At 64.0% G+C, this 55,736-nt stretch carries 56 protein-coding genes, 1 tRNA gene and 2 riboswitches (2 of these 59 only partly in view); of the genes, 20 read left to right on the top strand and 37 right to left on the bottom strand.

Features of this window, described 5'->3' with window-relative positions; genetic code table 11:
* Both ASD99_RS05505 and ASD99_RS05500 read right to left on the bottom strand, forming a co-directional pair.
* Positions 1-254, bottom strand: the 5' portion of a protein-coding gene (locus ASD99_RS05505; protein ID WP_057142951.1) for an ABC transporter ATP-binding protein. It extends 571 nt beyond the left edge of the window; only the first 254 of its 825 coding nucleotides appear in the window; it begins with the start codon at positions 252-254; its stop codon lies off the left edge, out of view.
* Positions 255-266: 12 nt separating this feature from the next.
* Positions 267-1,271, bottom strand: a complete 1,005-nt coding sequence (locus tag ASD99_RS05500; RefSeq protein ID WP_056596448.1) for an ABC transporter substrate-binding protein — start codon at positions 1,269-1,271, stop codon at positions 267-269.
* A 265-nt stretch (positions 1,272-1,536) separates the two neighbouring features.
* Between ASD99_RS05500 and ASD99_RS05495 the strand changes: the two genes are divergently transcribed.
* Both ASD99_RS05495 and ASD99_RS05490 read left to right on the top strand, forming a co-directional pair.
* Positions 1,537-1,920: a RidA family protein gene (locus tag ASD99_RS05495; RefSeq protein WP_056596451.1), complete on the top strand. Its 384-nt coding sequence runs from the start codon at positions 1,537-1,539 to the stop codon at positions 1,918-1,920.
* Between the two features lie 54 nt (positions 1,921-1,974).
* The gene (locus tag ASD99_RS05490; protein WP_056596456.1) at positions 1,975-2,778 is read left to right on the top strand and encodes a creatininase family protein; all 804 of its coding nucleotides are present in this window, start codon (positions 1,975-1,977) and stop codon (positions 2,776-2,778) included.
* Here the strand turns inward: ASD99_RS05490 and ASD99_RS05485 are convergent, their stop codons facing one another.
* Positions 2,779-3,288, bottom strand: coding sequence for a tyrosine phosphatase family protein (locus tag ASD99_RS05485; RefSeq protein ID WP_056596461.1), 510 nt, complete (start codon positions 3,286-3,288; stop codon positions 2,779-2,781).
* Positions 3,285-4,331 carry a threonine-phosphate decarboxylase CobD gene (cobD, locus tag ASD99_RS05480; RefSeq protein ID WP_082583155.1) on the bottom strand — a complete coding sequence of 349 codons (1,047 nt, stop codon included), beginning with the start codon at positions 4,329-4,331 and terminating at the stop codon, positions 3,285-3,287. Before cobD ends, ASD99_RS05485 begins: the two co-directional genes overlap by 4 nt.
* Here cobD and cbiB point away from each other — a divergent pair.
* Entirely contained in the window at positions 4,330-5,298 is a 969-nt protein-coding gene (gene cbiB / locus ASD99_RS05475) for an adenosylcobinamide-phosphate synthase CbiB (protein WP_057142950.1), read from the top strand. The genes cobD and cbiB overlap by 2 nt on opposite strands.
* A gap of 35 nt (positions 5,299-5,333) precedes the next feature.
* Here cbiB and cobO read toward each other — a convergent pair whose 3' ends face one another.
* From cobO to ASD99_RS05455, 4 genes are read right to left on the bottom strand one after another with little or no spacing between them, the layout of a single operon-like run.
* Positions 5,334-5,948 carry a cob(I)yrinic acid a,c-diamide adenosyltransferase gene (gene cobO, locus ASD99_RS05470; RefSeq protein ID WP_056596468.1) on the bottom strand — a complete coding sequence of 205 codons (615 nt, stop codon included), beginning with the start codon at positions 5,946-5,948 and terminating at the stop codon, positions 5,334-5,336.
* A gap of 1 nt (position 5,949) precedes the next feature.
* Positions 5,950-6,462, bottom strand: a complete 513-nt coding sequence (gene cobU / locus ASD99_RS05465; RefSeq protein WP_056596471.1) for a bifunctional adenosylcobinamide kinase/adenosylcobinamide-phosphate guanylyltransferase — start codon at positions 6,460-6,462, stop codon at positions 5,950-5,952.
* Positions 6,455-7,222, bottom strand: a complete 768-nt coding sequence (locus ASD99_RS05460; protein ID WP_056596474.1) for a CbtA family protein — start codon at positions 7,220-7,222, stop codon at positions 6,455-6,457. The genes cobU and ASD99_RS05460 overlap by 8 nt, the downstream gene beginning before the upstream one ends.
* A gap of 15 nt (positions 7,223-7,237) precedes the next feature.
* Positions 7,238-7,417 (bottom strand): CbtB domain-containing protein, encoded by a 180-nt coding sequence (locus tag ASD99_RS05455; RefSeq protein WP_056596477.1) that lies wholly within the window; start codon positions 7,415-7,417, stop codon positions 7,238-7,240.
* 35 nt (positions 7,418-7,452) lie between these two features.
* Positions 7,453-7,650: riboswitch (cobalamin riboswitch) on the bottom strand.
* 139 nt (positions 7,651-7,789) lie between these two features.
* Here ASD99_RS05455 and ASD99_RS05450 point away from each other — a divergent pair.
* The gene (locus ASD99_RS05450; RefSeq protein ID WP_056596480.1) at positions 7,790-8,965 is read left to right on the top strand and encodes an aromatic ring-hydroxylating oxygenase subunit alpha; all 1,176 of its coding nucleotides are present in this window, start codon (positions 7,790-7,792) and stop codon (positions 8,963-8,965) included.
* Positions 8,966-8,972: 7 nt separating this feature from the next.
* On the opposite strand, the gene ASD99_RS05445 is transcribed toward ASD99_RS05450, so the two are convergent.
* On the bottom strand, positions 8,973-10,172 hold the full coding sequence (locus ASD99_RS05445) for an MFS transporter (protein WP_057142949.1): 1,200 nt from the start codon (positions 10,170-10,172) through the stop codon (positions 8,973-8,975).
* Positions 10,173-10,407: 235 nt separating this feature from the next.
* On the opposite strand from ASD99_RS05445, the gene ASD99_RS05440 reads away from it, so the two are divergent.
* Positions 10,408-11,406, top strand: coding sequence for a heparan-alpha-glucosaminide N-acetyltransferase (locus ASD99_RS05440; RefSeq protein WP_056596486.1), 999 nt, complete (start codon positions 10,408-10,410; stop codon positions 11,404-11,406).
* Entirely contained in the window at positions 11,403-11,879 is a 477-nt protein-coding gene (locus tag ASD99_RS05435; protein ID WP_057142948.1) for a methyltransferase family protein, read from the top strand. Before ASD99_RS05440 ends, ASD99_RS05435 begins: the two co-directional genes overlap by 4 nt.
* 145 nt (positions 11,880-12,024) lie before the next feature.
* Here ASD99_RS05435 and ASD99_RS05430 read toward each other — a convergent pair whose 3' ends face one another.
* From ASD99_RS05430 to ASD99_RS05420, 3 genes are all read right to left on the bottom strand, one after another.
* Complete coding sequence (locus ASD99_RS05430) at positions 12,025-12,411, bottom strand: MerR family transcriptional regulator (RefSeq protein ID WP_056596491.1); 387 nt, start codon at positions 12,409-12,411, stop codon at positions 12,025-12,027.
* 156 nt (positions 12,412-12,567) lie between these two features.
* Positions 12,568-13,986, bottom strand: coding sequence for a magnesium transporter (gene mgtE, locus ASD99_RS05425; RefSeq protein ID WP_057142947.1), 1,419 nt, complete (start codon positions 13,984-13,986; stop codon positions 12,568-12,570).
* 194 nt (positions 13,987-14,180) lie between these two features.
* A tRNA-Leu gene (locus ASD99_RS05420) sits at positions 14,181-14,265 on the bottom strand.
* 235 nt (positions 14,266-14,500) lie between these two features.
* On the opposite strand from ASD99_RS05420, the gene lipB reads away from it, so the two are divergent.
* Positions 14,501-15,244, top strand: coding sequence for a lipoyl(octanoyl) transferase LipB (gene lipB / locus ASD99_RS05415; protein WP_056596698.1), 744 nt, complete (start codon positions 14,501-14,503; stop codon positions 15,242-15,244).
* Positions 15,245-15,265: 21 nt separating this feature from the next.
* On the opposite strand, the gene ASD99_RS05410 is transcribed toward lipB, so the two are convergent.
* From ASD99_RS05410 to ASD99_RS05295, 24 genes are all read right to left on the bottom strand, one after another.
* A complete protein-coding gene (locus tag ASD99_RS05410; RefSeq protein WP_056596701.1) occupies positions 15,266-16,516 on the bottom strand; it encodes a hypothetical protein in 1,251 nt (416 codons plus the stop codon).
* Between the two features lie 404 nt (positions 16,517-16,920).
* Entirely contained in the window at positions 16,921-17,658 is a 738-nt protein-coding gene (locus ASD99_RS05405) for an ABC transporter ATP-binding protein (RefSeq protein WP_200950967.1), read from the bottom strand.
* Positions 17,610-18,896: a lipoprotein-releasing ABC transporter permease subunit gene (locus ASD99_RS05400; RefSeq protein WP_056596707.1), complete on the bottom strand. Its 1,287-nt coding sequence runs from the start codon at positions 18,894-18,896 to the stop codon at positions 17,610-17,612. The genes ASD99_RS05405 and ASD99_RS05400 overlap by 49 nt, the downstream gene beginning before the upstream one ends.
* Complete coding sequence (gene proS, locus ASD99_RS05395) at positions 18,893-20,221, bottom strand: proline--tRNA ligase (protein ID WP_057142946.1); 1,329 nt, start codon at positions 20,219-20,221, stop codon at positions 18,893-18,895. Before proS ends, ASD99_RS05400 begins: the two co-directional genes overlap by 4 nt.
* A 550-nt stretch (positions 20,222-20,771) precedes the next feature.
* Positions 20,772-21,056, bottom strand: a complete 285-nt coding sequence (locus tag ASD99_RS05390) for a DUF1467 family protein (protein ID WP_056596715.1) — start codon at positions 21,054-21,056, stop codon at positions 20,772-20,774.
* Positions 21,053-21,457: a methylmalonyl-CoA epimerase gene (mce, locus tag ASD99_RS05385; protein WP_056596718.1), complete on the bottom strand. Its 405-nt coding sequence runs from the start codon at positions 21,455-21,457 to the stop codon at positions 21,053-21,055. Before mce ends, ASD99_RS05390 begins: the two co-directional genes overlap by 4 nt.
* A gap of 112 nt (positions 21,458-21,569) precedes the next feature.
* Entirely contained in the window at positions 21,570-23,240 is a 1,671-nt protein-coding gene (locus ASD99_RS05380) for a ribonuclease J (protein WP_056596721.1), read from the bottom strand.
* Positions 23,241-23,360: 120 nt separating this feature from the next.
* The gene (locus ASD99_RS05375; RefSeq protein WP_057142945.1) at positions 23,361-24,182 is read right to left on the bottom strand and encodes a biotin--[acetyl-CoA-carboxylase] ligase; all 822 of its coding nucleotides are present in this window, start codon (positions 24,180-24,182) and stop codon (positions 23,361-23,363) included.
* Positions 24,183-24,187: 5 nt separating this feature from the next.
* Positions 24,188-25,624, bottom strand: a complete 1,437-nt coding sequence (gene nuoN, locus ASD99_RS05370; RefSeq protein ID WP_057142944.1) for an NADH-quinone oxidoreductase subunit NuoN — start codon at positions 25,622-25,624, stop codon at positions 24,188-24,190.
* A 19-nt stretch (positions 25,625-25,643) separates the two neighbouring features.
* Positions 25,644-27,149, bottom strand: coding sequence for an NADH-quinone oxidoreductase subunit M (locus tag ASD99_RS05365; protein ID WP_056596730.1), 1,506 nt, complete (start codon positions 27,147-27,149; stop codon positions 25,644-25,646).
* Positions 27,149-29,122 carry an NADH-quinone oxidoreductase subunit L gene (gene nuoL, locus ASD99_RS05360; RefSeq protein WP_057142943.1) on the bottom strand — a complete coding sequence of 658 codons (1,974 nt, stop codon included), beginning with the start codon at positions 29,120-29,122 and terminating at the stop codon, positions 27,149-27,151. The genes ASD99_RS05365 and nuoL overlap by 1 nt, the downstream gene beginning before the upstream one ends.
* Before the next feature lie 10 nt (positions 29,123-29,132).
* A complete protein-coding gene (nuoK, locus tag ASD99_RS05355) occupies positions 29,133-29,441 on the bottom strand; it encodes an NADH-quinone oxidoreductase subunit NuoK (protein WP_019858930.1) in 309 nt (102 codons plus the stop codon).
* A 1-nt stretch (position 29,442) separates the two neighbouring features.
* Positions 29,443-30,063 carry an NADH-quinone oxidoreductase subunit J gene (locus tag ASD99_RS05350; RefSeq protein WP_057142942.1) on the bottom strand — a complete coding sequence of 207 codons (621 nt, stop codon included), beginning with the start codon at positions 30,061-30,063 and terminating at the stop codon, positions 29,443-29,445.
* 129 nt (positions 30,064-30,192) lie between these two features.
* Positions 30,193-30,684, bottom strand: coding sequence for an NADH-quinone oxidoreductase subunit NuoI (nuoI, locus tag ASD99_RS05345; protein ID WP_023812382.1), 492 nt, complete (start codon positions 30,682-30,684; stop codon positions 30,193-30,195).
* The gene (locus ASD99_RS05340) at positions 30,681-30,935 is read right to left on the bottom strand and encodes a hypothetical protein (protein WP_156388928.1); all 255 of its coding nucleotides are present in this window, start codon (positions 30,933-30,935) and stop codon (positions 30,681-30,683) included. The genes nuoI and ASD99_RS05340 overlap by 4 nt, the downstream gene beginning before the upstream one ends.
* A complete protein-coding gene (gene nuoH, locus ASD99_RS05335; RefSeq protein WP_057142941.1) occupies positions 30,932-31,975 on the bottom strand; it encodes an NADH-quinone oxidoreductase subunit NuoH in 1,044 nt (347 codons plus the stop codon). The genes ASD99_RS05340 and nuoH overlap by 4 nt, the downstream gene beginning before the upstream one ends.
* Before the next feature lie 2 nt (positions 31,976-31,977).
* Entirely contained in the window at positions 31,978-34,059 is a 2,082-nt protein-coding gene (nuoG, locus tag ASD99_RS05330; protein ID WP_057142940.1) for an NADH-quinone oxidoreductase subunit NuoG, read from the bottom strand.
* Between the two features lie 73 nt (positions 34,060-34,132).
* The gene (locus ASD99_RS05325) at positions 34,133-34,828 is read right to left on the bottom strand and encodes a hypothetical protein (protein ID WP_056596748.1); all 696 of its coding nucleotides are present in this window, start codon (positions 34,826-34,828) and stop codon (positions 34,133-34,135) included.
* Between the two features lie 103 nt (positions 34,829-34,931).
* The gene (gene nuoF, locus ASD99_RS05320; protein WP_057142939.1) at positions 34,932-36,236 is read right to left on the bottom strand and encodes an NADH-quinone oxidoreductase subunit NuoF; all 1,305 of its coding nucleotides are present in this window, start codon (positions 36,234-36,236) and stop codon (positions 34,932-34,934) included.
* A gap of 10 nt (positions 36,237-36,246) precedes the next feature.
* Positions 36,247-37,527: an NADH-quinone oxidoreductase subunit E gene (locus ASD99_RS05315; RefSeq protein ID WP_056596755.1), complete on the bottom strand. Its 1,281-nt coding sequence runs from the start codon at positions 37,525-37,527 to the stop codon at positions 36,247-36,249.
* Positions 37,528-38,718 carry an NADH-quinone oxidoreductase subunit D gene (locus tag ASD99_RS05310; protein ID WP_057142938.1) on the bottom strand — a complete coding sequence of 397 codons (1,191 nt, stop codon included), beginning with the start codon at positions 38,716-38,718 and terminating at the stop codon, positions 37,528-37,530.
* 9 nt (positions 38,719-38,727) lie between these two features.
* Positions 38,728-39,333, bottom strand: coding sequence for an NADH-quinone oxidoreductase subunit C (locus tag ASD99_RS05305; RefSeq protein WP_056596760.1), 606 nt, complete (start codon positions 39,331-39,333; stop codon positions 38,728-38,730).
* A 4-nt stretch (positions 39,334-39,337) separates the two neighbouring features.
* On the bottom strand, positions 39,338-39,919 hold the full coding sequence (locus tag ASD99_RS05300; protein ID WP_056596762.1) for a NuoB/complex I 20 kDa subunit family protein: 582 nt from the start codon (positions 39,917-39,919) through the stop codon (positions 39,338-39,340).
* Positions 39,910-40,275, bottom strand: coding sequence for an NADH-quinone oxidoreductase subunit A (locus ASD99_RS05295; protein WP_010910112.1), 366 nt, complete (start codon positions 40,273-40,275; stop codon positions 39,910-39,912). The genes ASD99_RS05300 and ASD99_RS05295 overlap by 10 nt, the downstream gene beginning before the upstream one ends.
* 331 nt (positions 40,276-40,606) lie before the next feature.
* Between ASD99_RS05295 and ASD99_RS05290 the strand changes: the two genes are divergently transcribed.
* The 8 genes from ASD99_RS05290 to ASD99_RS05255 all read left to right on the top strand — a co-directional run bounded on the left by ASD99_RS05290 (position 40,607) and on the right by ASD99_RS05255 (position 50,651).
* Complete coding sequence (locus tag ASD99_RS05290) at positions 40,607-41,806, top strand: winged helix-turn-helix domain-containing protein (RefSeq protein ID WP_056596766.1); 1,200 nt, start codon at positions 40,607-40,609, stop codon at positions 41,804-41,806.
* A gap of 29 nt (positions 41,807-41,835) precedes the next feature.
* Positions 41,836-42,041: riboswitch (cobalamin riboswitch) on the top strand.
* A gap of 38 nt (positions 42,042-42,079) precedes the next feature.
* The gene (locus ASD99_RS05285) at positions 42,080-42,508 is read left to right on the top strand and encodes a DUF1636 family protein (protein ID WP_056596769.1); all 429 of its coding nucleotides are present in this window, start codon (positions 42,080-42,082) and stop codon (positions 42,506-42,508) included.
* A gap of 2 nt (positions 42,509-42,510) precedes the next feature.
* Positions 42,511-43,563, top strand: a complete 1,053-nt coding sequence (gene cobW / locus ASD99_RS05280) for a cobalamin biosynthesis protein CobW (RefSeq protein ID WP_056596772.1) — start codon at positions 42,511-42,513, stop codon at positions 43,561-43,563.
* A gap of 18 nt (positions 43,564-43,581) precedes the next feature.
* Complete coding sequence (cobN, locus tag ASD99_RS05275) at positions 43,582-47,040, top strand: cobaltochelatase subunit CobN (protein ID WP_057142937.1); 3,459 nt, start codon at positions 43,582-43,584, stop codon at positions 47,038-47,040.
* A complete protein-coding gene (gene cobG, locus ASD99_RS05270; protein ID WP_057142936.1) occupies positions 47,037-48,500 on the top strand; it encodes a precorrin-3B synthase in 1,464 nt (487 codons plus the stop codon). Before cobN ends, cobG begins: the two co-directional genes overlap by 4 nt.
* Positions 48,501-48,502: 2 nt before the next feature.
* Entirely contained in the window at positions 48,503-49,135 is a 633-nt protein-coding gene (locus ASD99_RS05265; protein WP_057142935.1) for a precorrin-8X methylmutase, read from the top strand.
* A complete protein-coding gene (locus ASD99_RS05260; RefSeq protein WP_057142934.1) occupies positions 49,132-49,890 on the top strand; it encodes a precorrin-2 C(20)-methyltransferase in 759 nt (252 codons plus the stop codon). The genes ASD99_RS05265 and ASD99_RS05260 overlap by 4 nt, the downstream gene beginning before the upstream one ends.
* Positions 49,887-50,651 carry a precorrin-3B C(17)-methyltransferase gene (locus ASD99_RS05255; RefSeq protein WP_057142933.1) on the top strand — a complete coding sequence of 255 codons (765 nt, stop codon included), beginning with the start codon at positions 49,887-49,889 and terminating at the stop codon, positions 50,649-50,651. Before ASD99_RS05260 ends, ASD99_RS05255 begins: the two co-directional genes overlap by 4 nt.
* Here the strand turns inward: ASD99_RS05255 and ASD99_RS05250 are convergent.
* Entirely contained in the window at positions 50,615-51,382 is a 768-nt protein-coding gene (locus tag ASD99_RS05250; protein WP_057142992.1) for a cobalt-precorrin-6A reductase, read from the bottom strand. The genes ASD99_RS05255 and ASD99_RS05250 overlap by 37 nt on opposite strands.
* Before the next feature lies 1 nt (position 51,383).
* Here ASD99_RS05250 and ASD99_RS05245 point away from each other — a divergent pair, with 1 nt between their 5' ends.
* The 5 genes in view from ASD99_RS05245 to ASD99_RS05225 are tightly spaced (each overlapping or abutting the next) and all read left to right on the top strand, a layout consistent with a single transcriptional unit that may run on beyond the window.
* Positions 51,384-52,613, top strand: coding sequence for a bifunctional cobalt-precorrin-7 (C(5))-methyltransferase/cobalt-precorrin-6B (C(15))-methyltransferase (locus tag ASD99_RS05245; protein WP_057142932.1), 1,230 nt, complete (start codon positions 51,384-51,386; stop codon positions 52,611-52,613).
* Entirely contained in the window at positions 52,610-52,996 is a 387-nt protein-coding gene (locus ASD99_RS05240) for a cobalamin biosynthesis protein (protein ID WP_057142991.1), read from the top strand. Before ASD99_RS05245 ends, ASD99_RS05240 begins: the two co-directional genes overlap by 4 nt.
* Positions 52,993-53,757, top strand: coding sequence for a precorrin-4 C(11)-methyltransferase (gene cobM / locus ASD99_RS05235; RefSeq protein ID WP_056596795.1), 765 nt, complete (start codon positions 52,993-52,995; stop codon positions 53,755-53,757). The genes ASD99_RS05240 and cobM overlap by 4 nt, the downstream gene beginning before the upstream one ends.
* Complete coding sequence (cobA, locus tag ASD99_RS05230; RefSeq protein ID WP_057142931.1) at positions 53,754-54,572, top strand: uroporphyrinogen-III C-methyltransferase; 819 nt, start codon at positions 53,754-53,756, stop codon at positions 54,570-54,572. The genes cobM and cobA overlap by 4 nt, the downstream gene beginning before the upstream one ends.
* Positions 54,569-55,736 carry the 5' portion of a cobyrinate a,c-diamide synthase gene (locus ASD99_RS05225; protein WP_056596800.1) on the top strand. Its footprint extends 146 nt past the window's final position, so the window shows 1,168 of its 1,314 coding nt (coding positions 1-1,168); the start codon lies at positions 54,569-54,571; its stop codon lies beyond the right edge, outside the window. Before cobA ends, ASD99_RS05225 begins: the two co-directional genes overlap by 4 nt.

Raw genomic sequence — 55,736 nt, 5'->3', positions numbered from 1 at the left:
TCAAGCGCGCCGCCGCCGCGCCAATCGAGCACGCCGGAGGTCGGCGTCGACAGGCCGGCGATCAGCCGTAGCGCCGTCGACTTGCCGCAGCCCGACGGCCCGAGCAGGCTGAGGAAATCACCTTCCCGGATCGTCAGATTGACGTCGCTCAGCGCCGTCACGCCGTTGGAGAAGACCTTGCCGACGCCCCGCAGCGCCAGCAATGTCGAAGCAACGTCCGAGGCTGGCGCTTGCGCCACCTTTTCCCTTATCATGCCGGGGCCGGCCTATTTCTTCAGGTCGAGCCCGACGCCCTTGTTGACGAAGGTCAGTGTGTAGGCCTTCTTGATGTCGATGCCGTCAGGCGTGACCTTGGCCTTGACCATCTTGTCGTAAAAACTCTTGATCCTCTCGTCGGTCATGGCGCCGATGCCGAGCTTTTCGGTGTCGCCGGAATCGGCCAGGCCGAACTTCTTCATCTGCTCGATCGAGAACGCGATCTGCTCGTCGCTCATATCGGGATTGTCTTTCTTGATCAGGTCGTTGGCGGCCTTGTTGTCGCCGTAGAGATATTTGTACCAGCCCTTGGCCGAACCATCGACGAAGCACTGGACCACCTCCGGCTTCTTGTCGATCGTGTCCTGCATCACCTCGATCGTCGTCGAGTAGGTGTCCCAGCCATAGTCGGCGAGCAGGAACTGGTTCGGCACGAAGCCGCCTTCCTTCTTGACCGCGAACGGCTCGGAGGTCACGTAGCCCTGCTGGATCGACTTCTTGTTGGCGAGGAAGGGAGCGGTGTTGTAGGTGTAGGGCGCGCGCTTGGAGGCGTCGAAGCCGAATTCGATGACCATCCACTGGAAGAAGGTCTGCACGCCCTCGTCGCCAAGGATGTACTGATCGGCGTTCTTCAGGTCTTCCCATTTGTCGAGCCCCTCGCCGGGATGGGACATGATGACCTGCGGGTCCTTCTGGAAATCCGCCGCCACGACGCGCATTGGAATGCCTTGCTGGACGGCATCGAAAGCTGACAGCAGATTGCCGCCCATGTAGAAATCGATCTTGCCGGCAAGCAGCATCGGCCGGCCGCTGACCTGCGGGCCGCCCTGCATGATGGTGACGTCGAGGCCGCAGGCGGCGTAGGTGCCGTCCGCCACGGCCTGGTAATATCCGCCATGTTCCGGTTCGGCCAACCAGTTGGTGCCAAAGGTGACTTTTTCATTCGCAGCCGCACCCAGCGTGCTGGCTGCAAGCAAGGCCACAACCGCCACCGAGATCTTCTGTTTTCCGTACATCGACACCACCCTTTGTTTGCTCCGGCGCGCCACGCGCCAGGCTCGACACCAAAGATTCAAGAAGCAAGACACATGCCACCGGCGCCTTGCGCCGGGACCGCCCGCTTGAACGACATTGCACTGCCAAGGGCGGACGGGTCATGCTGTACGGAAGGCATCGTGCCTATTTTTTGAACGCCTGTCCACAATCGCTCGGGCAACATGCACCGCCATCTTGAAGGTGCAATGGGTCAGGCCTTAGGCTGGCGCCAAACCGGAGAATGCCATGTTCAAATTCCTCACCCCCAAGTTGATCAAGCCGCCCTTTGCCCGCTACAGCCACGGCGTCGAGGTGCCGCCCGGCAAGCGACTTGTGCTGTGCTCGGGTCAGGTCGCCATCACCGCGGACGACCAGATACCCGAAGACGCCGGCGCGCAGGCAGAACTCTGCTTCCGCAACATCGAAGCGGTGCTCGGCGAAGCCGGGCTGGGTCTGCATGACATCGTCCGCATCAATGCCTATGTCACCGACCGCGCGCATCTGCGGCCCTACATGGACGTCCGCGACCGGCTGTTTTCGAGCCCCGCGCCAGCCTCGACGCTGATGATCGTCTCGGGATTTGCCCGGCCCGAATTCAAGGTCGAGGTAGAGGCGATCGCGGCCGGGTGATCGACAGGCCGCGCTTGCCGCGCTAGGTCTGCCCGTTCATTGAAGAGGCATGACATGACTGTTGCGAAAAAACGTGTGTGGTGGGGCGACTACCGGACCACCGAATACGCCTCGATCGACCCGGAGGCGACCATCGCCGTGCTGCCGGTGGCGGCGATCGAGCAGCATGGGCCGCATCTGCCGGTTTCGACCGACGCCTCGATCATGAACGGGATGCTCGACACGGTGATCGCCCGTCTGCCCGACGATCTCGACATCCGCATCCTGCCGGTCCAGGCGGTGGGCAAGTCGAACGAGCATCTGCACGCGCCGGGCACCCTCACCCTGCCGGCAACGACGCTGGTCGAAGCCTGGACCGAACTTGGCCTGTCGATCGCGCGCGCCGGCGTGCGCAAGCTGATTGTCGTCAATTCGCACGGCGGCAACGAGGAGATCATGGGCATCGTCACACGCGAACTGCGCGTGCGTGAAAACATGCTGGCGGTTAAGACCAGCTGGCAGCGCTTCGGCCGCCCGGCCGGCATGTACACCGAGCTCGAGGACCGCCACGGCATCCATGGCGGCGATGTCGAGACCTCGCTGATGCTGCATTTCCGGCCCGATCTTGTCGACATGGGCAAGGCCGACAATTTCATTTCCAATGTCGCCAAGGCCGAAAAGGAATTCTCGCTGCTGCGTCACACCGGCACCCACGCTTTTGCCTGGATCGCCAGCGACCTCAACCCGAACGGTGTGGTCGGCGATGCGAGCATCGCGACGGCGGAAAAAGGCCGGCTGACATCGGAACATCAGGCTGACGGCTTCATCAGCCTGCTGCGGGATGTGCGCAAGGCGAAGCTCGCCGACTGGCTGAAGTAGCTAACCGTCTATCCTAAGCGCGAACGGCGTGCCTTCAAAGGCATCCGCGCCGCGCCCGATCGATTCGATCGCCTCGATCATGCGGCCGTTGCGATCAAGCAACGCGTCGGCCACGGCGATCAATCGCGGATTGGGTGTCGCCGAGGGCGACAGCGCCCGCAGCGTCCGCGCCAGTTCGGCCTCGTCACGCTTCGGCGCCAGTGCGGCGGCGATGATATAGGCCGAAGCGGTCGAGCGGCTTATGCCGGCATAGCAATGCACGACCATCGGATTTGCCCGGTCCCATCGGCGCGCGAAATCGAGCAGGTCGCGCACATGATCCTCGCCTGGCATCGTCATGCCATCCTGCGCCACCGCAATGTCGTGCATGACCAGATGCAGATGGTTCTCCCTGATGATCGAGGCCGGCCGCACCACCTCCGTGCCGGCGGCGAGCAGCGACAGCATGCGATCGGCGCCGGTCCTGGCCACCGTTTCCTCGATCTTTGCCAGCGAGCAGACATGGATCATTGTTTTGAACCCTTTGATTTATCCTCGCGCCGCGCCGCCCATCCGACAAGAGCGGATTCGAGCCGCTGCCATTCCAGTTCACTCCCCGGTAGGCCGGCGCGCAGGACATGTGGCCGGTCGGCAAAATGGCGAAGCAGGATACCGTGCTCACCAAGTGCGGAAAACAGATCGGCGGCATCGGCCAAGCGGAGATAGCGGAACAATGGGGTACCGCCCGCGACGAGAACGCCGAAGCGGCCGAACAGCGCATCGAGCCGCGCCGATGCTTTCGTAAGGGATGCTCGCATCGCGTCCTGCCAGCCGATGTCGGCAAGCGCGAGGATGCCGTACTCAAGCGCCGGGCCGGCGACGGCCCAGGGCCCGAATTGCGCTTCCAGCCGTTCGACTGTCGCTGCATCGGAAAGTGCAAACCCCAGCCGCAAACCAGCCAGACCAAAGAACTTGCCGAACGAGCGCAGCACGACGATGCCGCCCTGGCCGACATCGCCCGCGAGGCTGTGCTCGCGCGGCCCGACATCCATGAACGCCTCATCGACGACCAGCAGCCCGCCCTTGGCGCGCAGACCGGCAGCCAGCGCCAGCAGACGGTCGCGCTCGATGATGCGGCCATCCGGATTGTTCGGGTTGACGATGATGGCAAGGTCGGCGTCGGCCAGGGCCGCGAAGTCGCGGACCTCGGTCACCTCGTGCCCGGCGATCACTGCTGCGCGGGCATGTTCGGCATAGGTCGGCCCCAGCACCAGCGCCTTGCCGGGCGCGATCAGCGATGCGACGCGCGGCAACAGGATCTGAGTGCCCGGAGCCGCCGCGACGTTGGCTGGCGACGGCGCGCCATAGGTGCTGGCCGCGATCTCTATCAGGTCACGCGTGCGCGCGGCTTCCGGCAGCCGCGACAGGGTGGTAGCGGGCAGGTCGAAAAGCGGATAGGAGTGCGGATTGATACCGGTCGAGAGGTCGACGAAAGGCCGCGAAGCGTTGGGGAAAAGCGCCCACGCCCGGCCAAGACTTCCACCATGGTCCACCGCTCCTTCAAGAAGCTTCATGTCAGTCCTGATCGCTTTCCTGTCATTGGCCGTCGAATTCGCCCTCGGTTACCCCGACTGGCTGTTTCGCGCCATCGGCCATCCGGTGACGTGGTTCGGCAGGCTGATATCCTTTCTTGACCGCAGGCTCAACCACGCCACTGATCCCGACGCGCTGCGTCGCAAGCGTGGTGTCCAGGCGCTGCTGGTCATCGTGCTGGTGCCGGCGATAATCGGCCTCGGCGTGCAGATCCTGCTCTGGTTCGTTCCAATGGGCCTGATCATCACTGCCCTTCTGGCGACGTCGCTTCTGTCGCAGAAGAGCCTTTACGAGCATGTCGAGGCGGTGGCCGACGCACTCGACACCGGTGGCCTTGCTTTGGGCCGCGTGGCTGTCTCGCGAATCGTCGGCCGCGATCCCGAAACCCTGGACAGGGCCGGTGTCTGCCGCGCGGCGATCGAGAGCCTGGCCGAGAATTTTTCCGACGGCATCGTCGCCCCCGCCTTCTGGACCGGCGTTGGCGGGCTGGCCGGCGGCGCTGCCTACAAGGCAGCCAACACCGCCGATTCGATGATCGGCCACCGCACTCCTCGCCACGAGGCCTTCGGCTGGGCGGCGGCGCGCTTCGACGATTGGATCAACCTGCCGCCATCGCGGCTGACGGCGCTGCTGATCGTGCTGGCGGCTTTCCTGGTCAGGGGCGCCGATTCGCGCAATGCCTGGCACGCGGTGTGGCGCGACGCGAAAAAACACCGGTCGCCCAATGCCGGCTGGCCGGAAGCGGCAATGGCCGGTGCGCTCGGCCTCGCCCTCGCCGGGCCGCGCTTCTACGGCGGCGTGCTGGTCGACGACGTCTTCATGGGCGAAGGTGGGCGGCGCGAAGCCGACAGCGTCGACATCAGGCAGGCGCTGAAACTCTATCGCGTCGCCGACACATTGCTGATCGCGCTGTTTGGGTTGGTCGCGGTTATTTTCATTGTGGCCTGATCTTACCCTCCCTTTTTGTGGGCGGGTAGAAGCTCTTAGAACTCGATCCCTTGCTGGGCCTTCACGCCCGCGGAAAAATGGTGCTTGGTCGCGCCCATCTCGGTGACGAGGTCGGCGGCCTCGACCAGCGCCGGCTTGGCGTTGCGGCCGGTGACGACGACGTGCAGGCCCTCGCGCCGGGCCTTCAACGCTGCAACCACCTTGTCGAGATCGAGATAATCGTAGCGCAGCGCAATGTTCAGTTCGTCGAGCACCAGCAGGCTGATCGACGGATCGGCCATAAGCTCAAGCACCTTGGTCCACGCGGCTTCGGCGGCTGCGATGTCACGCTTCAGGTCCTGTGTCTCCCAGGTGAACCCCTCGCCCATCGCGTGCCAGACGACGCGGTCGCCGAAGGCGGCGAAGGCGTCCTTCTCGCCGGTGTGCCACTTGCCCTTGATGAACTGGACGACGCCGACGCGCTTGCCATAGCCGAGCATCCGCAGCGCCAGGCCAAAGGCGGCTGTGGTCTTGCCCTTGCCCGGGCCGGTGTTGACGATCAGCAGCCCCTTCTCGACCGTCTTGCTCGCCACTTCGGCATCTTGCACCGCCTTGCGCTTGGCCATCTTGGCGCGGTGGCGTTCTTCTTCCTGATCGTCGATGTCGGTCATGTCATTTCACCTTGAGCGGCAGCCCCGCCACCATCAGCAGCACTGTATCGGCGACAGCAGCGACCTGCTGGTTGAGTCGGCCCGCGGCATCACGAAACCGGCGGGCGAGTGCATTGTCGGGCACGATACCCTGTCCGACTTCATTGGATACCACGAACCAGGGACCACGCGGCCGCGACAGCACGTCCGCCAGCCGATGGCATTCAAGCTCGAGGTCGTGTTCGGCCAGCATATGGTTGGTCAGCCACAGGGTCAGGCAGTCGACAACCACCGGCTGATCGTCCGGCAAGGCTGCAAGCGCGCCGGCGAGATCGAGCGGTGCATCGATGGTCGTCCAGCCTTCGCCGCGCCGCGACCGGTGCAACGCGATGCGTTCACCCATCTCGTCATCATAGGCTTGCGCGGTAGCGATATAAGTCCATGGCGGCGGCAAACCCGTCGCCAGGGTTTCGGCATGCGCGCTCTTGCCGGAGCGCGCACCGCCGATGAGGAAGGTCAATCCCTTGTCAGGCAAAGCTGTCGCGCAGGTTGGTCGCGGTGCCCGTCAAGCGGCCACGCACCACGCCAACGACCGCCCCGAGCACCAGCCAGAACACCAGATTGGTCACCGTCACCGCCACCACGAACTGGTGATGCAACCCTTCCGGAATCGCCGTCTCGTAACTGCCGGGCTGCGGCGCGCCGACAATATGCGGCGCGACGATCAAGGCCACGGCCAGGATCGCCAGCGGCAGCGACTTGCGGAAGGCGATCATGCCAAGGCCGATCGCGGTCGCCGCCACCGTTGCCCACCACCAGATCTGGCGCTCGGTCAGATCGGCAGCCGGCATGGCCGGCAGTTCAGGTGGAAGGCCGAGGCCCGGCGCCAGGGTGAACACGGCAAAGCCGGCCAGCCCCCAGAACACGCCCTGGCGCCAATTGCCGATGCCGCCGGCGAATTCGGAAACCGCGACCAGGATCAAGGCGAAGCCGATGCCAGTGACGATATTGGCAAGCACGCTGAAGGCGAAACGCTCGAAACCGTCTGCCGGCGCCCAACCCTCGTCTTCCGCCGGAGCAGTCGCTTCGGCCGGGGCCGCAGTGCTCATGGCGGTGGTACCCGTTGCGGCCGGTACCGCGGCATGGTCATGGCCATGGCCGCCGCCGGCCTGTTCGTAGACTTCCGCCTTCAGGATCAGCGGCACTGTTGCATAGGCCTGCATGCAGGCGAGAACGACGCCGGCCACGAGCCCCGCGATCGCCGCGATGAACACGACGTTGCGAAACAGGTTCATGATGTCAGATCCTGGTCAGTGGCAGGGAAACGCCATCGAATGGCGATAGTCGTGAGCTGCATTGTGGACCGCATCGATATGCGAGAAGCCGACAAAGCCCATTACGAAAATGCCGAGAAACGCAGCAAGAGCGAGCTGCATGAAGCGCGACTGCGAGGAGACGGAGGTGCCGAGGGAGATGGAAGCGGCAGTCATATCTTGTCCTTTCGCCCTCCACCCGAGGGCATCGAAGTCAGTTTCCTGTCGCCGGCAGGTCTCCTGGCTCGCGGATCAGCGCCCTTCCCCACCTTCCCGAAGAAAAGATCTTCAGTGGCATATGGAGAGGACTACCGCATACAGTTGCGGGGGCAGCCTCGGCATCGGGCGAAACTCGCCCTCACCGCATTCCCTCTTGGCTCCAAAATGGAACCGACGACATTGGCGACTATAGGCAGAATCCTCGCGTCCGGCAAACCAAATTCCGCCGACAACCATCGCAAATGCGTCGTACCAGCCGAGACCCGCCGGTGCCGCAATTGACAATTTTCCTGACCGGGTGTCGGCTGACATCTTCACAGGAAGCCAGCCATGCAGCCCATTGCCAGCGAGCGCGATCCCTACAACGGCCTGACCAGGGCCGAGCCGACGCTGCCGTCATCGGCCTATTGGGATGCAGGCAGCTATCAAAAAGATCTCGACGCTATCTGGTACAGAAGCTGGCTGCTCGTCTGCCGCGAGGCCGACCTAGCCCAACCCTTGGCTTTCCGCAGATTCCGCATCGGCACGCAGGACATCGTCGTGCTGCGAGACGAGACCGGCGAGTTGCGTGCCTTCCACAACACCTGCCGCCATCGCGGCTCGCAGCTCTGCCAGGAAAGCGAAGGCCGGCTGAAGGCGCGGCTGATCACCTGCCCCTACCACGCCTGGTCCTACTCGTTGCGCGGCGATCTCGTGCGCGTGCCGTCGAAATCGCTGCCCGAAGGCTTCGACAAAGCCGACCATCCGCTTTATCGCGTAGCACTCTCGGTGTGGCGCGGTTTCGTCTTCGTCAATCTGCAGGAAGACGCCGCCGGCTCGGCGCAGGCATCCTTCGATCCCGCCTCCGGCGATCTCGGCAACTGGCCGCTGGAGAGGCTGGTGAGCGGCCACGTGCTGCGCAAGGTGATGAACTGCAACTGGAAGATTTTCTGGGAAAATTTCAACGAGTGCCTGCATTGCCCGGGCGTCCACAAGGACCTGTCGCGGCTGGTGCCGATCTATGGCCGCGGCCTGATGGGCAGGCATGACGATCCCGAATGGTCCCGACACGCCGACAATGATGCACCGGAATTTTCTGGCGGCCTGCGCACTGGCGCCGAAACATGGTCGCGCGACGGCCAGGCGCATGGGCCGGTCTTCGCCAACCTCACATCAGCAGAACGCGCTGCCGGCCAGACCTACGCCACCAGCCTGCCGTCGATGTTCATAGTCGGCCATGTCGACTATGTCAGGTCAGTGCGGCTGGTGCCGCTCGGCCCCGAGCAGACCGAGCTTGTCGCCGAATGGCTGTTTGCGGCTGAGGCGCTCGCCGCGACCGACATCGACAACATCGTTGCCTTCGGCACGCAGGTACTGGAGGAGGATGCAACGATCTGCGAGGTCAACCAGAAGGGCCTGCGCTCGATGCGCCACCAAGCCGGCGTGCTGATGCCCGAGGAATACGACCTGCATCGCTTCCACAACTGGGTGCGCGAGCGGCATGCGGCGCGCGAGACAACCGCCTAGTCGGCGACTAAAGCGATTTCGGCAGATAACGCCAGGTCACGAAGCCGCAGACCGCCGCCAGCAGGCCGAGCGTGACGAATACCGAGCCCAGGCCGAAGAAGACCAGCACCACCGAATAGACCAGCGGCGGCGTCAGCTCGGAAAAGTCGAGATAGGTGCGATAGACCGCCGCCATTTGCGATCTTTCATAGGAGCGCACCGAGCGCATGAAGGCGGTCGAGCCAAGCGCGTCGAGCGCAATGGTGAAGAAAGCGCCGCAGAGCAGGAAGGCGCCGGTGAGCAGCGGCACGGTTTCGCCGACGAAGCCCGCCGCCAGCAGCGTGGCCGACATGGCGAAATAAGCAAATGTCATGGTCCTGCGGCCGCCAAAGCGCTTTCCCGCCTTGCCCCAGAAGATGGCCATGAACAGCAGCGCGTTGCCGGCCGAAACCAGCAGGCCGCCGGCCAGCTTGCCCTCGCCGGTGATCACCATGAACAGCGGCCCGTAGACGAAGAACGTCGTCCAGAAACAGGAGCGGCCGAAGGCGATCAGCCAGGCCAGCCGCAGCCTGGGCTGCGCGATGAAGCGGCCGATATTGGCGAGCGGATTGACTGGCCGCGTCTTGCCCGGACGGATCGACGGGTTGTCGCCGAGCCGGTAGGTCCAGAACAGCGCCAGCAGGGCCATCGCGAACACGGCCACCGCACCATGCGCGGCATAGATGCCGAAGCGCGTGTAGAGGAAGATGCCGAGCGTCGGCCCACCTGTCCAGGCCAGCATCGACCACGCCATGCGCAGCGATTCGGCCTGCATGAAATCGGTCTTGCGGATGTGGTCCATGATGTAGAGGTTGAGCGTGATCGACAGCGCACTGGCGCCCATCACGCGGCACAGCATGCCGGCCAGTTGCCCGGCAAGCGTGTCGGTGACGAAGAACAGCGAGCCTATGGCCAGCAGGCAGGCGCCAGCGGTGTAGACCCAGCGGCGGGCAAAGCGGCGGATCAGCATCGGCATGAAGAGCGTCACCGACAGGCCGAGCATCGCCACCACGGTGTAGAGGATCGAAACGATCTGCTCGTTGTGCAGGATCTCATAGGCCTGGATCGGGATGACGCTCGACACCGTGGCGCGGGCGAAGGATTCGACCGCATAGAGCGAAGCGAAGGTGCGCGCGTCCGCGGCCTTGAGGGCCGGTAGCCAGATCGGATGGCGCACATGGGTGGACATTGCTTCCCCAAAGCAGAATCATCGGGCCAAATCTGCCGTGGCGATCCCCGCGCTAATAAGAGGAAACCGACGCGTATCCGGCAAAAAGCGAAGTCGGCCAAAGGCTTCCCGCCACTGGCCTAAAGTGGCGGCTGATCCAGCGTCCGCGCCACTGTACTTGGCAAAGCTCCCGGTCTTCTTTTGTCCGGGCCAACCGTGATAGTCGTCTTGCGGGGCTGAATCAGAATGCGAGACCATGAGCATCCAAACGCCGACCGCACCCGTTCAGGATCGAACAAAGCGCATCGTCGCCATCGACATCGTGCGCGGCATCGCGCTCATCGCCATGGCGAGCTACCATTTCACCTGGGATCTGGAGTTCTTCGGCTACACTGATCCCGGCCTGACCGCCTTCGGCTGGTGGAAGATTTACGCACGTTGCATCGCTTCCACCTTCCTGTTTCTGGTCGGCGTCAGCCTGTACCTTGCCCATGGCCGGCAGATCCGCTGGAACGGCTTCTGGAAGCGGTTCGCCATGGTCGCCGGAGCCGCGATTGCGATTTCGGTCGTCACCCGCATCGCAACCCCGGACGGCTTCATCTTCTTCGGCATCTTGCACGAGATCGCGCTGGCCAGCCTGCTCGGCCTCGCCTTCCTGCGGCTGCCGGCTTTGTTGACGCTGGTCGTTGCCGCGCTCGTCATCACGGCGCCCGTGTATCTGCGCTTCGAGGCGTTCGATCCCCCGTGGCTGTGGTGGGTCGGCCTGTCGGCGAACAATCCGCGTTCCAACGACTACGTGCCCCTGTTTCCGTGGTTCGGCGCTGTGCTTCTCGGCATCGGCGTCACCAAGCTTGCTGCGGGCGCGGGTGTCTTGACGTGGCTGGGGAACCTCAAGCCCGGCCACTGGGCCAATCCGCTCGTCTTCATCGGCCGCCACAGCCTGGCCTTCTACCTGATCCACCAGCCGCTGCTGATCGGCTGCGTGTGGCTGTTCTCGCAGATCATGCCGGCACAGGTCGAAACCCCGCAGGTGAACTTCCTCAAAACCTGCCAACTGTCCTGCGAGCAGTCGCGCGACACAGAGTTCTGTTCGAGCTACTGTGTCTGCATGCTCGATACGCTCGAGGGCGAGGCCACGCTTGATAGGCTCTACAACAACGACCAGACTGCGGAATGGAAGGCACATTTGTCCGACCTTGCCGGCATGTGCACCGCCAAAACCGACAGCAAGTTGATGGAGGAAGGGGTCAAATGACCGAGAACCTGCCGAAGCCGGGGCTCATACCGTGGCCGCCGCTGATCTACACCGCCGCCATCGCCATCAGCATCGCGCTTGGCCTGCTCCATCCCCTGCCCTGGATCGGCGACATCCTGGGCGATATCCTGTTCGCCGCCGGCTGGGTGGCACTGTTCGCCGTCGCCGCACTCTGGTTCACCGCGATCCGCACCATGATGCGGGCCAAGACCACGCTCAACCCTAACGCGGTGCCCGATCACCTCGTCACCACAGGTCCCTTTGGCGTCACCCGCAATCCGATGTATCTGGCCAACACGCTGCTGCTGATCGGCGTCGCCCTCGTCTCGGGGATCGTATGGTTCCTGCCGCTGGCGTTCATCGCCGCCTATGCCACGCAAAAGGTCGCGATCGAGGGCGAGGAAAAGGTGCTGGCAGCGAAGTTCGGCAAGAAATACCGCGACTACGCCAAAAGAGTACGACGCTGGATTTGAGCCGGCGCCGAAGCTCCCAATCTCCCCCTTGTGGGGAGATGTCCGGCAGGACGGGGATGCTGCCCCTCCAACATCTCGACACTTTGCACACCCGCGACGCTCAAAAAGAGCGGTCTGCGCTCCGCTCAGGGTGACGAAAAGACCGCTACGTATTCACACCAAGCTCGACCAACCGCTCGACGCAAGATTCCTCTGCCTGGTCGAGCTCGGCCAGCGTCTCTTCGAGGTCCCGGCGCTTCTGTCTGAGATCCTCGCGCTTTTCCTCAATGCGCTTGATCATCAGCTTGAGTTGACCGACCTCGCCGGGCGGCGCCTTGTACATCTGGATGATTTCGCGGATCTCGTTAATCGAAAAGCCGAGCCTCTTGCCGCGCATGATCTGGCGGATGAGGTGGCGGTCGGACGGGCGAAACAGCCGCGTGCGGCCACGCCGCACCGGCTGCACCAACCCCTCGTCCTCATAGAAGCGCAGCGTCCGCGTCGATACGTCGAACTCGCGAGTCAATTCGGTGATCGAATAATATTCTCGCATTGCCACTCCCGCACGCCGGAATCCCGGGCGATCGCCATGCGGCGTCGCCCTTCGGTCCCGAACCAAAACCCATGCCATGCCGGAATCGATATGGCGCCCCGCGCAAGCCTCGCATGGCACTTACGTAAAAGTCAATTGAGGCACGACAGGTAGCCCTCAGGGCACGCCGAACCACCATGTGGCAATGCCGAGAAACGCAAAGAAGCCGACGACATCGGTGACCGTGGTGACGAAGACCGCCGAAGCGACCGCCGGATCGACCTTGAAACGGTCGAGCAGCAGCGGGATCAGGATGCCGGCCAAGGCGGCGGCGAACATGTTGATGATCATCGCCGCCGCGATGATGCCGCCCAGATTGGGGTCGCGAAACCAGGCAGCGGCAACGATACCGATCAGGATGGCAAAGACGATGCCGTTGATGAAACCGACGCCCATTTCGCGGCGGATGATGCGGCCGGCATTGTAGATGTCGATATCCTTGGTCGCCAGCGCCCGCACCGTGACGGTCATGGTCTGCGAGCCGGCATTGCCGCCCATGCCAGCGACGATCGGCATCAGCACCGCCAGCGCCACGATGTGTTCGATCGTGCGGTCGAACAGCCCGATCACCGATGCCGCCAGGAATGCGGTCAAGAGATTGACCAGCAGCCATGGAACCCGTGAACGCGAGGTCGAAAGAATGCTGTCGGAGAGTTCTTCGTCGCCGACACCGCCCATGCGCAAGAGATCTTCTTCCGCTTCCTGCTGGATGACATCGACCACGTCGTCGATGGTCAGCACGCCGACAAGCCGCTCGTTTTCGTCGACGACGGCGGCCGACAATAGGTCATACTGCTCGAATTCCCGCGCAGCCTCTTCCTGGTCCATGGTGGCGGGAATGGCATGCCGCGTCTCGTGCATGACCTCCTCGACCTTGACCGAGCGCCTGGTGCGCAGGATCTGGTCGAGGTCGATGGCGCCGAGCAGCTTGAAGGTCGGATCGATGACAAAGATCTGGCTGAAGCGCTCGGGCAGATTCTGGTCTTCGCGCATGTAGTCGATGGTCTGACCGATCGTCCAGAACGGCGGCACCGCGACGAACTCGGTCTGCATACGCCGGCCAGCCGTCTCTTCGGGATAGTCGAGCGAGCGGCGCAGCCTGATCCGCTCGGTGAACGGCAGCTGCGACAGGATCTCGTCCTGGTCTTCCTTCTCGAGGTCTTCGAGAATGTAGACGGCGTCGTCGGAATCGAGCTCCTGCACCGCCTGGGCGATCTGCGCATTGGGCAGATTGTCGACGATCTCCATGCGGATCGCCTCGTCGACCTCAGTCAGCGAGGAAAAATCGAAATCCGCGCCCAGGAGTTCGACCAGCACACGGCGCTGTTCGGGATGCAGCGCCTCAAGCAGGTCGCCAAGTTCCGACTGATGGAGGTCGTCGACTTCATGCTTGAGGGTCAGCGTATCGCGGTCGGCGATCGCGGCACCAATCCGCGCAAGGAAGGACGAAAGGACAGCGCCGTCCTCCCCATAGATGTCGGCGTGGTGCTCCTCGGCGGCCCTGGCGCCGGTCGTCCGTTCGTGCTCGCCTTCCACCAGCGCCTCCCGCCATCGCAATCTCGGAAAAGATGCGTCTCAGGTCTAGAGCATCGCACCCAAAAGTGGAAACCGGTTTTGGGAGAATCCGACGCTCAAAAAGAAAGTGGCGTAACGTGCGGGAATATCGAACGAAATGCGCCCGGCCCGTAGCGGGCGGAGGCTGGCACAAATCGGATTCTGGGAAGAGAGAATGGTGCGGTCGAGAAGACTCGAACTTCCACGGGTTGCCCCACAGCGACCTCAACGCTGCGCGTCTACCAATTCCGCCACGACCGCACGTGGTAGGAGCCGGAACTCACCGGCTCGCGGCGTGTAGCAAATCGTTTCCGGCGAAACAAGTGCACGGAGCGCAATAATCGCCAGCGATCGGCATAACGCTCCACAGGATTGGAACGCGGGGCCGGAACTGGACGTTTGCGCCAGATATCGCCATATGGAGGCAAGTGCATGCGTCCAAAAGTGCAAGGCGGTTTTGGGATCGCGACATGCATAAGCGAAAAGACGAAATGCCATGCCAGAACGCAGCCAGATCGCCACGTCGTTCCTGCCGCTCCCCGGCTCAGTACCGGTTGAATGGCGCATCGAACCTGGTCTTACCGCCTATCCCGATGCGCTTGCCTTCATGGAGGCGCGCGCCGAGGCGATCCGAAGCGGCGGCGCCGGCGAAATGGTCTGGCTGGTCGAACATCCGCCGCTCTACACGGCCGGCACCAGCGCCCGCGGCGAGGACCTGATCGACGCGAACCGATTCCCGGTGTTTTCGGCAGGACGCGGCGGCGAATACACCTATCATGGGCCGGGCCAGCGGGTCGCCTATGTGATGCTTGATCTCAAGCGGCGGCGCGAGGATGTCCGCGCCTTTGTCGCAGCACTCGAACAATGGATCATCGGCACGCTCGCCGCCTTCAACGTGCATGGCGAACGCCGCGAGGACCGGGTTGGCGTCTGGGTGGTGCGACCGGATCGCCCTGCTTTGCCGGACGGCTCGCCGGCCGAGGACAAGATCGCGGCAATTGGCATCCGGCTGCGACGCTGGGTGAGCTTTCACGGCATCGCCATCAATGTCGAGCCGGACCTCGACCATTTCAGCGGCATCGTGCCCTGCGGCGTGCAGGACCACGGCGTCACCAGTCTTGTCGACCTCGGCCTTCCCCTGACAATGGCCGACCTTGATCTGGCGCTGAAATCCGCCTTCGAGGATGTCTTCGGTCCCGCCACGGCTTTGCCTGTCGACGCCCCGCGCAAGGCCAGTTGAGCCTTCCTGATCCGGTACGGCTCAGATCAGCTGAGCGGACGCCCACAGAACGCCGTAGCCATGGATGGCGAACACCGCCAGCAGCGCTGCCGCCATGGCGAACCGGTCGATGGTGTGGATCGGCTTCAGCTCGTGACGCGGCTTTACCCCGCTGCTCATCGTCAGCAGGCTAAGGATCGAAAACACCGCTCCCGAAGCGAGCAGAAAATTGGAGGAAAAACCGGCCCGCCACCCCACTGCCAGGAAGGCCGAGAGCAGGAAGAACGAGGCCAGCGCCAGCGCAATCGGCCCCGGGCAGATCTGACGCAGCACCTGGCCGCCGTCGAACTTCCACACCGGCACCAGATTGGCGATGTTGAACAGGGCGGCAAACCCCGCCAGAGCCGCCAGCAGCATTGCCGCAAGCCGATGTCCTTCCGCGCCGGCAAAGGTGCTTGCGGCGATTGCGATCGGCACCAGGAAGGCGGAAAAGCCGGCACCCATCAGCGCCACGAAGGCCACCTCGAAACGGCTATCATAGGGCCGGCCGCCAATGGCGATGCCGCCGAGCAGCGGAATGAAGATCATCCGCGCCCTGTTGTGGCCCATCAGGCGAAACGCCGCCATGTGGCCGAGCTCGTGCAGGGCGACAACCGATGTAAGGATCGCCGCCAGCGCCAGCCCGCCGAAATGAAGGCCGAAGAACGGCCACAGGATCAATGCCGACAGCGCGGCGAAGCCGACCTGGCTCAGCGGATGCTCGAACCAGCCGCCCTTGCGATATTGCCCGGTCCGCGCCCAGCGCTGCAGCTTGGAGAGTTCGCGGCGCATGGCGAAATAGCGGAACACCAGGAAGGCAACGCCGCGGTAGCGATCGGTCTGGCTGAGCGTCACCCGCGTACCGTTGCCCTCGGAAACGAGTTCTGCGGTTTCGCGAAAATCCTTCCAGAACGAAGCGTCCAGCGCGGTGTCCTCGAGGACACGCATCGAGAAGCGGCTGCCCTCGACCACGTCTTCAAACCGCGACTTGCGCTCGATCGGCCTGCCGTCGCGGCCTTCCCAGGACAGCATGATTCGAGCCACCCCCTCGCCGTCAGGCGCTTCGGCCCAGAGTATCTCACCGGACCAGCCGGCATCGCTGCCGAGCGGCCACAGCGCCTGCCAGAGGCGCTGCCGGTCCGCTGCTATCACGCGGCTTAGCCGGATCGTGCGCAGACCAAGCGGCACGGTCATCAAGAGAAAGATCAGCCCGAGATTGCTGGCCACGAGAATGGCCGTGACGATGGGCGACACGCAACGCTCCTTGTCTTTCGGGGCACCCTAACGTCGCGGCGGCAAGAAAAGCTTAACGGCGGAACGGTCTTCGACCGCGCAGGACCAGCGGCAACGAACGCCGCCAAATCACATGGCGCCGATCCAGATCGCCATGGAAACGAGAAAGGTGCTCATGCAAACCAGTGAGATGACATCCTGAACCAGATCGGTCATAACTCTCTCCTGTTGTTGATATGTTCGCAGTTTGTTCTAATTTTGTTTCAATGTCAACGAGCACAATCCGGCTGCGACCGGAATTTTCAGGCGATCAAATCAGCAGGGTTAAGAAAAGGTTGAGGACCGAGCGGCAGCCACCGATGGGCCAGATACAGGCATCAGTGGCGGACTGACGGCGAGCCCGCCAAGGTTTGTCGAGACCGAGGTCAGCCCGAACCGAGAGGCACCACTTTGCCGTCGGCCAGCGTCACCCGCCGGTCCATGCGCGATGCCAGATCGTGATTGTGGGTGGCGATCAGCGCCGCGAGGCCCGATTGCTTGACCAGCGCCGCCAGCGCCTCGAACACATAGGAGGCGGTGACCGGGTCGAGATTGCCGGTCGGCTCATCCGCCAGCAGCACCAGCGGCGCATTGGCGACCGCACGCGCAATGGCGACGCGCTGCTGCTCGCCGCCGGATAGCTCGGACGGCCGGTGCGATGCACGCTTGCCGATCTGCATGTAGTCGAGCAGCTGTGCCGCGCGCTCGGCCGCGTCCTTGCGGCTCAGCCCTTTGATGAGCTGCGGCATCATGATGTTTTCCAGCGCCGAGAATTCCGGCAGCAGGTGATGGAACTGGTAGACGAAGCCGACATCGTTGCGGCGGATCGCCGTGCGCTCGTCATCGGAGAGCCGCCCGCAGGCACGGCCGGCCAGGATGACGTCGCCGGCGTCGGGACGCTCCAGCAGGCCGGCGGTGTGCAGCAGCGTCGACTTGCCGGTGCCGGACGGCGCCACCAGCGCCACCATCTCGCCGCGCTTCAGCGCGAAATCGGCGCCGTTGAGAATGGTGAGCTTGCGCGGCCCCTGGACATAGTGCCGCTCGACGCTCTTCAGCTCGATAATGACCTCGGCCACTACTCGTACCTCAAGGCTTCGACCGGATCGAGCCGGGCGGCCCGCCATGCCGGAAACACCGTTGCCAGGAAGGACAGACCGAGCGCCATCAGGATGACATAGGTCGTCTCGCGCGGATCCATCTTCGCCGGCAGCTGGCTGAGGAAATAGAGCTCCGGGTTGAACAGCACCTTGCCGGTCATCCACGAGAAGAACTGGCGGATCGATTCGATGTTGGAGCAGATCAGCACGCCGAGCAGCACGCCGGCGAGCGTGCCCGTCACGCCGATCGCCGCCCCCGTCATCAGGAAGATGCGCAGGATCGCGCCGCGCGAGGCCCCCATCGTGCGCAGGATGGCAATATCATGCCCCTTGTCCTTCACCAGCATGATCAGGCCGGAGATGATGTTCAGCGCCGCGACCAGCACGATCAGCGTCAGGATCATGAACATGACATTGCGCTCGACCTGCAGGGCGGAGAAGAAGGTCTCGTTGCGCTGGCGCCAGTCGACCATGTCGATCGGCCGTTGCGCCGCCGCCTCCACCTTCGGTTTCAGCGCGTCGACATCATCGGGATTGTCGACATAGATCTCGATCGTCTGCGCCCGCCCGTCCATGTTGAAATAAAGCTGAGCTTCGGTGAACGGCATGTAGACGATGGAGGTGTCGTATTCGGACATGCCGACTTCGAAGATCGCCGAGATCTTGTAGCCCTTCATGCGCGGCGTCGTGCCAATCGGGGTCACGTCGCCGTCCGGCGAGATCAAGGTGATGGTGTCACCAAGCGTCAGGCCGAGATTCTCGGCCATGCGCTTGCCGATGGCAACGCCCTCGCCGCTGTCGAAATCGGCGATCGAGCCTTGTTTGATGTTGCTGGCGACGATGGCGATCTTGCCGAGGTCCTCGCCGCGTATGCCGCGCACCAGCGCTCCGGTTCCGCCGCCGACATTACCCTGCGCCAGCACCTGGCCGTCGATCAGCGGGATGGCGTATTTGACGCCGGGCACGCCGTTGATGCGGCTGGCGACCTGCGCGTAGTCCTCCAGCGGCGAATCGAGCGGCTGCACGATGAGATGGCCATTGACGCCGAGAATGCGCGTCAACAGCTCCGCCCTGAAGCCGTTCATCACCGCCATCACCACGATCAGCGTGGCGACGCCCAGCATGATGCCGAGGAAAGAGATCGAGGCGATCACCGAGATCACCGTCTCCTTGCGCCGCGAGCGCAAATAGCGCCACGCGACCATGCGCTCGAAGATGGAAAAGGGTCCGGCGCCCGCCGATCTTGCCGCCACCGCCTCGCTCATGCGGCGACACCGAAGCGCTTTTTCGCGTCCGCGATCGGCAGCGTCTCGCGCTCGCCGGTCTTGCGATGCTTGATCTCGATCTCGCCGCTGGCCACGCCTCGCGGCCCCACGATCACTTGCCACGGCAGGCCGATCAGATCGGCGGTGGCGAACTTGCCGCCGGGCCGCTGGTCGGTGTCGTCGTAGAGCACGTCCTTGCCGGCGGCGACGAAAGCGGCATGCAGCTCGTCGCAGACGCTGTCGCACTCGGCGTCCCCCGCCTTCATGTTGATCAGCCCGATGTCGAACGGCGCCACCGCTTCCGGCCAGATAATGCCGTTGTCGTCATGGCTGGCCTCGATGATCGCCGCGACCAGCCGCGACGGACCGATGCCGTAGGAGCCGCCGGAGACGAAATGATCCTTGCCGTCGGGCCCGGTCACCTTGGCGCCCATGGGCTTGGAATATTTGTCGCCGAAATGGAAGATATGGCCGACCTCGATGCCGCGCGCCGAAACCTTGTCGCTCTCGCCGATCTTTGCCCACGCCGCCTCGTCATGCATCTCGTCGGTCGCGGCGTAGGGCGTCGTCCATGTCTTGACGATGTCGGCGATCTCGGCGTCGTTGGCAAAATCGGTATTGGCGCCGGGTACATCGAGCGAAAGATAGTCGCGGTGGCAGAAGACCTGGCTCTCGCCGGTGTCGGCGAGGATGATGAATTCATGGCTGAGATCGCCGCCGATCGGCCCGGTGTCGGCCCGCATTGGTATAGCCTGCAGCCCCATGCGCGTGAAGGTCCTGAGATAGGACACGAACATCCTGTTGTAGGCCGCCTTGGCGCCCTCGAAGTCGAGGTCGAAGGAATAGGCGTCCTTCATCAGGAATTCGCGCGACCGCATGACGCCGAAGCGCGGCCGCACCTCGTCGCGGAACTTCCACTGGATGTGGTAGAGATTGAGCGGCAGGTCCTTGTAGGACTTCACATAGGCGCGGACGATCTCGGTGACCACTTCCTCATTGGTCGGGCCGTAGAGCATGTCGCGGTCCTGCCGGTCCTTGATGCGCAGCATCTCCTTGCCGTAGTCGTCATAGCGGCCGCTTTCGCGCCACAGATCGGCCGACTGGATGGTCGGCATAAGGATTTCTAGCGCCCCTGCGCGATTCTGTTCCTCGCGGATGATGCGGCAGACCTTGTCCAGAACCCGCTTGCCGAGCGGCAGCCACGAGAAACTGCCCTGCCCCTGCTGGCGGATCATGCCGGCGCGCAGCATCAGCCGGTGCGAGACGATCTCGGCCTCGCGCGGATTTTCTTTGAGAATGGGCAGGAAATAGCGCGACAAACGCATGGACTGGTCCGTGAGTGAGGATGGCCGCGTCAGAATCGGCGCGACTTTGGCTTGCTTGACCCGGCTTCATAGCCATTTCATGGCGGAATGGGAACCCAAACCCGGCGGCGCAGTGCCGCACGCCTCTTACTGGACGTTTCGAAAGCAAAGCCTGCCATACTATTGTGCAGTGCAGCACGAGAATGCCTGTTTCGAGGCAAAATTCTTCGTGACATTTTCATTCGCGTTAGGCTAATGTGCCCCGATAACCGAGAGGGCAGAAAAAAATCTGCTCTCCTACGCGGTCAAAGTCTTGGGAGGATGCGATCTAGGCGCGGTTACTCGCTGCCGCCGGAAACCGGAAACAGATCGGACGCGTTTAAATTGCAAGGCCTTGTGCCTTGCATTTTTTTTGAGCAATCATCTGCTTAGCGCAATGCGTTGCCAGACCACCTTACCCTGCGTCAGCACGCCCCCGACCACAAAACGGCACGGCATTTCCGTTCGAAACCGCGCATGGTTCCGACGGATGAAAACGTCTTTGCCGGACAGTCTATTTGGGCCCGACAGCCTATTTGGCTGGCGTCTGGCCGAAATCCGGCACGATGTGCGGGATGTCGTTGAGGCTGTATCCCAGGCCATGCGTCAGGCCATAGAAAATGCCCATCAGGATCGCGGTGGCGACGGTGGTGCGGATCACGGCGCGCAGCATGTGGGGGCCGCGCGGCGCGCTTGGAACCGTACCCAGCGTCACATCATGATCGTCGTCCTGCGTCTTCACGCTGAACGGCAGCACGGCAAACAGCACCACCCACCAGGTCGCGAAAAACAGGGCGGTGAACGAAACCCAGCTCATGATTGCTCCAGTTCGATCAGCGTGCCGAAGAAATCCTTCGGATGCAGGAACAGCACCGGCTTGCCATGGGCGCCGATCTTCGGGTTGCCGTCGCCCAGCACGCGGGCGCCGGCAGCCTTGAGCTTGTCCCGCGCTGCCAGGATGTCGTCGACCTCGTAGCAAAGATGGTGCATGCCGCCGGAAGGGTTCTTCGCCAGGAAGGCGGCGATCGGCGACCCCTCGCCCAAAGGCTCCAGGAGTTCGATCTTGGTGTTGCCGACATTGACGAACACCACCGTGACGCCATGCTCCGGCAGCGCCTGCGGTTCGGTCACTTCGGCGCCGAGCGTGTCGCGATAGGCGGCGACGGCAGCCGTCAGCTCCGGCACGGCAAGCGCGACATGGTTCAGACGTCCGAGCATAAAATATTCCGAAAGCTAGGGGAGCAGGGGAATAAGGGAGTATGTGAGTAGGGAAAAACAAGTTGATGCAACAATTTGCCTTCCCTATTTCCCTACTCCCGTATTCCCTTCGTCACCTTGTGACGAATACAGTCACCAGCGGTTTCTTGCCCCAGGCTTCGTTGGCGGCGCCGCGCACGGCACGCCTTACAGCCTCTTGCACCATGTCCAGGTCTTTTCGGCGCTGACGGGGGATCGAGTCCACCGCGCCGATTGCCGCATCGATCATCAGGTCCTCGAGCGCGTCGCCACGGCCATCAGCCTCGGCGACGCCGATGGCGACCAGATCGGGGTCTCCGGCAAGCTCATATTTGTCGTCGAGCACGACATTGACCGCGACATGGCCGGCAAAGGACAGTTTGCGCCGGTCGCGGATGCCCATAGCCTGGTCGGTGCCGATCAGCCTGCCGTCCTTGTAGACGCGGCCGAACGGCACCTGGTCGATGATGGTGGCAGGGCCGGGAGCGAGCCTCAGCATGTCGCCGTCGCGCACCTGCGCCACCTGGCCGATGCCGGACGTCGACATCAGCGATCCCTGCGCCACCAGATGCGCCGCCTCGCCATGCACGGGAACGCCGATCTGCGGCCGCACCCATTCATACATCTTGCGCAATTCGCTGCGCCGCGGATGGCCGGAGACATGCACCAGCGCGTCGCCATCCTCGATGATCTTGATACCGAGGTCGATGAGACGGTTCTTGATCTCGAGGATCGCCTTCTCGTTGCCGGGAATGGTACGCGAGGAAAACACCACCGTATCGCCTGCCGTCAGCGACACGGACTTCATCTCTTCGCGCGACAGCTTGGCCAGTGCGGCAAGCGGCTCGCCCTGGCTACCGGTGCAGATGATGACCAGGTTTTCACGCGGGATGAAGCCAAAATCCTCCTCGGCGATGAACTCCGGCAGACCGTCCATGTAGCCGAGTTCGCCAGCCACATCGATGACCCGCTTCAGCGAGCGGCCGAGCACCAGGCACTGGCGGCCGGCATCGCGTGCAGCCCTGGCTATGGAGACGATGCGTCCGACATTGGAGGAAAACGTGGTGACGGCGACGCGGCCCTTGGCAGCCTGGATGACGCCCTTGAGGCCTTCGCCCACGGCCACTTCCGAAGGCGACTCGCCTTCGCGCAGCGCATTGGTCGAATCGCAGATCAGCGCCAGGACGCCCTTGTCGCCATAGGCTCGGAAACGCGCCTCGTCGGTCTTCGGCCCGATCGTCGGCTCCGGATCGATCTTCCAGTCACCGGTGTGGATAACGGTGCCGGCCGGCGAGGTGATCGCCAGCGACATCGGTTCGGGGATCGAGTGCGCGACAGGAATGGCTTCGATCTCGAAGGGGCCGACGGTGAATTTTTCCCCCGCTTTGTAGATCGTGACCGGTATTTTCGGCGCGCCCTGCTCGCCTTGCCGCTTGGCTTCGAGCAAGCCGGCGCTGAACGGCGTCATCCAGACCGGCGCCTTCAGCTTCGGCCAGGTGTCGAGCAGCGCGCCGTAATGGTCTTCATGCGCATGCGTGATGATGATGCCGCGCAGATTGGCGAGGTTCTCCTCGATGAAGCGCGTGTCGGGCAGCACAAGGTCGACGCCGGGCAGACTGGCATCAGGGAAGGTCACACCGACATCGATGACGATCCATTCGCGCGCACTGGGCGGGCCGTAGCCGTAAAGTGCGAAGTTCATGCCGATCTCGCCGACGCCGCCGAGCGGCACGAAGACGAGTTCGGCGTTTTCCGCTTTCGCCATGATTTTTCCCTTCCTGGCCCTCAGGCCAAGTCCATAAAGCAATTCCAGGAAAAGTGTGTAACGGGTTTTCCCACAGGAATTGCTAAAAAAACAAACACTTAGAGCCGTTTGTGAACGGCTCTAAGCTCTAGCCGAAGCGACCGCGCCGAAATGCACGTCGCCGGCGGCTATCGTCAGAACCGAACCTTCATCGTCGCGGATCACGAAACGGCAGTCGTCGTCAATGGTTTCAAACACCCCACGCACCACATTACCGTCAATTCTGACAGCAACCTCGCCGCCGAGCCCCGCCGCGCGAGCCAACCACCGTCGCCTGATGGCGGCAAGTCCGCGCCCCTCATCCCACAACCGGGCATTCTCGCTCCAGGCATCCGACAGCGCCAGGAACAGTGTTTCCGCATCGCATGCCGCACCCAGCGCGCGCAAGGATGTTGCGGGATAAGGCAAATCCTCGGGGTATGCCACCACATTGACGCCGATGCCGACCGCCACTGCGAAACGGCCGCCTTCCAGGATCGCCGATTCCAGCAGGATGCCGGCCAGCTTGGCGCCGGAGGCAAGCACGTCATTCGGCCATTTCAGCTCGAAACGGTTTTTTCCTTCGCTGCCACCGTCAAGGCCTATGGCGATCCGGCCCTTCGGCACCACGGCGTCGAGCGCGTCCGCCAGCGCCAGTCCGGCGACGAAACCCAGCGTTGCGGCAAGGCGAAGTTCTGCCCTGGTGATGACGAGCAGCGTCGCCGCGAGGTTGCCTTCGGGGGTCGCCCACACACGGCCCCGCCGGCCGCGCCCGCTTTCCTGCTTCTTGGAAACGACCCACAATTTGCCCGGGTCGCCTGCCCTTGCGTGATCCAGTGCCAGCGCATTGGTGGAGCCGACACTGTCATGCGCCTCGAGCCGGAACCCTTCCGACGCCGAGGTTGGAGCCAGCCGAAATGCCATGCCGGCTAGAAAAACGTCTTGGCGGCGGCTTCGGCATAGGTGCCGATCGGTCCGCCGATCAGCACATAAAACAGCACGAAGGCGCCTGAGACGCCGAGCACGACACGCAATTCCGTCGCCATCGGCACAAAGCCGCCGACCGGTTCGTCGAACCACATGATCTTGATGATGCGCAGGTAATAATAGGCGCCCACCACCGAGGCCAGCACGCCGATGATCGCCAGCGCGTAGAGATGGGCGTTGATGGCGGCGAGGAAGACGTACCACTTCCCCCAGAAACCGGCGAGCGGCGGGATGCCGGCCAGCGAGAACATCAGGATGGTCAGGATCGTCGCCATGATCGGATTGGTCGACGACAGGCCGGCCAGATCGCTGATCTGCTCGACATTGCCTTCCTTGCGCCGCATGGCGAGGATAAAGGCGAAAGTGCCGAGCGTCATCACCAGATAGATCAGCATGTAGATGGCAACGCCGCGCACGCCGGCCTGGCTGTTGGCGGCAAGGCCGACCAGCGCGTAGCCCATATGGCCGATCGAGGAATAGGCCATCAGCCGTTTGATGTTGGTCTGGCCGATGGCAGCAAAAGCGCCCAGCGCCATCGAGGCGATGGAGATGAAGACGATGATCTGCTGCCAGTCGGAGGCGATCGGCTTGAACGCGCCCATGGTGACGCGCACCATCAGCGCCATCGCCGCCATCTTCGGTGCCGCCGCCAGGAAGGCCGTCACCGGCGTCGGTGCGCCCTCATAGACGTCCGGCGTCCACATGTGGAACGGCACCGCCGAGATCTTGAAGGCAAGGCCGGCCAGCACGAAGACGAGGCCGAAAACGAGGCCAAGCTGGCGCTCGCCGCTGCCCAGCGCCGAAGCGATCTCCTGGAAGCCGGTGTTGCCGGTGTAGCCATAGACCAGGCTGATGCCGTAGAGCAGCATGCCCGACGACAGCGCGCCGAGGACGAAATATTTGAGGCCAGCCTCGGTCGAACGCAGATTGTCGCGATTGATCGCGCACAGCACGTAGATCGCCAGCGACTGCAGCTCGAGGCCGAGATAGAGCCCGATCATGCTGTTGGCCGAGATCATCAGCATCATGCCGAGCGTGCTGAGCAGCACCAGCACCGGATATTCGAACTTGTCGAAATGCTCCGCCCTGGCGAAGCGCATCGACATCGCCAGCGTCACCGCCGAGCCGACCAGCGCCAGCACCTTCATGAAACGGGCAAAGGAATCCTGGATGAAGGCATTGCCATAGGCGCTGCCCTGCCCGGTTTGGAAGATCAGCCAGGCGCCCGCGACCACCAGCACGGCGACGGCAAGGCCGGTCACCGTGTTGGCGGTGTTGGCGCGCGAATAGGCGCCGACCATCAGCAGCGCCAGCGCGCCGACGGCAAGGATCAGCTCTGGCGTCGAGAGCGACAGGCTGGAGAGAAGGTCCGGCGTCATGGTTCGCAAAACCCCTGGGTCAGTTCGCCGCCGCGGTCTGCGCGGCGCCGATGGATGCAGTGACATTGGTGACGAGCGACTTGACCGATTCGGCCGTCGCGTCGAAGACGGGTGCGGGATAAACGCCGAAGAAGATGACCAGCACGACCAGCGGGTAAAGGATCACCTTCTCGCGCGGCGACAGGTCGAGCAGGCCCTTCAGGCTGTCCTTGGTCAGCGCGCCGAAGATCACCCGGCGATAGAGCCAGAGTGCGTAGGCAGCCGACAGGATGACGCCGGTGGTGGCGAAGAATGCCACCCAGGTGTTGACCCGGAACACGCCAAGCATGGTCAGGAACTCGCCGACGAAGCCGCTGGTGCCTGGCAGGCCGACATTGGCCATGGTGAAGATCAGGAACACCGTGGCGTATTTCGGCATGTTGTTGACCAGCCCGCCATAGGCCGCGATTTCGCGTGTGTGCATGCGGTCGTAGATGACGCCGACGCACAGGAACAGCGCGCCGGAGACGAGGCCGTGGCTGAGCATCTGGAAGATCGCGCCCTGCACGCCTTCCTGGTTCATGGCGAAGATGCCCATGGTGACGAAGCCCATATGGGCGACCGACGAATAGGCGATCAGCTTCTTCATGTCCTCCTGCATCAGCGCCACCAGCGAGGTGTAGATGATGGCGACGACCGAGAGCGCGAAGATCAGGGGCGCGAACATTTCGGACGCCAGCGGGAACATCGGCAAGGAGAAACGCAGGAAGCCATACCCGCCCATCTTCAACAGGATGGCGGCCAGGATCACCGAGCCTGCCGTTGGCGCCTCGACGTGCGCGTCGGGCAGCCAGGTGTGCACCGGCCACATCGGCATCTTCACCGCGAAGGAGGCGAAGAAGGCAAGCCATAGCCAAGTCTGCATGTTGGCCGGGAAATTGTGCGTCAGAAGCGTCGGGATGTCGGTCGTGCCTGACTGGAAGAACATCGCCATGATGGCGAGCAGCATCAGCACTGAGCCGGCCAGCGTGTAGAGGAAGAACTTGAACGAGGCATAGACGCGCCGCTTGCCGCCCCAGACGCCGATGATGATGAACATCGGGATCAAGCCGGCCTCGAAGAAGACGTAGAACAGCACGATATCCAGCGCGCAGAACACGCCGATCATCAGCGTTTCGAGCAGCAGGAAGGCGATCATGTAGGCCTTGACGCGCTTCTCGATCGCCTCCCACGAGGCCAGGATGCAAAGCGGCATCAGGAACGTGGTCAGGATGACGAACAGCATCGAGATGCCGTCGACGCCCATATGGTAGGAGATGCCGGAATCGAGCCAGGCGACCTTCTCCACGAACTGGAAGCCTGCCTGAGAATTGTCGAAGCCGGTCCAGATGAACAGCGAGATGATGAACGTGAACGTCGTCGTCAACAGCGCGATGGCGCGGATGTTGCGGCGTGCATTTTCGCTGTCATCATTGATGAACAGGATAAGCAGCACACCAACCAGCGGCAGGAAGGTGACCAGCGAGAGGATTGGCCAGGCGGTCATCAGAGCATCATCCAGGTGACGAGTGCGGCAACGCCGATCAGCATGGCGAAGGCATAATGATAGAGGTAGCCGGTCTGCAGCTTCACGACGCGGTTGGTGACATCGACGACGCGAGCGGAAATGCCATCCGGGCCGAGGCCGTCGATGACGGTGCCATCGCCGGTCTTCCACAGGAAATGGCCGAGGCGCTTGGCGGGCCGCACGAACAGGAAGTCGTAGAGCTCGTCAAAGTACCACTTGTTGAGCAGGAAGGCGTAGAGCCCGCGATGCTGGGCGGCCAGATTGGCAGGCATTTCCGGCGAGCGGATGTAGAACTTCCAAGCCAGCGCCCAGCCGATCAGCATGGCGATGAAGGGCGACAGCTCGACCCACAGCGGCAACTCGTGGATATCGTGCAGGATGTGGTTTTCCGGCAGCGTGAACAACGACGCCTTCCAGAACTCGGCATAGCCCTCGCCGATGAAGGCGCCGTGGAAGATGATGCCTGCAAACAGCGCGCCCGCCGCCAGGACGAACAGCGGCACCAGCATCACCGGCGGCGATTCGTGGACGTGGTGCATCACCTCATGGCTCGCCCGCGGCTTGCCGTGGAAGGTCATGTAGATCAGCCGCCAGGAATAGAAGGCGGTGAAGCCAGCGGCGACGACCAGCGCTACGAAGGCCATGCCGGCAACCGAATTGTGGCCGGCAAAGGCGCTCTCAACGATGGCATCCTTGGAGAAGAAACCGGCGGTGCCGATGACCGTCACCGGTATGCCGACGCCGGTCAGCGCCAGCGTGCCGATCACCATCATCCAGTAGGTGGTCGGGATCAATTTCCTGAGGCCGCCCATCTTGCGCATGTCCTGCTCGTCGGAGACGGCATGGATGACCGAGCCCGAGCCGAGGAACAGCAGCGCCTTGAAGAAGGCATGCGTGAACAGGTGGAAGATGGCAGCGCCATAGGCGCCGACGCCAAGCGCCACGAACATGTAGCCGAGTTGCGAGCAGGTCGAATAGGCGATGACGCGCTTGATGTCGTTCTGGACGAGGCCGACCGTCGCCGCGAAAAAGGCGGTGAAGGCGCCGATGAAGGTCACCACCGTCAGCGCCGAATGCGACAGTTCGAACAGCGGCGACAGCCGCGCCAGCATGAACACGCCGGCCGTCACCATGGTGGCGGCATGGATCAGTGCGGAAACCGGCGTGGGGCCTTCCATGGCATCCGGCAGCCAGGTGTGCAGCGGCACCTGCGCCGACTTGCCCATGGCGCCCATGAACAGCAGCAGGCAGACGACCGTCATGGCCGCCTGCTTGTCCAGCGCATAGCCGAGGAAGGTCAACACGGCCGCGCCATGCGGCGCGCCCTCAGCCGGGATGAACGTCGCCGCATTGGCGAAGATGGTGCCGAGATTGACCGAGCCGAACAGCACGAACAGGCCGAAGATGCCGAGCGCGAAGCCGAAGTCGCCGACGCGGTTGACGACGAAGGCCTTGATGGCGGCGGCATTGGCCGACGGCTTCTTGTACCAGAAGCCGATCAGCAGGTAGGAAGCGAGACCGACCCCTTCCCAGCCGAAGAACATCTGCACCAGATTGTCGGCCGTCACCAGCATCAGCATGGCGAAGGTGAACAGCGACAGGTAGGCAAAGAAGCGCGGCCGGTTCGGATCGTGGTGCATGTAGCCGATCGAATAGATATGAACCAGCGCCGACACGGTGTTGACCACCACCAGCATCACCACCGTCAGCGTGTCGATACGCAAAGCCCAGGCCGCTTCCAGGCCGCCTGACTGGATCCAGCGCAGCACCGGCACGGTGAACACCTCGCCATGGCCGAAGCCGACAGTGAAGAAGGCGACCCACGACAGCACGGCCGTGATCACCAGGAAACCGGAGGTGATGTATTCGGACGCCTTGGCGCCGAGCGACGTGCCGAACAGGCCGACGATCAGGAAGCCGAGCAGGGGAAGGAAGACGATGGCCTGATACATGGTGGTTCCGTCAACCCTTCATCATGTTCACGTCTTCGACCGCGATCGAGCCGCGGTTGCGGAAGAAGACGACGAGAATGGCAAGTCCGATGGCGGCCTCGGCCGCCGCGACCGTCAGCACGAACAGAGCGAACACCTGGCCGACCAGATCGCCGAGTGCGGCCGAAAAAGCGACGAAATTGATGTTGACCGCAAGCAGGATCAGCTCGACCGACATCAGGATGACGATGACGTTCTTGCGATTCAGGAAGATGCCGAACACGCCGAGCGTGAACAGGATCGCCGATACGGTCAGATAATGCGCGATGCCGACAACCATCTCAGAGTCCCTCGCCTGTCTTGACCTTGCGGATTTCCATGCCGGTCGCAGGCGTGCGGCCGACCTGGGCTGCGATCGACTGCCGCTTGACGCCTGGTTTGTGGCGCAGCGTCAGCACGATGGCGCCGATCATAGCGACCAGCAGCACGAGGCCCGAAATCTGGAAATAGTAGAGGTAGTCGGTATAGAGGATGTCGCCGAGCGCGGCCGTGTTGGTCCGCGTGGCGAAATCCGGAATGGGCTTGGAGACCGTCGAGGCGAGCTGCGGCGCGAATGTGTAGCCGCCGAGCACGACGATCAGTTCGGCTGCCAGGATCAGCCCGACCAGCGCGCCGATCGGCGCATATTGCAGGGCGCCGCTCTTCAGTTCGGCGAAATCGACGTCGAGCATCATGACGACGAACAGGAACAGCACCATCACCGCGCCGACATAGACGACGAGCAGGATCATCGCCAGGAACTCGGCCCCGGTCAGCATGAACAGGCCGGCGGCGTTGAAGAAGGTCAGGATCAGGAACAGCACCGAATGCACGGGGTTGCGCGACGAAATGACCATGAACGCCGACGCCACCGCGACAAAGGCGAAGAGGTAGAAAAAGGCCGCCTCTAGTCCACTCAACATTGGGGATCCCCCGGTTCCTGTACAAACAGGACACTCGTCCTGTTTGTTGTCTCTGGCCTGGTTCCGCCTCCGGTTCCAAAGCCGCGTTGTCCTTAGACGAGGCCCCTCGCCCCGTCCATGCGTCAAATATCAGCGGTAGGGCGAGTCCAGCGAGATGTTGCGCGCCAGTTCGCGCTCCCACCGGTCGCCATTCGCCAACAGCTTGTCCTTGTCGTAGTAGAGTTCCTCGCGCGTTTCCGTCGCGAATTCGAAATTCGGCCCCTCGACGATGGCGTCGACCGGGCAGGCTTCCTGGCAGAAGCCGCAATAGATGCACTTCACCATGTCGATGTCGTAGCGCACCGTGCGGCGCGTGCCGTCATTGCGGCGCGGTCCGGCCTCGATGGTGATGGCCTGCGCCGGGCAGATTGCCTCGCACAGCTTGCAGGCGATGCAGCGTTCCTCGCCGTTGGGATAGCGGCGCAAGGCGTGCTCGCCCCGGAAGCGCGGGCTGGTCGGCCCCTTCTCGTGCGGATAGTTGATCGTCTCCTTCGGCGCGAAAAACTGGCGCATCGACAGGAAGAAGGCGCTGACAAAATCCTGCAGCAGCAGCGATTTTGCGGCTTGGGAAAGAGCGCTCATTGTTGTGCTCCAAACGTCGTTACTGCCAGTATCGCACCCAGGACGGACCAAAAAACTGGCATAAAATAGCGATAAGCAAACGTGGTCGCCGCTCCAAGCTTGCTCTTGTTCCAACCCAAGATCGGCATCACATATCCGGCCGGCAGCCTTTCCTGGCTTTTAAGCACGAATGGCAAGACGGCGACGTAGCCGAATGCCGCAACCGCCAATCCGCAGACCACACCGATCAGTCCAAGCGAAACTGTGCTCATGCCCATCCCGCGATCTTGAGGACGGCAGCGGTGGCAACCACCATGAACAGCGAGATCGGCAGGAACACTTTCCAGCCGAGCCGCATCAGCTGGTCGTAGCGGTAGCGCGGCACGAAAGCCTTGACCATGGAAATGCCGAAGAACACGAAGCAGACTTTCAGCACGAACCAGATGACACCCGGCACCCATGTGAACGGCGCGAAATCGAAGGGCGGCAACCAGCCGCCGAGGAACAGGACGGTGGCCAGCGCGCACATCAGCACGATGGCGACATACTCACCAAGGAAGAACAGCAGGAACGGCGTCGATGAATATTCGACCATGTGGCCGGCGACCAGTTCCGATTCGGCTTCCACCAGATCGAAGGGCGGACGGTTCGTCTCGGCGAGCGCCGAGATGAAGAAGATGATGAACATCGGGAACAGCGCCAGCCAGTTCCAGTCGAGGAACGTATTGGGCAGGCCAAGCCGCGTACCAATTCCATCATGCTGCGACAGCACGATGTCGGACAGGTTGAGCGAACCGGCGGTGAGCAGAACGGTGACGATGACGAAGCCGATCGAGACTTCGTAGGACACCATCTGAGCCGCCGAACGCAACGCGCCGAGGAACGGATATTTCGAGTTCGACGCCCAGCCGCCCATGATCACGCCGTAGACCTCGAGCGAGGAGATGGCGAAGACATAGAGGATGCCGACATTGACGTTGGCGATCGCCCAGCCCTGGCTGACCGGGATGACCGCCCAGGCCGAAATCGCCAGCACCGCCGACACCAGCGGCGCCAGCAGGAAGACGCCCTTGTTGGCGCCCGACGGAATGATCGGTTCCTTGAAGACGAATTTCAGCAGATCGGCGAAGGCCTGCAGCGTGCCCCAGGGACCGACGACGTTCGGACCACGGCGCAGTTGCACCGCCGCCCAGATCTTGCGGTCGGCGTAGAGGATGTAGGCGACGAAGATCAAAAGCACGACGATCAGCACGACCGACTTCAAGAGGATCAGCAGCGCCGGCAGCACGTAAAAGGAGAAGAAAGTGTCCATGCTTATTCCGCCGCCTGCTTGAAGCCGCTCTTGGCCAGCGCCGAGCATTCCGCCATCACGGCCGATGCCCGCGCGATCGGGTTGGTCAGGTAGAAATCCTTCACCGGCGAGGTGAAGGTGCCCTTGTTCAGCCGCCCGCCGAGCTTCGCCACTTTGGCGATGTCCTCGGCATTGCCGGCCGCGACCTGATCGATGCGGGCCAGATGCGGGTGCTCGCCGTAGAGCTTGGCGCGCAGCTGCGGCAGCGAATCGAACGGCAGTTTTTTGCCCAGCACATCCGACAGTGCCCGCAGGATAGCCCAGTCCTCGCGCGCGTCGCCGGGCGCGAAACCGGCGCGGTTGGTCTGCTGCACGCGGCCTTCCGTGTTGACATAGGTGGCCGATTTTTCGGTGTAGGCAGCCGCCGGCAGGATGACGTTGGCGCGGTGCGCGCCCTGGTCGCCATGCGTGCCGATATAGACGACGAAGGCGCCGCCGGTCTTGGCCATGTCGATCTCGTCGGCGCCGAGCAGGAACAACAGCTCCATTTCGCCCAGCATGCCGGCAACGCTCTTGCCACCCTCGCCCGGCACGAAGCCGAGATCGAGACCGCCGACACGTCCGGCCGCATTGTGCAGCACGGCAAAGCCGTTCCAGTCCGCGCGGGCAGCGTTAACGGCGGCGGCAAGCTTGGCCGCCTGGCCGAGCACGGCCGCGCCATCGGCGCGCGCCAGCGCGCCCTGGCCGACGATGATCAGCGGATGCGTCGCCTTCTTCAGCGTCTGGAAGAACTTGCCGTTGCCGTCCGCCAGATCCTTCAGCGAATCCGGTCCGGCGCCCAGCTGTTCGTAGTCATAGCGCGTGTCGCCGACATCGCCGATGAGGCCGACCGGCAGATTGCCGATCCGCCAGCGCTTGCGGATGCGGGTGTTGAGCACCGAGGCTTCATAGCGCGGGTTGGCGCCGATGATCAGCACCGCATCCGCCTGCTCGATGCCTTCGATGGTCGGGTTGAAGATGTAACTGGCGCGCCCGAGCGCCGGATCGAGCGCGGCGCCATCCTGGCGGCAATCGGTATTCTTCGAGCCGAGCGAAGCCATCAGCAGCTTGAGCGCGTAGATTTCTTCAACGGCGGCGAGATCGCCCGAAATGGCGCCGATCTTTTCGGGTGACGCCTTCGACACCGCGTCCTTGATCGCAGCAAAGGCCTCGGCCCAGCTCGCGGGAACCAGCTTGCCGTCCTTGCGCACATAGGGGCGGTCGAGGCGCTGCGTGCGCAGACCGTCCCAGATGAAGCGGGTCTTGTCGGAAATCCACTCCTCGTTCACCTGCTCGTTGACGCGCGGCAGGATGCGCATCACTTCGCGGCCCCGGCTATCGACGCGGATCGCCGAGCCGACGGCATCCATCACGTCGATGGATTCGGTCTTGGTCAACTCCCACGGCCGCGCCTGGAAGGCGAAGGGTTTTGACGTCAGCGCGCCGACCGGGCAAAGGTCGATGACATTGCCCTGCAGTTCGGACGTCATCGCGCTTTCGAGATAGGTGGTGATCTCGGCATCCTCGCCGCGACCGATCAGGCCAAGCTCGGAAATGCCGGCGACTTCCGTGGTGAAGCGGACGCAGCGCGTGCAATGGATGCAGCGGTTCATCACCGTCTTGACCAGCGGTCCGATATATTTGTCTTCGACCGCGCGCTTGTTCTCATGAAAGCGCGAGGAATCGACGCCGAAGGCCATCGCCTGGTCCTGCAGGTCGCATTCGCCGCCCTGGTCGCAGATCGGGCAATCCAGCGGATGGTTGATCAGCAGGAACTCCATCACGCCTTCCCTGGCCTTCTTGACCATCGGCGTGTTGGTGAAGATTTCCGGCGCTTCGCCATTCGGCCCCGGACGCAGGTCGCGCACGTTCATGGCACAGGAAGCCTGCGGCTTGGGCGGCCCGCCCTTCACCTCGATCAGGCACATGCGGCAATTGCCGGCGATCGACAGCCGCTCATGGAAGCAGAAGCGCGGCACTTCCGCGCCAGCATCTTCCGCCGCCTGCAGCAGCGTGTAATGGTCGGGTACAGTGATCTCTTTCCCGTCGACCTTGAGCTTTGCCATTCGCCTCAAACCCCTGCGGAGTTCCCGCAATCTCTTGTTCCGGGCACGGTCGAAACCGGACCCGGCATTTCATTCACTTCTTGACGGCGAGTGCCGCCGCTTGGGCTGTCCAATCGTCGCGGCCGATGCGGCCGGTGAGCGACAGATAATCCTCGACCCAGGCAACCTCTTGCGGCGTCCATGCCGCGATCTGGCCATACGTCCAGATGCCCAGGCCGTTGAGAACCTTTTCCAGCTTGGGTCCGATGCCCGATATCGCCTTGAGATCCGCCGGTTTCGCCGGCTTTTCCATGGCATTGGGCTGCCTGAAATCCTCGGGCATCAGCACGCCGGCGGCGTCGCTTTCTGCCGGACCGGCGTTTGCCACCGGCGCCACGGTGGCGGCTTCCTTGGCGGCTATATCGGTGACCTCCTGTGCGAACGACTGCGCCTCGGCGATCATGGTTTTCGCCGTCGCCCGCGCCCTGGTGGAGGAAGAGTTAGGGTCGTCGAACTGCGCGACGCGCGCCTCGAAATCATCGACGATCGGCTGCAGCAGCCGCTGCGAAGCTTCGGCCGCTCCCGAAAGCGCACCTAGCCAGACGCCGAAAGCGTGGTTGGCCAGCCCAAGGCCAAGCGCCGACATCGCCGCCGCACCCGCCACAGGATGCACGAGAAGGTTGACGGCGCTGGCCATCTCCTTCGGCATCATCCTGGTCAGGTCCTGGTTCATCTTCTCGATCTGGTCCAAATTGGGCATCAATGGATTGGGTGTCGAATACGGCGCCATAGATATCTCCTGGTCGTTTTTTCGTTCGCCCGCCCCGGGTTGTCTCAAATCGGGCACTTGCCCGTATTTCGCTTCGGGCTTTCGCCCGCATTCACAAATTCCTCTATTCCGCCGCCACCATCACCGGCTCGGCGCGGTGCGCGTTGCGCGAAAACTCGTCGATGCGCCGCTCCACCTCGCCGCGGAAATGCCGCATCAGGCCCTGTATCGGCCATGCCGCCGCGTCGCCCAGCGCGCAGATCGTGTGGCCCTCGACCTGCTTTGTGACGTCGAGCAGCATATCGATCTCGCGCTTCTGCGCCTCGCCGCGCACCAGCCGCTCCATCACCCGCCACATCCAGCCGGTGCCTTCGCGGCACGGCGTGCACTGGCCGCAGCTCTCGTGCTTGTAGAAGTAGGACAGCCGCGCGATCGCCTTCACGATATCGGTCGACTTGTCCATGACGATCACAGCCGCCGTGCCGAGGCCGGATTTGAGGTCGCGCAGCGCGTCGAAATCCATCGGTGTATCGATGATCTGCTCGGCCGGCACCAGCGGCACCGAAGCGCCGCCCGGAATGACCGCCAGCAGGTTGTCCCAGCCGCCGCGAATGCCGCCGCAATGCGTCTCGATCAACTCACGGAACGGGATCGACATAGCCTCTTCGACCGTGCACGGATTGTTGACGTGGCCGGAGATGCAAAACAGCTTGGTGCCGACATTGTTGGGCCGGCCGAAGCCCGAGAACCACGCGGCGCCGCGGCGCAGGATGGTCGGCGCAACCGCGATCGATTCGACATTGTTGACCGTGGTCGGGCAGCCATAAAGGCCGACATTGGCCGGGAATGGCGGCTTCAGCCTGGGCTGGCCCTTCTTGCCTTCGAGGCTCTCGAGGAGTGCCGTCTCCTCGCCGCAGATATAGGCGCCGGCGCCGTGGTGCATGTAGATGTTGAAATCATAGCCCGACGTATTGTTCTTGCCGATCAGCCTGGCCTCGTAGGCCTCGTCGATGGCGCGCTGCAGCGCCTCGCGCTCGCGGATGAACTCCCCGCGTACATAGATGTAGGCGGCAACCGCGCCCATGGCGAAACCGGCAATGAAAGAGCCCTCGACCAGGGTATGCGGATCGTTGCGCAGGATGTCGCGGTCCTTGCAGGTGCCGGGCTCGGATTCGTCGGCATTGACGACCAGATAGCTCGGACGGCCGTCGCTCTGCTTGGGCATGAACGACCATTTGAGTCCCGTCGGGAAGCCGGCGCCACCACGGCCGCGCAGGCCCGACGCCTTCATTTCGTTGACGATCCACTCGCGCCCCTTGGCGATGATGCCAGGCGTGTTGTCCCAGGCGCCGCGCGCCATCGCGCCGGCCAGCGACTTGTCGAAGAGGCCATAGATGTTGGTGAAGATGCGATCTTTGTCCTGAAGCATTATTCGTCCCTCAGACCGGCTTCTTGCCGAAGACGCGGATGTATTCGGCGACACCACCCTTGGCGAGCGCCTTGGCCTGCTTGACCCAGTCGTCGCGATCGATGCGGCCCTGGAAAGAGAGATAGCCGTCCACCCACTCACGCTCGGCCTTCTTCCACGACGCGACCTGCGCGAAGGTGTAGATGCCGAGCGTATGCAGGATGCCCTCGATCTTCGGGCCGACGCCGGAGATCAGCTTGAGGTCGTCGACCAGCGTCGGCTTGGCGATGCCGGCCGGACGGTTCTTGTCTTCCAGCGATGGCTTGGCGGCTTTCGCGGCCGGCGCCTTGGTTTCCGGCGCCTTGAAAGCGGTTGCCGGCTCGGCCTTGGTCTTCGGACCACTGCGCTGCTTGGAAACCTGCTCGACCTCTGGAGCCGCCTTGTTGGCATTGGCGGCCGAATGCAGCGGCGCCGAAACGCTCGCCGCCTTTTCAGCAGCCGGCGCAACCTTGGCCTTTGACGGCGTCTTCAAGGCCGGGCTGGTTTCCGGCGCATCGGTCTTCGGCTTGCTGGCATTGGACGGCCCGACCGCGGCGGTGGCAGGTGCCGGAACGGGTGCCGCGACGATCGCATCAGGCGCCGCCTGGGCGGCCTTGGTCGCTGCCTTGGCTTCCCTGTCGCGGGTCGATTTGAGGATCGCCTTTTCGCTCTTCAGCGTGGTGAGGCCGGAGGCCGGCTCCGAACCGGTGCGGCCGTTCTGCGGCCCCGCTGGCACCGAAGCACCCTTGCCGGCGCCGTAGAGATCGATGATCTCGGCCAACCGTTCCGGGGTCAGGTCTTCAAACGTGTCCTTGAAGATCATGACCATCGGCGCGTTGACGCAGGCGCCAAGGCATTCGACCTCTTCCCACGACAAGGTGCCCTTGTCGTTGGTGTGGAACTGATCGTGGTGGATCTTCGAGCGGCAGACATCCATCAGCGCTTCCGAGCCGCGCAGCATGCAGGGCGTGGTGCCGCAGACCTGGATGTGCGCACGCGTGCCGACCGGGTTCAGCTGGTACTGCGTGTAGAAGGTCGCGACCTCGAGCCCACGGATGCGCGGCATGCCGAGCATATCGGAAATCGTCTCGATCGCCGCCTTCGTCACCCAGCCTTCCTGCTCCTGCGCGATCATCAGAAGTGGGATGATGGCCGACTGCTCACGGCCCTTCGGGTACTTCTTGATCCATTGCTTCGCCGCTGCGGCATTCGCCCGATTGAAGGCGAAGGATGCTGGCTGGACGCTGGCTTCTGCGAGACGGCGGACTGACATTTAGCGATCGACCTCACCAAACACGATGTCGAGGGAGCCTAGAACGGCGGTGACGTCGGCCAGCATGTGGCCGCGGCAGAGGAAATCCATCGCTTGCAGATGCGCGAAACCAGGCGCGCGCAGCTTGCAGCGGTAGGGCTTGTTGGAGCCATCGGAGACGAGATAGACGCCGAACTCGCCCTTCGGCGCTTCGACCGCCGCATAGACCTCGCCGGCTGGAACGCGATAACCCTCGGTGTAGAGCTTGAAGTGATGGATCAGCGCTTCCATCGAGCGCTTCATCGCCTGGCGCTTGGGCGGCACCACCTTGCCGTCGAGGTTCGACACCGGTCCGGTGCTCTCCTTGCCGAGCAGAAGGTCGACGCACTGGCGCATGATCTTCGCCGACTGGCGCATTTCTTCCATGCGCACGAGGTAACGGTCGAAGCAATCGCCGTTCTTGCCGATCGGAATGTCGAAATCCATTTCCGAATAGCATTCATAGGGCTGCGACTTGCGCAGGTCCCAGGCTGCACCCGAGCCACGCACCATGACGCCCGAAAAACCCCAGGCCCAGGCATCGGCCAGCGAAACGGTGCCGATATCGACATTGCGCTGCTTGAAGATGCGGTTGCCGGTCAGCAGCTGGTCGAGGTCGTCGATCGACTTCAGGAACGGATCGATCCACTTGCCGACGTCCTCGACCAGCTTCTGCGGCAGGTCCTGATGGACGCCGCCGGGGCGGAAATAGGCCGCATGCATGCGTGAACCGGAGGCGCGCTCATAGAACACCATCAGCTTTTCGCGCTCGACGAAGCCCCACAGCGGCGGCGTCAGCGCGCCGACGTCCATCGCCTGCGTCGTCACATTGAGGATATGCGACATGATGCGGCCGATTTCGCAGTAAAGCACGCGGATCAGCTGGCCGCGCTTAGGCACGTCGATGCCGAGCAACCGCTCGGCAGCCAGCGCGAAGGCGTGTTCCTGGTTCATCGGCGCGCAATAATCGAGCCGGTCGAGATAGGGGATCGCCTGCAGATAGGTCTTGGCCTCGATCAGCTTTTCCGTGCCGCGATGCAAAAGCCCGATATGTGGATCGACGCGATCGACAACCTCGCCGTCCAGCTCCAGCACGAGGCGCAAAACACCGTGCGCCGCAGGGTGTTGCGGGCCGAAATTGATGTTGAAGTTGCGGACGGAGGTTTCAGCCATTCTGGCGCCTCAATTCGTCTTGGCTTTTTCGTCCCCCGGCAGCACGTAGTCGGTGCCTTCCCATGGGGAAAGAAAATCGAAATTGCGGAATTCCTGCTTCAATTCCACGGGCTCGTAGATGACGCGCTTGGCCTCGTCGTCGTAACGCACCTCGACAAAGCCGGTCAGCGGGAAGTCCTTGCGCAGCGGATGGCCTTCGAAACCATAGTCGGTCAGCAGGCGGCGCAGATCGGGATGGCCCGAGAACAGCACGCCATAGAGATCGTAGGTCTCACGTTCGAACCAGTCGGCACCGGGGAACACGCCGGTGATCGACGGCACCATCGTCTCTTCATCGGCCTGCACCTTGATGCGGATGCGCACATTCTGCTTCGGCGACAGGAGGTGGTAGACGACGTCGAAACGCTTGGCCCGCGACGGATAGTCGGCGCCACAGACGTCGATGACCGAGATGAACTGGCAGCGCGCATCGTCGCGCAGGAAGGTCATGACCTCGACCAGATCGCGCGGCTCGACATGAACCGTGAGTTCGCCATAGGCGATATCAGCGTCGTTCACACGGCCGGTCAGCTTCTCGCCGAGATAGGTCGACAGTTCGCTCAGGGATGCGGTCATGGATTTACCGTTCGATCGTGCCGGTGCGGCGGATTTTCTTCTGCAAGAGAAGAATGCCGTAGAGCAGCGCTTCGGCGCTCGGCGGACAGCCGGGCACATAGATGTCGACCGGCACGATGCGGTCGCAGCCGCGCACCACCGAATAGGAATAGTGGTAGTAGCCGCCGCCATTGGCGCATGAGCCCATCGAGATGACGTAGCGCGGCTCCGGCATCTGGTCGTAGACCTTGCGCAGCGCCGGCGCCATCTTGTTGGTCAGCGTGCCGGCAACGATCATGATGTCGGACTGGCGCGGCGACGCGCGCGGCGCGACACCGAACCTCTCCGAGTCATAGCGCGGCATCGAGGTATGGATCATCTCCACCGCGCAGCAGGCGAGGCCAAAGGTCATGAACATCAGCGAGCCGCTGCGCGCCCAGGTGATCAGCGCTTCCGTCGAGGTGACGAGAAAACCCTTGTCGGCGAGCTCATTGTTGATCTCGAGGAAGAACGGATCGTCCGCCCCCACCGGCCTGCCGGTGTTGGGATCGATCAAACCCTTGGGCTTCGGCGCGACGAGCGTGCCGGAACTGTCGTTCAATCCCATTCCAGCGCTCCTTTTTTCCATTCATAGGCAAAGCCGATGGTCAGCACCGCCAAAAAGACCATCATCGACCAGAAGCCGAGCATGCCGATCTTCGAGAACGACACCGCCCAAGGAAACAGGAAGGCCACTTCCAGGTCGAAGATGATGAACAGGATCGACACCAGGTAGAAGCGGATGTCGAATTTCATGCGGGCGTCGTCGAACGAGTTGAAACCGCACTCGTAGGCGGAAAGCTTTTCAGGATCGGGATTGCGGTAAGCCACCAGGAAGGGCGCGGCCAGCAGCGCCAGGCCGACAACCAACGCCACGCCTATGAACAGGACGATGGGCAGGTATGAGCTTAGAAGTGCGTTCATGCTCGGCTTTCCGTTGGCGCCAATCCACTTTGATTACAGCACCGGACCCTAATGCGGAAGCGTGACAGTTTAACCGCTGAACCGTTTTAAGGGCCTATGCTGCAACGCGGCGAGGGTTAGCGCAGCACTTCCAGTGAAGCAAGTCAAACCTTGTTCAAAACACTGACCTGGACGGCATATCCGGGGAAACTGGTCCGATCCGCTCCTGTTTGATTTCCTTCGCTTTCTACTCCACTTTTCTCTCCTGACATGCTTGCCGCCAAAACCCTGCTAGCATGGCCCGGAATCACCCATCCGACCCTCGGTCAAAACACTTCAAAGTGATGCCTGCATGAAGGAAAAGATCTCGCTCCCCATGGCCCGGCGCATTGCGCTCGCCGCCCAGGGGTTCCTCGATCCCCGCCCGACCGGCACGCCTGACCGAAGGCATTTTGCCCGCACGCTCTCCCGCACCGGCCTGTTGCAGATCGATTCCGTCAGCGCGGTGGTGCGCGCTCATTATATGCCACTCTATTCGCGCCTGGGCCCCTACCCGCTCACTCTGCTCGACAACGCGGCCGTGACGCGCAAGCGCACGGTGTTCGAATATTGGGCGCACGAGGCCTCCTTCCTGCCGGTCGAGACCTACCCGCTGATGCGCTGGCGCATGCAACGCGCCGAGCGCGGCGACGAGATGTATCTGGGCCTCGCCAAATGGGGCCGCGAGCACGCCGCCTATATCGAAGAGATCTACCGCCAGGTCGCCGAGCGCGGCCCGATCGCCGCTTCCGCGCTGGAAGGCCAGAAAGGCTCGGGCGGATGGTGGGGCTGGAGCCACGCCAAGCATGCCTTCGAATGGCTGTTCTGGGCTGGGCGCATCACCACGGCGCACCGCCGCGGCTTCGAGCGTTTCTATGACCTGCCCGAACGCGTGCTGCCGCAGGCGATCCTTGACCTGCCGGTGCCAACGCCTGAGGACGCGCACCGCGAATTGCTGCGCATTTCCGCCCGCGCCCATGGCGTGGCGACATCAGGCGATTTGCGCGATTATTTCCGCCTGTCCCCGGCCGATATGAAAGGCCGGCTGGAGGAACTGGTTGAAACCGGCGAGCTGCTGCCGGTGCGCGTCGAAGGCTGGGACAAGCCGGCCTATCTTCATAAAGACGCCCGTTTGCCCCGAAAGATCGAAGCCCGCGCCTTGCTGGCGCCGTTCGACCCGGTCGTCTTCGAACGTTCGCGCACCGAGCGCCTGTTCGATTTCCACTACCGCATCGAGATCTACACGCCAGCCGACAAGCGGCAATACGGCTATTATGTCCTGCCGTTCCTGCTCGGCGACAGGATCGTGGCGCGCGTCGACCTCAAGGCCGATCGGCCTGCGAGCGTGCTGCGCGTCCATGCGGCCTATGCCGAGCCCGGCGCACCAGCCGAAACCGCTGCTCAGCTCTTCGAGGAATTGAAGCAGATGCAGGGCTGGCTGGGCCTCGAACGCATCGAAGTGACGTCCGCCGGTGACTTGGGTCCGGCGCTGGCCGACCTGACAGCGTCGTAAGCTCGCGTTGACACCGCTGCCCGCAAAAGCCTAAATCCGTTCCAGACGGTCTCTTCTCTTCAACGAGAGGAGCCAAGAGGGAATGCGGTGCGGGATATCTGTCCCAAATCCGCGGCTGTCCCCGCAACTGTAAGCGAAGAGCCAAGGCCGAAAGCCACTGGGAGGTTCCCGGGAAGGCGGCTACCAAGGCGATGACCCGCGAGCCAGGAGACCTGCCGTCTGCGACTGTAGAATCCGATCGCCCGGCGGGTTTCCGGGCAAGGAGCCCGATTTTTGGACCACGACAGCAGTTTTTCGGCTGGCACAGCGGATGTTTCGTCCGGCAATGATGATGCCTTGGCCGGCGTCACCGTCATCGTCTGCGCTTCCTGCCGCGATGAAACCGGCTCCGACGCCCATCCCCGCGCCGGCGAATCGTTGGCGGATGACACCCGCCGCGCCGCATCCGGCGAAAATATTCGCATCCGCAGCGTTGAATGCCTTGGCAATTGCAAACGGCGCCTCAGCGCCGCGATCCTGCGCGATGGCTGCTGGAGCTATGTCTTCGGCGACTTGACCGCGACCAGCGGTGCCGACCTCGTCACCGGAGCCAAACTCTTCGCCACCTCGACGGACGGCCTGATCCCGTGGCGCGGCCGTCCCGATAGCCTGAAGCGCGGCCTCGTTGCCCGCATCCCTCCCCTCAACCTGTTGAAGGACTGACCATGACCGCTCCAGATTCGTCCGCCAACCTCTCCCGCGTTCCCTGCACCGTTGTCACCGGCTTCCTCGGCGCCGGCAAGACGACGCTGGTCCGCCATCTCCTGGAAAACGCCGGCGGCAAGCGCATTGCCATCATCGTCAACGAATTTGGCGACATCGGCATCGATGGCGAGATCCTCAAGGGATGCGGCATCGACACCTGTCCGGAGGAAAACATCGTCGAACTGGCCAATGGCTGTATCTGCTGCACCGTCGCCGACGATTTCGTTCCGGCGCTCGACCAGATCCTCGCGCTGACGCCGAGGGTCGACCACATCCTGATCGAGACCTCGGGCCTCGCGCTGCCCAAGCCGTTGGTCCAGGCTTTCCAGTGGCCGAGCGTGAAAAGCCGGGTGACCGTCGACGGCGTCATCGCCGTGGTCGACGGGCCGGCATTGGCCGAGGGTCGCGTCGCCAACGACATGGATGCCTTGCAGGCGCAGCGCGCCCAGGATGAGACGCTCGACCACGACGACCCGGTGGAAGAAGTGTTCGAGGACCAGATCGCCTGCGCCGACCTGATTATCCTGTCGAAAAGCGATTTGATGGACGCCGCCGGCACCGACCGCGCCAACGCCATCATCAACGAACACTCCGCCCGCGCGGTGAAGATCGTGCCGACATCGCATGGCAAGGTCGATCCCTCGGTGCTGCTCGGGCTCGGTCTGGCGGTCGAAGACGACATCGAGAACCGCAAGTCCCATCATGACGGCGCCTTCGACCATGAGCATGACGACTTCGACACCTTCATCGTCGACATTGCCTCGATCGCCAATCCCGATGATCTGGCGAAACGCGTCGCCACCGTCGCCGAAGAAGAGAACGTGTTGCGCGTGAAAGGCTTCGTCGAGGTCGGCGGCAAGCCGATGCGGCTCTTGCTGCAGGCGGTCGGGCCGCGCGTCAATCATTACTATGACCGCGCCTGGACCGCCGAGGATGACCGCCGCTCGCGCCTCGTCGTAATCGGGCTGAAGGGGCTGAACCGCCCGGCGATCGAGCGTATCCTTGCCGGCTGATTTCGGACACGGGTCGCGATGCACATCCTAACCACGACATCCGCCTCGCTCGACGACCTCGCCGAGCCGGTCGATCTGCGGCAGACGCCGGCGGATATCGTGGCGCTGTCCTTCACCGACAGCGATCTCGCCGGATTGGCGGCGGCCTGGAAGGCCGACGCCGAACGCCTGCCCTCGATGCGGCTGGCCGCGCTGCGCGACCTGCGCCATCCCATGTCCGTCGACCTCTGGGTCGACAGCGTCGCCCGCCACGCCAAGATCATCCTCGTGCGCATCCTCGGCGGCTACGACTGGTGGCGCTACGGCTGCGACCAGCTTGCCTCGACCGCCCGCGAACGCGGCATAAAACTGGCGCTGCTGCCCGGCGAATGCCGAGATGAGGATCTGCGCCTGATCGAAGCCTCGACGCTGCCGCGCGAGGAGTTGGACGGCCTGCTCGATTATTTCCGCGAGGGCGGCCCGGCGAATATGAGCGCGCTGGTGCAGAAGTTGGCGGGGTTGGCGGGACAGGATGCGGTTGCTGCAGAGCCGGTCACTGTGCCAAAAGTTGGCTACTACGAACCCGGCCGCGGCGTCGTCCCCCTGCCCCTCGAGGGGGAGGGAAAGGTCGTGCCGATCCTGTTCTACCGATCGATGCTGCTCGCCGCTGATGTCGCGCCCATCGATGCCCTGTTTGAGGCGCTCCGCCAGCGCGGCATCAACCCGGTCCCCATTTTCGTCTCCAGCCTGAAGGACCCGGCATCGCTGGCGTTCGTGGAAACAGCACTGGCCGCGCTGAAACCCGCGGCCATCATCACCGCGACCGCTTTCGCGTCCGGCGCCGAGCCCGGCGTTGAAACCCTGTTCGACCGCGCCCGCGTGCCCGTCTTCCAGGTCATTGTCGCCACCACCCGCCGCGACATCTGGGAGAACAACCAGCGCGGCCTGGCGCCCGCCGACCTTGCCATGCATGTCGTGCTGCCCGAACTCGACGGCCGCATCTTGGCCGGCGCCATTTCCTTCAAGGGCGAGAGCGATGTCGATCCGGCGCTTGGCCACCGCGCCTTCGCCAACCGGCCGGAAGCGGATCGTGTGGCGCAAGTTGCTGACCGCGTCGCGGCCTTCATCCGACTACGGGAGACGCCCCGCGCCCAGCGCAAGCTCGCCATCCTGATCCCGGATTATCCGAGCGCGCCCGGCCGAACCGGCTACGCCGTCGGCCTCGATGTGCCGTCCAGCGTGCTGGCGATGCTGCATGATCTGAGCGAACAGGGCTATGGAGTTGAAGGGATACCGGAGACGCCGCGGGCGTTGCTGGGGCTGCTGGAGCGCGGCAATGATGGGCTGGGGCTGGACGACTATCGGGACTTCTCAAAGGGCCTGCCGATTGAGGCTGTTGCTGCAGTCGAAGCTGCATGGGGAGCGGCCGATACTTCACCCTCCCCCTTGTGGGGAGGGTCGGTTCGCGACATTCGCGAAGCGGATGGCGCGAACCGGGGTGGGGGTAGCGGCGCACCACCCCCACCCGGCCCTGCGGGCCACCCTCCCCACAAGGGGGAGGGTAAGAGCGCTTTCCCCTTCCGCGCCGCGACCTTCGGAAACATCACCGTCGCGCTGGCCCCAGACCGCGGCCGCTCCGCCGACCGCCGCGCCGATTACCACGACCCGACACTGCCGCCGCGCCATGCGCTGATCGCTTTCGGTCTGTGGCTGCGCAGCTCGCTCGGCGTCCACGCGCTCGTCCATGTCGGCGCGCACGGCACGCTGGAGTGGCTGCCGGGTAAGACGGTTGCGCTTTCGGAAAACTGCTTTCCCGAAATCGTCACCGGCCCCTTGCCCGTCATCTATCCTTTCATCGTCTCCAACCCCGGCGAGGCTGCACAGGCCAAGCGGCGCATCGCCGCCGTCACCCTTGGCCATCTGCCGCCGCCCCTGACCGGCGCCGGACTGGACGAGGACCAGCACAAGCTCGAGCGGCTGGTCGACGAATACGCCCAGGCCGACGGGCTCGACCGTCGCCGCCGCGACCGCCTGGCAAAACTGATCGTCGACACCGCGCAAAAAACCGGCCTCGCCACCGAAGCCGGCGTCGCCAGGACCGACGCGCCCGATGAAGCGCTGCGCCGAATCGATGCCTGGCTCTGCGATCTCAAGGATTTCGCCATCAAGGACGGGCTGCATATCTATGGCCGCGCTCCGGAGGACGAGCCTGACGCCATGCGGCGACAAAGTGCGGCAGCCGAGAAGACGGCGCTGCTCGCCGCGCTCGATGGCCGCCACGTCAAGGCTGGGCCGGCCGGCGCGCCCGCGCGCGGCCGATCCGATGTTCTGCCCACCGGCCGCAACCTGTTCACGTCGGACCCGCGCACCATGCCGACGCCGACCGCCTATGATCTGGGCAAGGCAGCGGCGGAGGAAGTCGTGCGCGGCTACATGCAGTCGCATGGCGACTGGCCGCGCTCGCTGGTGATCGATCTCTGGGGCTCGGCATCGCTGCGCACCGGCGGCGAGGAGATCGCTCAAGGGTTGGCGCTGATGGGCTGCCGGCCGCAATGGGATGCGGCCACTGGCCGCATCACCGGCATCGAGGTATTACCTCCCGCCGCGCTCGGCCGGCCGCGCGTCGATGTCACCTGGCGCATATCAGGCCTGTTTCGCGACATGTTTCCGACCCAGATTGCGCTGATCGATGCCGCCGCCAACGCCGTTGCCGCCCGCGACGAGGAGGATTCGGAAAACCCGCTCGCGGCCAAAACCCGCGCCGACGGCAAGATCAGCCCGCGCATCTTCGGCACTTCGCCCGGCACCTACGGCGCCGGTGTCGAGGATCTTTTGTCCTCCGGCGACTGGGTGGCACGCGAAGAGATCGGCCGCGCCTATCTCGACGCCACATCGCATGCCTATGGCGGCTCCGAAGGTGAAGGCGTCTTGGCGCCCGGTGCCTTCGAGGGCCGCATCGCCGAGGCCGATCTTCTCGTCCACACCGGCGACGATCCCGGCCGCGACATCCTCGAGGGCTCCTCCGATGTCGCCTTCATCGGCGGCTTCTCGGCGGCCTTGGCAACTCTCGGCAGGAATGCCGACGTCATCGTGCTCGACACCACGGACCCGCAAAAGCCGAGGCCACGCTCGGTCAGCGAGGCCGTATCGCGTGTCGTGCGTGCCCGCGCCGTCAATCCACGCTTCATATCAGGCCAGATGCGCCACGGCCCGCGTGGCGCCTCCGAATTTGCCGAAACCGTCGACCGGCTGGTCGGCTTTGCCGAAACCACCCACGCCATTTCGGGAACGTTGATCGAGGCGGTGCATGACGCCTATCTCGGCGATCCGGCTGTCCGCGCCTTCATCCTGCGCGAGAACCCCGCCGCCGCGAAAGTCATCGCCGAGCGCTTGCTGTCGGCGCGCCGGCGTGGCCTGTGGCATCCCTTGCGCAATTCCATCGACGACGATCTCACGGCCCTGATTGCCGAGGCAGAAGCACTTGGGGTGGCGGCATGAACGCCTTCTCGCGCCGTGGCGCCTGCCCGGCTCTGGCAGCCCCCATGCAGACCGGCGACGGCCTGCTGGTACGGCTCAACCCTGTCGCTGGAGGGTTGTCGCCAGAGTCGTTGATCGGACTAGCCGAATCCGCTCTGCGGCACGGCAACGGCATCATGGAAGTCACCGCGCGCGGCAGCCTGCAGATACGCGGACTGACGGCGGAAAGCGCTCAGTTGCTGGCGACGGAGGTCGATGCGTTGGGCATCGCGGTGCGCACCGGCGTGCCGGTCGAGACCGGGCCGCTGGCCGGCATAGATCCGCAAGAGATTGCCGATCCCCGGCCGCCGGCTGAACAGATCAGGACGGCGGTCGAAGAAGCAGGTCTGACGCAACGGCTCGGGCCGAAGGTGTCGGTCATTGTCGACGGCAGCGGACAACTGACCATGGATACTCTGACCGCAGATGTGCGGCTTGCTGCAACGGGCACCGATGCGGGAGTTCGGTGGCGGGTGGCTGTCGCGGGTGACGGGCAGAATGCACGGCCGCTTGTCACGGTGGAAGACGATGCAGCGCGCGATATTGCCGTTGCCGTGCTCAGAATGATTGCCGAGAAAGGCCGCGAGGCTCGTGCGAGGGATTTGTCGGAGCGGCAATTGGCTTATCTCGCAGGCTGGCATTCTGTGGCGCCCCCCTCTGTCCTGCCGGACATCTCCCCCACGAGGGGGGAGATCGCTCATTCACGCTCACCTTCGCCAATTTCCATGGCTTCGGAGGGAGGGCCGGCGCCCGGGCTGCCAATCTCCCCCCTCGTGGGGGAGATGTCCGGCAGGACAGAGGGGGGCGCGAAGGAACTCCGCCCGATCGGAATTTTCGACCTCGCCGAGGCCGGTATCGCCCTCGGCATCGCCCTGCCCTATGGCAGCATGCCAGCGGACAAAATCATCGCGCTCACCCAAAGCGCCATCACCCTCGACACAACCGAAATCCGCCTCGCCCCAGGCCGCGCCCTGTTGTTTCTCGGACAGCCATCGTCCGCCAACCGCGCCCTCCAGCACACCGCCGCCACCCTCGGCTTCGTCACCTCCCCCGCCGACCCGCGCACGCGCATCGCCGCGTGCCCCGGCACGCCCGCCTGCGCCTCCGGGCGGATCGCCACGCGCGACATTGCCGAGACGATTGCCGCCGAAAACGCCGATAGTCTCGACTTCACCCTGCACGTTTCCGGATGCGCCAAGGGCTGCGCCCACCCCGGCTCGGCAGCGCTGACGATAGTCGGCGGCGAAAACGGAGCCGGACTTGTCGTGAACGCGACGGCAAAGGCCCTTCCTGCGGGCTACAGGCCGGGCTATGACGCCGCGCGCGGCATCAGCCGCGTCGCGGCACTGATCCGCAGCACACGATATCAAGGCGAAACCGCCGCCGCTTGCCTGACAAGGCTCGGGCCGGCGGCTATCGCCGAGGCTTACCGACAGGAATGAGCATGGCGGCCTACGACTATATCCATGACGGTACGGCGATATATGAGCGCTCCTTCGCCATCATCCGCGCCGAGGCTGATCTGTCGCGCTTCTCCGATGCCGAGGCCGATGTCGCCATCCGCATGATCCATGCCTGCGGCCAGGTCGAAGCATCAAGTCATTTTGTGTTCTCCACCGATTTCGTTGCCGCCGCGCGCACCGCTCTGGCGGCTGGCGCGCCAATTTTCTGCGACGCGGAAATGGTCTCGCACGGCGTCACCCGCGCCCGGCTTCCGGCCGGCAATGAGGTGATCTGCACCTTGCGCGACCCGCGCACGAACGACATCGCCAGGGAGATCGGCAACACCCGTTCGGCCGCCGCGATCGACCTGTGGGGCGAGCGCATGGCGGGGTCGGTGGTCGCCATCGGCAATGCGCCGACCGCGCTGTTCTATTTGCTGGAGAAACTGCGCGACGGCGCGCCGAAGCCTGCCGCCATCATCGGCATGCCGGTCGGTTTCGTCGGTGCGGCCGAATCGAAGGACGCGCTGGCCGAGAATTCCTACGGCGTGCCCTACGCCATCGTGCGCGGCCGGCTTGGCGGCAGCGCCATGACCGCCGCCGCGCTCAATTCATTGGCGAGGCCCGGCCTGTGAACGCGCTTGCCACAGGTCGTCTCGTTGGCGTTGGCACCGGTCCCGGTGACCCCGAACTGCTGACCCTGAAGGCCGCGCGGGCCTTGGCGGAAGCCGATGTCGTGGCCTATTTCGCCAAGCGCGGCAACAACAGCAACGCGCGCGCCATCGTCGAAACACGCTTCCGGCCGGATATGCTTGAGCTGCCGCTGCTCTATCCCGTCACCACTGAAATCGACAAGGATCACGACGACTACCGGTCGCAGATCACGGCTTTCTACGAGGAGTCGGCCGAGAAGGTCGCCGAGCACCTCGACGCTGGCAAAATGGTCGCGGTGCTGTCGGAAGGCGACCCGCTGTTCTACGGCTCTTACATGCATCTGCATGTGCGCCTCGCCCATCGCTTCCCGACCGAAGTCATCCCCGGCGTCACCGCCATGTCCGGCTGCTGGTCGCAGACTGGTGTTCCGATCGTCCAGGGAGACGACGTGCTGACGGTGCTGCCCGGCACGATGAGCGAGTTCGAGCTGACGCGCCGGCTGGCCGACACCGATGCCGCCGTCATCATGAAGGTCGGCCGCAACCTGCCCAAGATCAGGCGGGCGCTGGAGTCGACCGGCAAGCTTACGCGCGCCGTCTATGTCGAGCGCGGCACCATGGCCGGCAGCGTGTCGATGAAGCTTGCCGACAAGCAGGATGACAAGGCGCCCTATTTCGCCATCGTGCTGGTCGCCGGCTGGTCCGGCCGCCCCGGTGCGCTGGGAGCGCAAGCATGAGCGGCCGTCTCACCGTCATCGGCCTTGGCCCCGGCAGTGCCGATCAGGTCACGCCGGAGGCCAGCCGCGCCGTCGCCGAGGCCAAGTTCTTTTACGGCTACAAACCATATCTCGACCGGCTGGAGCTGCGCCCGGACCAGACCCGCGTCGCTTCCGACAACCGTGAGGAGCTCGCCCGATCCAAGGACGCATTGGTCAAAGCCGCAGAGGGCCACGACGTCGCCGTGGTTTCCGGCGGCGATCCCGGTGTGTTCGCCATGGCCGCAGCCGTCTGCGAGGCGATCGAGGCCGGCCCAGTCGAATGGCGCGCGGTCGATGTCACTGTGGTGCCCGGCATCACCGCCATGCTTGCCGTTGCCGCCCGCATCGGCGCGCCGCTCGGCCATGATTTCTGCGCCATCTCACTGTCAGACAATCTGAAGCCCTGGGATCTGATCGAATTGCGCCTGCTGGCGGCGGCCGGCGCCGGCTTCGTCATCGCGCTCTACAATCCGATCAGCAAGGCGCGCCCGTGGCAGCTTGGCCGCGCCTTCGAATGCCTGACCGCGATCCTGCCGGGCACCACGCCGGTGATTTTCGGCCGCGCCGCCGGCCGCCCGGACGAGCGCATCGATGTCTATCTGCTCGCCGACGTCGAGGCTGAAAAGGCAGACATGGCGACCTGCATCATCATCGGCTCGCCGGAAACAAGGATCATCAAGCGCGCAGAGAAGCCGGCGCTGGTCTACACGCCGCGCTCGTCCACGGGACGGACAAAATGATCGACCATCGCGGCCAGCGCTTCGACGGTTTCAGCCGACGGCACATCCGGCAAGGCTGGCCGTCGGACCATGACCACGTCGATGCCAAGCGCCCGCGCCGCGGCGATCTTGCCGTAGGTCGCCTCGCCGCCGCTGTTCTTGGACACGACGACATCGATGCGATGCTCTTGGAGCAGCGCACGTTCCTCCGCTTCGCGGAACGGACCACGCGCCAGAAGATAGCTCGCGTCCGGCACGGCCAACGCGGGCTCGACCGGATCGACGCTGCGAACGAGATAGTGGTGCCGGGGCGCTGCTTCGAAGGCGGCGACCTCTTGCCGGCCGAGCGCCAGGAAGACGCGGCGCGGCGTCGGTCCAAGCGCTTGCACGGCATCGCCAACCTTATCGACCAGCGTCCAGCGGTCGCCCTCGACAGGCTCCCAGCCTGGGCGCCGCAGGGCAAGGATCGGCACACGGGCCACGCGCGCGGCCTGCGCGGCATTGGCGGATATTTGCGCCGCATAGGGGTGCGTGGCGTCGATCAGCAGGTCGGTGCCCGTCTCCCTCAGGTAAGCAGCCAACCCATCGGCACCGCCAAAGCCTCCGCTTCGCACCGGCACGCCTTGCGCGACCGGGCTTTCGGTACGCCCGGCCAGCGACAGCGTGGCCGAGCAATCGGCACGCCCCGCCAGTTTTCCGGCCAGTTGCCGCGCTTCGGTGGTGCCGCCGAGGATCAGAATACGGTGGGTCATCATGCCTGCTGAGTGTCAATCGCGAGCCGCCTGGCTGACGGTCGTCGGTATCGGCGAGGACGGTTTAGCGGGTCTCGGCGACGAGGCCAAGCAGCGGATTGCCCAGGCGGAGATCATCTTCGGCGGCAAGCGGCACCTCGCCCTTGTCGCTTCCTTCGCCAATGGCGAGCCGCACCCATGGCCGGTTCCTTTCGATGCCGAAATGCGCGACGTGCTGGCGCTGGCCGGCAGGCGCGTCTGCGTGCTCGCCTCCGGCGATCCGTTCTTCCACGGCGTCGGCGCCACCCTCGCCCGCAAGGTCAAGCCGCAGGAGATGCATGTCATTCCCGCGCCATCGGCCATTTCGCTGGCAGCCGCGCGGCTGGGCTGGGCGCTGCAGGATATCGAGACCGTCTCATTGCATGGCCGGCCGCTCGACCTGATCCGGCCGCTGCTGCACCCAAACGCGCGCATCCTGGCGCTGACGTCGGATAACGATGCGCCGGCGGCGATCGCCCGCCTGCTCATCGAACTCGACTTCGGTGCCTCGCGGCTGACGGTCCTGGAGGCGCTGGGCGGGCCAAACGAGAACCGACGCTCGGTCCGCGCCGATGCCTTCGATCTCGAAAATATCAATCCGCTCAACGTTCTGGCGGTCGAAGTTGAATCTGGTCCGGATGCTCGCGTCCTGCCGCTCACGTCAGGCCTTGCCGATCATCTGTTCGACGATGACGGCCAGATCACCAAACGCGAGATCCGCGCCATCACCCTGTCGGCGCTGGCGCCGCGGCGCGGCGAGTTGCTGTGGGATATCGGCGCTGGCTCCGGTTCCATCGGCATCGAATGGATGCTGGCCCACCCTTCGATGCGCACCATTGCCATCGAGGCCGATCCGATCCGCGCCTCCCGCATTGGCCGCAACGCCGCCGCCTGTGGTGTTCCCGGCCTTGTCGTAGTCGAAGGCAGCGCCCCCAAGGCGCTTGCGAGGCTGGAGACACCTGACGCGATCTTCATTGGCGGCGGCGGCAGCGACACCGGCGTCTTGAACGCTGCTGTCAAGGCGATGCGCACTGGCGGCCGTCTCGTGGCAAACGCGGTGACGCTGGAGATGGAAGCCCTGCTTCTTGCCCAGCATACGAAGCTTGGCGGCGATCTCACACGGATAAGCATCTCCCGGGCTTCACCAGTTGGCTCGATGCAGGCCTGGCGGCCTGCCATGCCGATCACCCAATGGAGCTGGGTGAAGCCATGATGGTCGCTGGCATCGGCAGCCGAAAAGGTGTGCGTGTCGAGGACGTGCTTGCCGCGATCGAAACCGCGCTGGAGACGCATGGGCTGGCGATGACGGCTCTTTCGGCGCTGGCGACTGCCGCGCTCAAGAAGGATGAAGAGGCGATCCCTGCCGCTGGCCGCGCGCTGCGCCTTCCGGTCATCGTCGTTGATGACTCAGCACTTCAGGCCGCCTCTCCAGATACGCTCAGCCATTCCGATCTCTCGCAGGATCTGGCCGGCACGCCATCGGTTTCCGAGGCATCCGCCCTTGCCGTCGCCGGCAAAGGCGCAAAGCTGCTCGGGCCCCGCACGGTGCTCGGCCCGGTCACCTGCGCCATCGCCATCAGCGGAGATGCGCCATGACGGTCCATTTCATCGGCGCCGGCCCAGGTGCCGCCGACCTCATCACGCTGCGCGGCGCGAGGCTCTTGGCGAGCTGCCCGGTCTGCCTCCACGCCGGCTCAATCGTCGCGCCCGAATTGCTGCAGCACTGCGCAACGGGGACAAAACTGATCGACACAGCACCGATGTCGCTCGACGAGATCGAGGCCGAGTATGTCGCGGCGCAGAAGGCCGGCCATGATGTGGCGCGTCTCCATTCCGGCGACCTGTCGGTATGGAGCGCCGTTGCCGAGCAGATCCGCCGGCTGGAAAAACATGGCATTCCCTACACGCTGACGCCGGGCGTGCCGTCCTTTGCTGCCGCGGCCGCCGCATTGCGCCGCGAGCTGACCATTCCCGAAGTCGCGCAAAGCCTGGTGCTGACCCGCATTTCCGGGCGCGCATCAAAGATGCCGCCGGGCGAAACGCTGGCCGGCTTCGGCCGCACCGGCGCCACCCTGGCCATTCATCTGGCCATCCACGCCATCGACCGCGTCGTCGCCGAACTCACACCGCACTATGGCGGCGATTGCCCGGTGGCGATCGTCTTCCGCGCGTCCTGGCCGGACGAGCGCGTGCTGACTGGCACGCTGGCGACCATCGAGGCACAACTCGCAGCCGATCCGATGGAGCGCACGGCGATCATCTTCGTCGGCCGCTCGCTGGCGGCGGAAGGTTTTGGCGAGAGTTCATTGTACGACGCCCACTATCAGCGGCGTTTTCGCGGACGGGACGGATTGTGAGCGGCAGCACCAAAAACGAGGGCGAAAACGCCACGCTCGAACAGGCTTTTTCCCGGCTGAATTTCAAGCCGCGCCGGCTCGAACCGGGCCACGTCTGGCTGGCCGGCGCCGGCCCCGGCGACCCCGGCTGCCTGACCCTGGAAGTGTTGGCGGCGTTGGCCGAAGCGGATGCATTGGTCTACGACGCGCTGGTTTCATCGGATGTCGTCGCCGTAGCCCAGAATGCGGATCTTTTCTTTGCCGGCAAGCGTGGCGGAAAACCGTCGATGAAGCAGGACGACATCACAGCACTGCTGGTGCGGCTGGCGCGGGAAGGCCGCCGCGTCGTCAGGCTGAAGGGCGGCGATCCCTATATTTTCGGCCGTGGCGGCGAAGAAGCTCTGGCGCTGGCGCGCGAAAATATCCCCTTCCGCGTCCTGCCCGGCCTGACCTCGGGCCTCAGCGCGATGGCCGCGACCGGCATCCCGGCCACCATGCGCGGCATCAACAAGGCTGTGATCCTGGCCACGGGCCACGCCGCCGGCACCGATGACGATCTCGACTGGGCGGCGATCGCCCGCACAGGCCAGCCTGTCGTCGTCTATATGGGCATGGCCAATCTGCCCCTCATCGCTGCGGCACTGCTGGACGGCGGGCTGGCGCCGTCGACACCGGCGGCCGTGATCGTCGCCGCGACGACACCGCAGGAACGAACCGTCGTCGCCACGCTCGCCACCATTGCCGAGGAAGCGGCCGCCGCCGGTCTCGCCTCGCCGGCGCTGATCGTCGTCGGCGGCATCGTTGCGATGCGCGCGGCGCTGGCGGGGCAAGCATGACGGCCCGCGCCATCATCATCGGCGCGCCGCGCTCCGGCTCCGGCAAGACCAGCGTCACCATCGGCATCCTGCGCGCGCTCGCCCGGCGCGGGCTGAAGGTGCGCGGCGCCAAATCCGGCCCCGACTATATCGACCCCGGCTTCCACACCGCCGCCACCGGCCTGTCCGGCGTCAATCTCGACAGCTGGGCAATGCCGCCGTCGCTGCTCAATGCGCTGGCCGCGCAAGCCGCCGATGACACTGATTTTGTCATCCTCGAAAGCGCCATGGGCCTGTTCGATGGCATTCCGGCCGCGCCAGGGCGCACCGGCTCGGCGGCCGACCTGGCGCGGCTCTATGGCCTGCCGGTGCTGCTGGTGCTCGACGTTTCCGGCCAGTCGACCACCGCGGCCGCCGTCGCCAAGGGTTTTGCCACCTATGACCCGGACGTGCGCATGGCCGGTGTCGTGCTCAACCGGCTGGGCAGCGAGCGGCACCGCAAGCTGTGCAGCGACGCCATCGAGGCGATCGGCCTGCCGGTCGTCGGCGCCATCCTGCGCGATCCCACCCTGAACCTGCCCGAGCGCCACCTCGGCCTCGTCCAGGCCGGCGAATATGACGACCTGATGGCGCATCTCGACCGCCTGGCCGACATGGCGGAAAAATCGCTCGACCTCGAAGCCATCATGGCCTTGGCGACACCCCTCACCCCGGCGCCCGGCGGTTTTGACGACGCGCTTGTGCCGCCCGGCCAGCGAATCGCGCTGGCCGAAGATGCTGCCTTCACATTCCTCTATCCGCATGTCGCGGCTTACTGGCGCAAGGCCGGAGCCGAAATCGTCCCGTTCTCGCCGCTCGCCGACGAAGCGCCCGACGAAGACTGCGATGTCTGCTGGCTACCGGGCGGCTATCCCGAGCTTCACGCCGGCCGGCTTGCGGCGGCAGGGAACTTCAAAACCGGAATGGCAAGATTCGCGGCGACAAAGCCCATCCATGGCGAGTGCGGTGGCTTCATGGTGCTGGGCAAATCTCTGGAGGATGCCTCCGGCGAAACGCATGCGATGCTAGGCCTGCTCGGCCATTCCACCAGCTTCGCCAGGCGCAAGATGAATCTCGGCTATCGCGAGGCGCGGCTGCGCGCGGATTGCCCGCTGGGCTCGGCTGGCGCATTGATCCGTGGCCACG

Origin of the sequence: Mesorhizobium sp. Root695 (assembly GCF_001428185.1) — a bacterium.
Lineage (GTDB): Bacteria > Pseudomonadota > Alphaproteobacteria > Rhizobiales > Rhizobiaceae > Mesorhizobium.
The sequence above is the reverse complement of the archived record's forward strand: the minus strand, read 5'-3'. Positions and strand labels throughout refer to the sequence as shown.

Excerpts from the sequence above, each read along its gene's own strand:
- ASD99_RS05500 (WP_056596448.1), bottom strand. The coding sequence starts at position 1,271 with ATGTACGGAAAACAGAAGATCTCGGTGGCGGTTGTGGCCTTGCTTGCA.
- ASD99_RS05495 (WP_056596451.1), top strand. The coding sequence starts at position 1,537 with ATGTTCAAATTCCTCACCCCCAAGTTGATCAAGCCGCCCTTTGCCCGC.
- ASD99_RS05490 (WP_056596456.1), top strand. The coding sequence starts at position 1,975 with ATGACTGTTGCGAAAAAACGTGTGTGGTGGGGCGACTACCGGACCACC.
- ASD99_RS05485 (WP_056596461.1), bottom strand. The coding sequence starts at position 3,288 with ATGATCCATGTCTGCTCGCTGGCAAAGATCGAGGAAACGGTGGCCAGG.
- cbiB (WP_057142950.1), top strand. The coding sequence starts at position 4,330 with ATGTCAGTCCTGATCGCTTTCCTGTCATTGGCCGTCGAATTCGCCCTC.
- cobD (WP_082583155.1), bottom strand. The coding sequence starts at position 4,331 with ATGAAGCTTCTTGAAGGAGCGGTGGACCATGGTGGAAGTCTTGGCCGG.
- cobO (WP_056596468.1), bottom strand. The coding sequence starts at position 5,948 with ATGACCGACATCGACGATCAGGAAGAAGAACGCCACCGCGCCAAGATG.
- ASD99_RS05460 (WP_056596474.1), bottom strand. The coding sequence starts at position 7,222 with ATGAACCTGTTTCGCAACGTCGTGTTCATCGCGGCGATCGCGGGGCTC.
- ASD99_RS05455 (WP_056596477.1), bottom strand. The coding sequence starts at position 7,417 with ATGACTGCCGCTTCCATCTCCCTCGGCACCTCCGTCTCCTCGCAGTCG.
- ASD99_RS05450 (WP_056596480.1), top strand. The coding sequence starts at position 7,790 with ATGCAGCCCATTGCCAGCGAGCGCGATCCCTACAACGGCCTGACCAGG.
- ASD99_RS05445 (WP_057142949.1), bottom strand. The coding sequence starts at position 10,172 with ATGTCCACCCATGTGCGCCATCCGATCTGGCTACCGGCCCTCAAGGCC.
- ASD99_RS05440 (WP_056596486.1), top strand. The coding sequence starts at position 10,408 with ATGAGCATCCAAACGCCGACCGCACCCGTTCAGGATCGAACAAAGCGC.
- ASD99_RS05435 (WP_057142948.1), top strand. The coding sequence starts at position 11,403 with ATGACCGAGAACCTGCCGAAGCCGGGGCTCATACCGTGGCCGCCGCTG.
- ASD99_RS05430 (WP_056596491.1), bottom strand. The coding sequence starts at position 12,411 with ATGCGAGAATATTATTCGATCACCGAATTGACTCGCGAGTTCGACGTA.
- lipB (WP_056596698.1), top strand. The coding sequence starts at position 14,501 with ATGCCAGAACGCAGCCAGATCGCCACGTCGTTCCTGCCGCTCCCCGGC.
- ASD99_RS05405 (WP_200950967.1), bottom strand. The coding sequence starts at position 17,658 with ATGGCGGGCCGCCCGGCTCGATCCGGTCGAAGCCTTGAGGTACGAGTA.
- ASD99_RS05400 (WP_056596707.1), bottom strand. The coding sequence starts at position 18,896 with ATGAGCGAGGCGGTGGCGGCAAGATCGGCGGGCGCCGGACCCTTTTCC.
- proS (WP_057142946.1), bottom strand. The coding sequence starts at position 20,221 with ATGCGTTTGTCGCGCTATTTCCTGCCCATTCTCAAAGAAAATCCGCGC.
- ASD99_RS05390 (WP_056596715.1), bottom strand. The coding sequence starts at position 21,056 with ATGAGCTGGGTTTCGTTCACCGCCCTGTTTTTCGCGACCTGGTGGGTG.
- mce (WP_056596718.1), bottom strand. The coding sequence starts at position 21,457 with ATGCTCGGACGTCTGAACCATGTCGCGCTTGCCGTGCCGGAGCTGACG.
- ASD99_RS05380 (WP_056596721.1), bottom strand. The coding sequence starts at position 23,240 with ATGGCGAAAGCGGAAAACGCCGAACTCGTCTTCGTGCCGCTCGGCGGC.
- ASD99_RS05375 (WP_057142945.1), bottom strand. The coding sequence starts at position 24,182 with ATGGCATTTCGGCTGGCTCCAACCTCGGCGTCGGAAGGGTTCCGGCTC.
- nuoN (WP_057142944.1), bottom strand. The coding sequence starts at position 25,624 with ATGACGCCGGACCTTCTCTCCAGCCTGTCGCTCTCGACGCCAGAGCTG.
- ASD99_RS05365 (WP_056596730.1), bottom strand. The coding sequence starts at position 27,149 with ATGACCGCCTGGCCAATCCTCTCGCTGGTCACCTTCCTGCCGCTGGTT.
- nuoL (WP_057142943.1), bottom strand. The coding sequence starts at position 29,122 with ATGTATCAGGCCATCGTCTTCCTTCCCCTGCTCGGCTTCCTGATCGTC.
- nuoK (WP_019858930.1), bottom strand. The coding sequence starts at position 29,441 with ATGGTTGTCGGCATCGCGCATTATCTGACCGTATCGGCGATCCTGTTC.
- ASD99_RS05350 (WP_057142942.1), bottom strand. The coding sequence starts at position 30,063 with ATGTTGAGTGGACTAGAGGCGGCCTTTTTCTACCTCTTCGCCTTTGTC.
- nuoI (WP_023812382.1), bottom strand. The coding sequence starts at position 30,684 with ATGAGCGCTCTTTCCCAAGCCGCAAAATCGCTGCTGCTGCAGGATTTT.
- ASD99_RS05340 (WP_156388928.1), bottom strand. The coding sequence starts at position 30,935 with ATGAGCACAGTTTCGCTTGGACTGATCGGTGTGGTCTGCGGATTGGCG.
- nuoH (WP_057142941.1), bottom strand. The coding sequence starts at position 31,975 with ATGGACACTTTCTTCTCCTTTTACGTGCTGCCGGCGCTGCTGATCCTC.
- nuoG (WP_057142940.1), bottom strand. The coding sequence starts at position 34,059 with ATGGCAAAGCTCAAGGTCGACGGGAAAGAGATCACTGTACCCGACCAT.
- ASD99_RS05325 (WP_056596748.1), bottom strand. The coding sequence starts at position 34,828 with ATGGCGCCGTATTCGACACCCAATCCATTGATGCCCAATTTGGACCAG.
- nuoF (WP_057142939.1), bottom strand. The coding sequence starts at position 36,236 with ATGCTTCAGGACAAAGATCGCATCTTCACCAACATCTATGGCCTCTTC.
- ASD99_RS05315 (WP_056596755.1), bottom strand. The coding sequence starts at position 37,527 with ATGTCAGTCCGCCGTCTCGCAGAAGCCAGCGTCCAGCCAGCATCCTTC.
- ASD99_RS05310 (WP_057142938.1), bottom strand. The coding sequence starts at position 38,718 with ATGGCTGAAACCTCCGTCCGCAACTTCAACATCAATTTCGGCCCGCAA.
- ASD99_RS05305 (WP_056596760.1), bottom strand. The coding sequence starts at position 39,333 with ATGACCGCATCCCTGAGCGAACTGTCGACCTATCTCGGCGAGAAGCTG.
- ASD99_RS05300 (WP_056596762.1), bottom strand. The coding sequence starts at position 39,919 with ATGGGATTGAACGACAGTTCCGGCACGCTCGTCGCGCCGAAGCCCAAG.
- ASD99_RS05295 (WP_010910112.1), bottom strand. The coding sequence starts at position 40,275 with ATGAACGCACTTCTAAGCTCATACCTGCCCATCGTCCTGTTCATAGGC.
- ASD99_RS05290 (WP_056596766.1), top strand. The coding sequence starts at position 40,607 with ATGAAGGAAAAGATCTCGCTCCCCATGGCCCGGCGCATTGCGCTCGCC.
- cobW (WP_056596772.1), top strand. The coding sequence starts at position 42,511 with ATGACCGCTCCAGATTCGTCCGCCAACCTCTCCCGCGTTCCCTGCACC.
- cobN (WP_057142937.1), top strand. The coding sequence starts at position 43,582 with ATGCACATCCTAACCACGACATCCGCCTCGCTCGACGACCTCGCCGAG.
- cobG (WP_057142936.1), top strand. The coding sequence starts at position 47,037 with ATGAACGCCTTCTCGCGCCGTGGCGCCTGCCCGGCTCTGGCAGCCCCC.
- ASD99_RS05265 (WP_057142935.1), top strand. The coding sequence starts at position 48,503 with ATGGCGGCCTACGACTATATCCATGACGGTACGGCGATATATGAGCGC.
- ASD99_RS05255 (WP_057142933.1), top strand. The coding sequence starts at position 49,887 with ATGAGCGGCCGTCTCACCGTCATCGGCCTTGGCCCCGGCAGTGCCGAT.
- ASD99_RS05250 (WP_057142992.1), bottom strand. The coding sequence starts at position 51,382 with ATGACCCACCGTATTCTGATCCTCGGCGGCACCACCGAAGCGCGGCAA.
- ASD99_RS05245 (WP_057142932.1), top strand. The coding sequence starts at position 51,384 with ATGCCTGCTGAGTGTCAATCGCGAGCCGCCTGGCTGACGGTCGTCGGT.
- ASD99_RS05240 (WP_057142991.1), top strand. The coding sequence starts at position 52,610 with ATGATGGTCGCTGGCATCGGCAGCCGAAAAGGTGTGCGTGTCGAGGAC.
- cobM (WP_056596795.1), top strand. The coding sequence starts at position 52,993 with ATGACGGTCCATTTCATCGGCGCCGGCCCAGGTGCCGCCGACCTCATC.